Below are 57,394 nucleotides of genomic sequence, written 5' to 3'. Positions count from 1 at the left end.
AATCGGGCGTTGGCTCCGAGCTGCGGCTGCCGCTCGGCGTCTCCATCGTGGGCGGGCTGCTGCTGAGCCAGCTCGTCACGCTGTTCACCACGCCCGCGGTCTATCTGGGGCTCGAGGAGCTGCGCGCCGTGCTGGGCCGGCGCGGCCGGGAAAAGGCGGCCTGAGGCGATGTTCTCCATCTCCGCCCCCTTCCTGCGGCGGCCGGTGGCCACGGTGCTGCTGGCCGTCGGGCTGGCGCTGGCCGGGCTGGTGGCGCTGCGCGAGCTGCCCGTCTCGGCCATGCCGCGCGTCGATATCCCGACGCTGTTCGTCAGCGTCAGCCAGCCCGGCGCCAACCCGGAGACGCTGGCGGCCACCGTCATCGCGCCGCTGGAGCGGCGCATCGGCGAGGTGGCGGGCATCACGGAGATGACCTCCTTCGCCAGCACCGGCACCGGCAACATCATCATCCAGTTCGACCTCTCCCGCACCCAGTCGGACGCGGCGCGGGACGTGCAGGCGGCGGTGAACGCGGCGCGCGAGGACCTGCCCTCCGGCCTGCCCAACCCACCCAGCATCCGCAAGATCAACCCGGCCGACGCGCCGGTGCTGATCCTGGCCATGACCGCCGACACGCTGCGCGCCAGCGCGCTCTACGACGTGGCGGACAGCATCGTGGCGCAGCGCCTGGCGCAGGTGAAGGGTGTCGCGCAGGTGCAGGTGGGCGGCGCCGACCAGCCGGCCGTGCGCATCGCGGTGAACCCGGACGCGGCGGCGGCGGCGGGCGTTTCCTTCGAGGACATCCGCACCGCCGTCACCCAGGCCAACATCACCCAGCCGGTGGGGCATATCGAGGGGCCGGAGCAGGCCACCAGCCTCGCGGTGAACGACCGGCTGGACCGCGCCGCGCAGTACGCGCCGCTGGTCATCCGCACCGCGGAGGGGGGCGTGCTGCGCCTGTCGCAGATCGCCAGCGTCACCGACGCCACCCGCTCCCGCCGCCAGGCCGCCTGGTTCAACGAGCGCCCGGCCATCCTGATGATGGTCTTCAAGCAGGCCGACGCCAACGTGCTGGAGGTGGTGGACGGCGTGCGCGCCATGCTGCCGCAGCTGGAGCGCTGGGTGCCCGGCGGCGTGCGCATCGAGACGATGAGCGACCGCTCCGGCACCATCCGCGCCAGCGTCGAGGAGGTGGAGCTGACGCTGCTGATCACCGTGGCGCTGGTGATCGGCGTGGTGGCGCTGTTCCTGCGGCGCACCGGGCCGGTGGTGGCGGCCAGCGTCACCGTGCCGCTCTCGCTGCTCGGCACGCTCTTCGTCATCTGGCTGATGGGCTACTCGCTCAACAACTTCTCGCTGATGGCGCTGATCGTCTCGGTGGGCTTCGTCGTCGACGACGCCATCGTCATGATCGAGAACATGGCGCGGATGCGCGAGCGCGGCATGGCGCCCTTCGAGGCGGCGCTGGAGGGCGCGCGACAGATCGGCTTCACCATCGTCTCCATCACCCTCTCGCTGGTGGCGGTGTTCATCCCGCTGCTGGCGATGGAGGGCATCGTCGGCCGGCTGTTCCGCGAATTCTCCGCCACCATGGCCATCGCGGTGCTGATCTCGGCGGTGCTGGCGCTGACGCTGACGCCGATGCTGGCCGCCCATCTCGGCCGTGCCGAGGAGCGCCCGCCCGGCCGCTTCGGCCGCGCCTTCGAGGCGGGCATGGACGGGATCATCCGCGGCTACATGTGGTCGCTGGGCTGGGTGCTGCGCTTCCGCTGGCTGTCGCTGCTGGCCAGCCTCGGCTTCCTGGTGCTGACGGTGTGGCTCTACATGAGCGTGCCCAAGGGGCTGTTCCCGGAGCAGGACACCGGGCTGCTGGCCGGCAACGCCCAGGCGGCGCCGGACACCTCCTTCGCCACCATGGTGGGCTACCAAGAGCAGCTCACCCGCATCATCCTGCGCGACCCGGCGGTGGCCAGCGTCGGCTCGCAGATCGGCGGCAGCAGCTGGAGCGGCGGCACCAACACGGGGCAGTTCTACATCGCGCTCAAGCCGCGCGCCGAGCGGGATGCCTCGGCGGCGCAGGTGATCGAGCGGCTGCGCGCCCCGCTCGGCCGCGTCCCCGGCGTCAACGCCTTCCTGCGCGCGCAGCAGGATCTGTTTGTGGGCGGCCGGCCGGGCAACGCCGCCTATTCCTACATCCTGCTCGGCACCGACCTGGAGGAGCTCCGCACCTGGACCAACACCATGGTCGAGAAGCTGCGCACCGTGCCCGGCATCGCCGATGTCTCCAGCGACCAGGAGCGCTCCGGCCTCACCAACCGCGTCATCATCGACCGCGACGCGGCGGCGCGGCTCGGCGTCTCCATCACCGCCATCAGCAGCGCCTTCAACAACGCCTTCTCGCAGCGGCAGATCTCGACGCTCTACGGCGCCCGCAACCAGTACAAGGTGGTGCTGGAGATCGACCCTGCCCTGCAGCAAGGCGCGGTGCAGCTCGACCGCATCTTCGTCCCCGGGCGGGACGGCGCGCAGGTGCCCCTCGCCGCCGTGGCGCGGGTGGAGCGGGACGTGGCGCCGCTGCGCGTCACGCATCGCGGCCAGTTCCCGGCCACCACCATCAGCTTCAACCTCGGCCCCGGCCTGGCGCTGGGCGACGCCACGGCGCTGGTGCAGCAGGCCGAGCGCGAGGTGATGCTGCCCGGCACGCTGCGCGCGCAATATGGCGGCAACGCCGCCGCCTTCCAGGATTTCAGCCGCTCGCAGCCGCTGCTGATCCTGGGCGCGGTGCTGGCCATCTACATCGTGCTGGGCGTGCTCTACGAGAGCTTCATCCACCCGCTGACCATCATCTCCACCCTGCCCACGGCGGGGTTGGGCGCGCTGCTGGCCATGGTGATCACCGGCATCCCGCTCTCGGTGATGGCGCTGATCGGCATCATCCTGCTGATGGGCATCGTCAAGAAGAACGCCATCATGCTGGTGGATTTCGCGCTGGAGCATGAGCGGGAGAAGGGCATCGGCGGCGAGGAAGCCATCCTGGCCGCCTGCCGGGACCGCTTCCGGCCGATCCTGATGACCACGCTTGCCGCGCTGCTCGGCGCGGTGCCGCTGGCGGTGGGCACCGGCACGGGGGCGGAGATGCGCCAGCCGCTCGGCATCACCATCATCGGCGGGCTCGTCGTGTCGCAGCTGCTGACGCTCTACACCACCCCGGTCATCTTCCTGGCGCTCGACAGGCTGCGGCACCGTGGCGGGGCGCTGGTGCCGCGGCGGGCATGAAAAAAGAAAGGCGGGGAAGAATTCCTTCTTCCCCGCCCCCCATCATCTTCTTCCTGTCCGTCACGCAGCCTGCGGCAGTTCCTCCGCCACGTCGCCCAGCATGGCGCGGTCGGCCACCTCGGCCAGGCGGGCCCGGTCGAAGCCGTTGAAGCCGGTGCGCAGGCAGGCGCCATAGGCCCCGAGCTGGCCGATCTCGATCCAGTCGCCCTCCCGCACATCCTCCGGCAGCTCGAAGGGGCCGCGCATGATGTCGGCGCTGTCGCAGGTCGGGCCGAAGAGCGAGAAGCCGCGCCGCACCGGCGAGGCGCCGCCCTCCGGCCGCAGCAGCCGCGCCGGGAAGCGGAAACCCGGCGCACCGGCATCGGAGAGGCTGCCATAGACGCCATCGTTCACGTACAGCATCCCGCCGCGCCGCATCTGCACCTGCACCACCACGGAGCCGCCGGCGGCGGCCAGGGCACGCCCCGGCTCCGCCCACAGCTCAGCCTGCGGCAGGCCCAGCGCCTCGAAGGCCGCCTCGATCTCGGCGAAATAGGCGCCGAGCGGCAGCGGCTCGATCTCCGGATAGGCCACCGGGAAGCCGCCGCCGACATCGACCACCTCGACCGCCACCCCGGCCATGCGGATCGCCTGGCCCGCCAGCGCGATGGCACGCCGGTAGGCCAGCGGGTCCATGCACTGCGAGCCGACATGGAAGGAGATGCCGAGCCGCGCCGCGTGCGGGCGCGCCGCGCGCAGCAGGGCCACCGCCTCCTCCAGCCCGGCGCCGAACTTGCCGGAGAGGTCGTACAGCGCACCGCCCCCTGGCGGCGGCGCGATGCGCACCACCAGCCCCAGCCCATCGGCCGCGCCGGCGCCCGTCTCCGCCAGGATCTTCGCGAGCTCGCTCGCATCGTCCAGCACGAAGTCGCGCACGCCCTGGTGCTCCCACGCCTCGCGGATGGCGGGGCGGGACTTCACCGGATGCATGAAGTGGATGGCGGCCTCGGGGAACAGGCTGCGCACCAGCGCCACCTCGGCGGCCGAGGCGCAGTCGAAGTGCCGCACGCCGCCTTCCCAGAGCGCGCGCAGCACGGCGGGCTCCGGGTTGCACTTCACGGCGTAGAGCACGGTGCCGGGGAAGCCGCCGACGAAGTCCCGCGCCGCCTCGGCGATGACAGCCGGGCGCAGGCAGAGCACCGGCTCGGCCGGGCGCTCGGCGGCGACCAGCGCCTCCACGCTGGGCAGGCGCGCCTCGGAACGCAGGGAACGGCGCAGCGGCGCCACGGCGGAACGCGAGCGGATCAGGCCCATGGACGGAACCCCCACAACATCGGAGCGGAACGGGACGAGAAGAGAAGACGGGCGACGGCGTCAGACCGGGGCGTCAGGCCCCGGCGGATGCGTCAGGCGATGTTGCGATGGTCTGGCATCGCAGCGGTCCGGTCACCGAACATAGCCACTTCCTTCCAGTGAAGCCGGCCCACGGAAATGGCCGGCACGAGCGAGAAGGACGCGTTTACGTCGTTGCTGTGCCCTGCTCTGCGGGGCTCGCGGCACGTGCGATAGCGTCAGCGAATGCGCCAGATAAGCAGCGCGGTGAGCTATTTAAAGCCATGCCGCGCCGGCAGGGACGCGTTTTCGGTGCCTCAGCCCCGGGGCTTGGGCATGGCCACGAGCGCCAGGTATTCCCAGGCGATGGTCGCGGCGGCCAACGCGGTGATTTCCGACACGTCGTAGGCCGGCGCCACCTCGACGATGTCCATGCCGCGCCAGTCCAGCCCGCCGAGCCGGCGCAGGATGCCCTGCGCCTGCCAGGAGGCGAGGCCGCCGATCTCCGGCGTGCCGGTGCCGGGGGCGAAGGCGGGGTCCAGCGTGTCGATGTCGAAGCTGAGATAGGCGGGGGCATCGCCCACCACCGCGTGGATGCGCTCGGCCACGGCGGCGGGGCCGGCCTCGTGCACCGTCTGCGCGTCGAGGATGGTGACGCCCTGCGCCAGGGTCCAGTCCCACACCTCGCGCTGCACGGGGGAGCGGATGCCCACCTGGATCATCCGCTGCGGGTCCACCAGCCCCTCGCGCAGCGCGTGGTAGAACACCGAGCCGTGCCCGTAGATCTGGCCGAAATTGTCCGGCCAGGTGTCCACATGCGCGTCGAAATGCACCAGCGCGAGCGGGCCGCCCAGGCGGCGCGAGAGAGCGCGCAGCAGCGGCAGGGTGATGCCATGCTCGCCGCCCAGCGCGATCAGGTGCGAAAGGTCCGCCGCCTGCGCCTCGATCGCCGCCAGGCTGCCGGGCAGGTCCCCCAGCGCGATGGAGAACTCACCGAGATCCGCCAGCGAGAGGGTGGCCGGGTCCACCCAGTGCGACGGGTGCGCGCCATCGACCAGCATGCGGCTGGCGGCGCGGATCGCCTGCGGGCCGGAGCGGGCACCGGCACGGTTGGTGGTGCCGAGGTCGAGCGGGATGCCGGCCACGGCGAAATCCGCACCACGGTCGGTGCGGGTGACGCCGAGGAAGCCAGGCGGGGTGGCGAAGGTGGGGACCAGGGACATAGGGCGGGGCCTCACGCGCGGGCGGCGAAGATAGGCGTGGCGGCCCGGCGGGCGCCAGGAGGGCGGGGGCCGCGCATAGGCCCCCGCCCGGTCGGCCGGCTCAGTACCGGCGCGGCGGCCGGCGGTTCTGGTACTGTTGCTGCTGCGACTGATCGTAGAGATAGCCGCCCGCGGCGCCCGCGCCGGCGCCCAGCAGCGCGCCGAAGCCGGCATCGCCGGTGAAGGAGCCGATGATGCCGCCCAGCGCGGCACCCCCGGCGGTGCCGCCGGCCACGTTGCGCGTGGTCGGGTTCATGTTGGCGCAGGCGCCGAGGGCCAGCGCCGCCAGCAGCGGCAGGGCGAGGCGGGCGGGACGCAGGATGGTGGTGCTCATTGCGACGGCTCCCTCTTAGCGACTGGCCGGGCGGCTGGCGCGCGGCGGCGTGGTCTCGGCCGGGCAGGGATAGGTGGCCTGGGCCCAGCGGTGCAGCCCGTCCAGCGCCGGCTCGGCGGCATACTGCGCGTTCTGCCGCGCCCAGGCGGCGAAGGCGATGCCGGTCTGCGCCACGGAGGGCGCCGGGCTGGGCACGCAGTAGAGCGGCTTACGGCCGCTGCCGGCCGGGAACATGGCGGCGTGGTACTGGCCCGCCGCGGTGATGTAGCCCTGGCAGTAAGCGATGGCCTCCAGCCGCAGCGGGCCGGGGGCGGGGTCGCAGATGGCGGCCAGATCGGCCACGGTGCGCACCTGGGTCACGGGCGGGCTGGAAGGAGCTGTCGTGCTGGTCTGCGCCAGGGCGGGAGAGGCCGCCGCGGCCGCAAGCGCGGCAGCCACAATAATGTTCCGCATCGATGATGATCCTCGCGGTTAAAACAGTGGCGTGGCGGAGATTATTCTTTCCTGGCTGGCAGTAAAGCCCACCCTTTCACAAGATCGGCTTCATGTCTTGCAGGCAAGATCAGCAGGAATGTTTTTGTCAATTCGAAGGCGGGAAAAGGCGAGACGGCAATCTGCACCGTCCCGCTCCCGCTGGGGCAGAGGGAGCGGTCTCCTTCCCGCCTCAACGGTGGCAGCAATCCTTCCGCGCGGCCTTGTCAGGCCTTGCCGCGCGGCACCGGCTTGGCCTTCGGCTTGGCGGCCGGCCTGGGCGTGGGCTGGGCGGCCGGCTGGGTAGTTGCAGGCTGGGTAGTTGCAGGCTGGGTAGTTGCAGGCTGGGCAGCGGATTTGGGCGGCGGCTTCGGCTTGCCGGATTTGGCGGGCTTGGCCGGTGCCGGTTCAGGCCGCTCCTCCACCGTGGCCGACCGGGCGGGGAGCGCCTCGTCCTGCGGCACGGCCGGCAGCGGCTCCTCCGGATAGCTGGGGCTGGTCATGCTGGGCGGATCGCTGGCGGGAAAGGTATCGGCCAGCTGGTCGTCCAGGCTGCCGGAAGGCGGTTCCATCTCCTCCCGGGCGCGGTGCCAGTAGTGCTCCGCCTTCCCCTCCTGCCGGCCCTCGGCTTCCCACATCTCGTAGGCACGGGCGCGGATGCGCTCCTCCCGGTCCGGTGACGTGTCGCTCATGCACAATCTCCTCTCGCGGGCGCCACGTCCGGCCGGCCCGCCTGCGCAGACATCGGGTGGCGCGTGGCGGCGCTGCTCACAATTCCCGGGCCAGCAGCCGGTTCACGGTGCGGCAGGCGGCCACCACGGCCAGCAGCAAAAGCCCCTGGCGGATCAGCCCGGCGGGGGTCAGATCGTAGGCGCCCAGTTGCAGTTGCGTCGGCAGAACGTGCAGCATCGCCTGAAGTTCCGGCTCGGCCGAGATCTGGCCGACCAGGCGCAGCGCCCCCCACCAGAGCGCGCCGACGAACAGCAGGAGCGGCGCCAGCAGCTCCGCCAGGAGCTCGATGAAGGTGACGGCGAAGCTGGCCAGCGCCTTGGCCACGACGGCCAGGCCACGCAGCGCCGGCGAGCCATGCGCCATGGCCGGACGTGCCTCCAGGCCATGGCGGGATGAGGGTGAGCGCATCGATCGAACTCCGCCGCGTCCCCGGAAAGACGGGAACGGCCGGAATGTGACCCGCTCCGGTTGTGCCGTCAGGTAACGCTGCCGCGAGCGCGGCGGGCGGCCCGCTCATTGCGCGGCGTTGACGTTCCGCGGCCATTCTGTTGACCTTCCGGCAAAGGGCGGGCGGAGGGGGTATGCCCACCGCCGGCGCGACAGGGAGAAAGACCGCCCCGAACGGCCGGCCACCCGCATGGATGGCGGGCCGGACACGGCGCGAGGTCGACGGCTTGCAACCGCCTGGAGAGGAGAGGTCCGCCTATGTTCAAGGCATCCCGCCGCACCGCCACCCGGCCGATGATGCGCTGGCTCGGGGGCGCCGCCCTCCTGCTGGGCGCGCTCGGCGCCGCCGCGCCGGCCGGCGCGCAATCCGCCCCGCGCGACGCCCTGCTGGTCCTGCGCGAAATCGACGCCGACCGCTACGACCCCGCCCGCACCTCCTCCCTCGCGGCGGGCGAGGCGCTGTTCCTGCTGTCCGACACGCTGGTGACGATGGACTGGGACCAGCGCACCATCCGCCCCGGCCTGGCCGAGAGCTGGAGCGTCAGCGAGGATGGCCGCACCTACACCTTCAAGCTGCGCCAGGGCGTCACCTTCTGCGACGGCAAGCCCTTCACCGCGAAGGATGCCGCCTATTCGCTGAAGCGCTGGGTGGACCCGGCGACGCGCAGCCCGGTGCGCTGGCGCGCCGGCCCGGTGCAGGACATCCGCGCGGTGGACGACCACACCCTGGTCTATGAGCTGAAGGAGCCCTTCAGCGAGCTGCTGCTGCAACTGACGCAGTATTTCGGCAGCATCGTCGACCAGGCGACGGTGGAGCGGCTGGGCGACAATTTCGGCGTGCAGGGCTTCAACGGCACCGGCCCCTATTGCTGGCAGTCCTGGACGCCGCGGCAGGAGATGGTGCTGACGAAGCACCCCCGCTACAACTGGGGCCCGCCGATCTACAAGAACCCCGCGCCGCAGGTGGAGCGCATCATCCTGCGCATCATCCCCGAAGCCACCACGCGGCTCGCCGCCGTGCAGTCGGGCCAGGGCGACGTGACGCAGTGGATCCCCTATTTCGCGCTCGAGGGGCTGCGCCGCATCCCGACGCTGAAGCTGCAGCAGCAGCCGGTGCACTTCTTCGACCACTTCCTCGGCTTCAAGGTGGACAAGCCGGTGAGCGGCGACCCTGCCATCCGCGAGGCGGTGAACCTAGCGGTGGATAAGCAGGCCATCGCCAAGGCCGTCTTCTTCGGCGCGGGCGAGGCGGCCACCGCCTACCTCAACCCCGCCGCCCTCGACTTCAACCCCGAGGCGGCCAAGCTGGTGCCGCAATACGATGCCGCCGCCGCCCGCCGCGTGCTGGACGAGGCCGGCTGGACGCCCGGCCCCGACGGCGTGCGGGTGAAGGACGGGCAGCGCGCCTCGCTGCTGCTCTACGCGCTGCAGACCGCGGTCAACAGCACGGTGATGCAGGCGATCCAGGCCGATCTGCGGCGCGTCGGCATCGAGCTGCGGGTGCAGCTCTGGGATGCCACGGTGGGCTGGGGCAAGCTGGCGACGCAGGAATTCGACGCCTTCGTCATGTCCTACCCCTACATGTCGGCCACCGACGCCTTCTCGCTCTACTTCCCGAGCACCAACCGCCCGACACCGAACCGGATGAACTGGAACGACCCCGAGACGGACGAGGCGTTGCGCCAGGCGCGCGGCGCGACCGACCCGGCCGAGCGGGCCCGGGTGATGGGCGACCTGCAGAAGCGCATCGCGGAGGCGAATGTCTGGCTGCCGCTGCTGCGCCAGCCGCTCTGGGTGGTCTCCACCCAGCGGGTGGAGGGGGTGCGGCCACACGGCATCTATGGCGTGGCCCTCTACAAGGGGCTGGATATCCGCCTGACACGCTGAGGCGGGACAAGGGGTTGGCCGGATTTTCCACACCGGCCTCCCGGTTTTATCCCCAGATCGCTCCACGGAATCTGGGGATAACTTTGTGCCGGGGCCGTCTCAGGCGGCGCGGCGGATCTCGCGCAGCCGCACGCCGCTTTCCGCCATGGCGGGCATCCGGTTCAGCCGGATGGAGAGGTCCTGCGGCGGCAGGGCATAGCGCATGGCCTGGCTGAGCAGACGCACGGCGCGGCCCATCAGCGCGATGGTGATCCACTCGCCCGGGCAGCGGTGCCCCTGGTACGGGTCACCCGCCCCCTGCGGGACGAGGGTGTCCGGGTCGCCCGGCCAGCCGTGGAAACGCTCGGGGCGGAAGCGGTGCGGCTCCGGCCAGAGGCGCGGGTCGTGGTTGGTGCCGTAGAGGTCGAGCAGCACCCAGTCGCCCGCCGCGAAGCGGTGGCCGTGCCATTCGAAGGCCTCGCAGGCCCGCCCGCCGATCATCGGGAAAAAGGGATAGAAGCGCCGCACCTCCTGCACGAAGGGCTCCAGGCCGTCCTCCTCTCCCGCGGCGAAGCGGGCCCGCCAGGCGGGGTTCTCATGCAGGGCCAGGGCGGCGAAGGCGATGAAGCGCCCCACCGCGACGGTCGGGCGGAGGATGTTGATCAGTTCCACGGCGGCCGCCTTCTCGTCCAGCGGCGTGCCGTCCGGCGCGCGGTGCGCGGCGATCAGCGCCGCCGCGCTGCCCTCGGGCACCGGCACCGCGCCGGCGCGGATCTCCCGCACCAGGGCGCGCATCCGCCGCTCGGTGCGGGCGCGCAGGCGCAGCGCGTTCAGCGTGCCGGGGCCGACGCGGCCGGAATACTCGATCATGGCCGTGAGCTCGGCGGCCAGGGTGGGGGCGTCCTCCTCCCGCAGGGGCACGCCGGCCCAGTCGCAGGCCACGCGCGTCAGCAGCAGGCCCATCTCCTCGAACAGCGCCACCTCCCCGGCCGCCTCCCAGCGCGGCAGGGCCTCGCGCCAGTGCTTCTCCAGCAGGTCGGCGGCGCCGGCGATGGCGCCGGGCGACATCATGGCCATGAACATCGCCTTGCGGTGCCGGTGCGCCGCGCCGTCCAGCGCCTGCACGCTGCCCTTGTCCTGCAGCAGCCACAGCGTGCTGCGCGGCATGGCGCCCTGGCGGGTGAAGCGGCCCGGCGCGTAGAACATCCGCGCCGCCTCCGCCCCGCGCATGCACAGCACGGGTGTCATCATCAGCCGGGTGGCGAAGAGGTCGGTGCCCAGCTCGTCGCAGCGGCGGCCGATGAAGGTGTAGCCCTCGCGCAGCAGGGCCAGGGTGTCGTCGAGGGCGGGGGCGCGGGGGGTGTCCGGCATGCCCGGCTCCTTCCATGGCGGCGTGGTCCGTCACGGACGGAACCCGGAGCGGGCGGGAGGGTTGCCGCCCCCCCCTCCCCTCCCGCCCGCGGGCACGCTCAGTCGTAGCGCAGCTCGCCCGCCTTGCCGCCGAAGATGCGCCAGGCCAGCAGGGTGTAGGCCAGGATCACCGGCAGCACGAACAGCGCGCCGGCCAGGATGATGGTCAGGCTCTCCGGCGACGCCGCGGCCTGCCACAGCGTCAGCCGGTCCGGCACGATATAGGGGAAGAAAGACCAGGCGAGTCCGGTGAAGGAGAGCACGAACAGCCCCGTGGCGCCCCAGAAGGGCAGCCGCTCCAGGGCGCCGTCCGGCAGCGGCAGGTGCTTCAGCAGGCTGTGCAGGCCGAGCAGCAGCACGAAGGTGGTGGCCGGCAGCGGCGCCAGCAGCACCAGGTTCGGCATCTCCAGCCAGCGCGCCAGGATGCGGGGCGAGGCCAGCGGAGTGGCCAGCGAGACGGCGAGGATGCCGAGCCCCACCAGCCAGAGCGTAGGGCGCGCCCAGGCCACGGCGCGGCGCTGGAGGTCGCCCTCGGTGCGCCAGATCAGCCAGCAGGCGCCGATGAAGGCATAGCCCGCCGCCAGCCCCACCGCCGAGAGGGCGGCGAAGGCCTGCGGCGCGAGGCCCCCCGCGAAGCCCAGCACGTAGCGGCCGAGCATCCAGCCCTGGGAGAGCGCGGCCAGCAGGGAGCCGGCGAAGAAGGCGTGGTCCCAGGCCCGCTTGCCCAGCACCGAGGCGGCCTTGGCGCGGAACTCGAAGGCCACGCCGCGCAGGATCAGCCCGGCCAGCATCACCGCGACCGGCAGGTAGAGCGCGGTGAGGATGGCGCCATGCGCGATGGGGAAGGCCACCAGCAGCAGGCCGACGCCCAGCACCAGCCAGGTCTCGTTGGCGTCCCAGAAGGGGCCGATGGAGGCGACCATGCGGTCGCGCTCCGCCTCCTCGGTGGTGGCGTTCAGCAGCAGGCCGACGCCGAGGTCGTAGCCATCCAGCACCACATAGGCGAGGACGGAGACCGCCATCAGCACCGCGAAGATCACCGGCAGCAGCTCGGGGTCGAGGAAGGGGGTCATGGCGGCGTCCTCAGGAGGCGCGGGCGACCAGGCCGCCGGCGGGCAGCCCCGCCTCCGGCATGGCGCGGCCCTTGCGGGCGAGGCGGAACAGGGCGGCGACATAGGCGGCCAGCAGCACCGCGTAGAGGGTGAGGTACATGGCCAGCGTCAGGCCGATATTGCCCGCCGGCACCGGCCCCACCGCCTGGGCGGTGGAGAGCACGCCGGTAACCAGCCAGGGCTGCCGGCCGATCTCGGTGACGTACCAGCCGGCGAGCGTCGCCACCCATCCGGCGAAGGTCATCGCCACCAGGCCGCGCAGCAGCCACGCCGGCAGCGCGCCGCGCCGCCAGAGGTAGTAGGCCGAGGCCAGCCCCGCGCCGATCATCAGCAGCCCGGTGCCGACCATGACGCGGAAGGCATAGAACACCGGCTTCACCGGCGGGTGGTTGCCCTCGAACTGGTCCAGCCCCGGCACCACGCCCGCGGGGCTGTGCCTGAGGATGATGCTGGCCATCGAGGGGATGCCGATCTCCAGGCGGTTCTCGCGCGCCGCCTCGTCCGGCACGGCGAAGAGCAGCAGCGGCACATGGCTTCCGGTGCGCCAGTTGCCCTCCATCGCCGCCACCTTGGCCGGCTGGTGCTCCAGCGTGTTCAGCCCGTGCATGTCGCCGATCAGCGCCTGGGCGGGGGCCAGGAGGGCGGCCATCACCACGCCGGTGCGGAGCGCGTTGCGCACGCCCGGCGCCGTGTCGCCGCGCAGCCAGCGCCAGGCGGAGAGGCCGGCCATCAGGAAGGCCACCGTCAGCGCCGAGGCCACCAGCATGTGGGTCAGCCGGTAGGGCATGGAGGGATTGAGGATGATCGCCGCCCAGTCCGTCGCGTGCGCCACGCCGTCGCGCAGCTCGAAGCCCTGCGGCGTGTGCATCCAGGAGTTCAGCACGATGATCCAGAAGGCGCTCATCGTCGTGCCGAAGGCGACGAGGAAGGTGGCCAGGGTGTGCAGCCAGCCCGGCACGCGGCGGAAGCCGAACAGCATGATGCCGAGGAAGGTGGCCTCCAGGAAGAAGGCCGTCAGGATCTCGTAGGCCAGCAGGGGGCCGGCGATGTTGCCCACATGCTGCATGAAGCCCGGCCAGTTGGTGCCGAACTGGAAGCTCATGGTGATGCCCGAGACCACGCCGAGCGCGAAGGAGAGGGCGAACACCTTCACCCAGAAGCGGTAGGCCTCCATCCAGGCCATGTCGCGGCTGCGGCTGTAGCGCAGCTTGAAGTAGAGCAGCACCCAGCCGAGCGCGATGGTCACGGTCGGGAACAGGATGTGGAAGGAGATGTTCGCCGCGAACTGGATGCGGGCGAGCAGGGTGGGGTCCATGGGAGGGCTACTCCGTGGGGGTCGGGCGCCGGTTGCGCGCCGCCGGGCGCGCCAGCGAGACGATCTTGTCCTTGGCCTCCAGCAGGCGCGTGACGCGCGCGCCGAGCGCCAGCAGCGCCGCCAGGCGCTCCGTCTCCAGCCGCTTGACGTCGTCGTACCAGGTGGTCAGCCGCTCGATCAGCGTGTGCATCTCGGCGATGCGTTCCTGGGCGTGGCGCTCGGCCTCGCTGCCGGGGGATTGCATCAGCAGCTCGCGCAGCACCGAGAGGGTGGGGTCCACCTCGCGCTTCTTCCGCTCCTCGGCCAGCGTGCGCAGGATCTGCCAGACATCGTCGGGGGTGGTGTAGTGGTCCCGCCGGTCATCCGGGATGTGCTTGGGGATGATCAGGTTCCAGGCCTGCAGCTCGCGCAGCCCCATCGAGACGTTGGAGCGCGAGACGCCGAGCGCCTCGACGATCTGCTCGGCGTTGAGCGGCACGGGCGAGACGTAGAGCAGGGCGTAGATCTGCCCCACCGTGCGGTTGATGCCCCAGCGGCTGCCCATCTCGCCGAAATGCAGCACGAAGGCCTGGGCGACGGGAGGGAGGTTCATGCATTCCTGCCGATTCGGAAATTTCAGTAATTTCTGAAATCTTGATATAGGTCGTTGCGCCGGGCGGCAAGGGTCCGGCCGGCCGCCGGCTGACCCATTGCTGATCGCCGCCCCGCTGGACGCGCGGGCGCGGCGGGGGCAGGCTGGGGCGCATGAGCTTCCTGTCGATCTACCGCCATGGCTTCGCCCGCGTGGCCGCCTGCACCACCCGCGGCACCCTGGCCGACCCTGCCGCCAACGCGCAGGCGATCCTGGCCGCGGCGCGGCACTGCGACGCCGAGGGTGCCGCGCTCGCGGTGTTCCCGGAGCTCGGCCTCTCCGGCTACGCGATCGACGACCTGCATCTGCAGGACACGCTGCTGGACGCGGTGGAGGCGGCGGTCGCCACGCTGCTGGAGGCCAGCGCCACGCTGCGGCCGCTGCTGCTGGTGGGGGCGCCGGTGCGGCATGCGGGGCGGGTGTACAACACGGCGCTGGCCATCCAGCGCGGCCGGCTGCTCGGCGTGGTGCCGAAGCAGCATTTGCCCAACTACCGGGAGTTCTACGAGCACCGCTGGTTCGCCTCCGGCCACGGCACGGAGGGCGGCATGATCCGCCTCGCCGGCCAGGAGGCGCCCTTCGGCCCCGACCTGCTGTTCGACGCCGAGGACGTGCCGGGCCTCGTGATCCATGCCGAGGTATGCGAGGACCTCTGGGTGCCCTTCCCCCCCAGCGCCGAGGGCGCGCTGGCCGGCGCGCTGGTGCTGGCCAACCTCTCGGCCAGCAACATCACGGTGGGCAAGGCGGAGACGCGGCGGCTGCTCTGCCAGTCGCAATCGGCGCGCTGCCTCGCGGCCTATCTCTACGCCGCGGCGGGGGTGGGCGAGTCCACCACCGACCTCGCCTGGGACGGGCAGGTCTCGATCTTCGAGAACGGCGCCATCCTGCGCGAGAGCGAGCGCTTCCCCGACGCCGACCAGATCGTGCTGGCCGATATCGACCTCGACCTGCTGCGGCAAGAGCGGGCGCGGCAGGGCACCTTCGACGACAACCGCCGCCGCCACGCCCCCGCCTTCCGCCGCCAGGCCTTCCGGCTGGAGCCGCCGGAGGGCGACATCGGCTTCCACCGCGCGCTGGAGCGCTTCCCCTTCGTGCCGGCCGACCCGGCGCGGCTGGAGCAGGATTGCTACGAGGCCTACAACATCCAGGTCTCCGGCCTGGTGCAGCGGCTCACCGCCACGCGCGGCGGCAAGATCGTCATCGGCGTCTCGGGCGGCCTCGATTCCACCCAGGCGCTGATCGTCGCCGCCCGGGCGATGGACCGGATGGGCAAGCCGCGCACCGACATCATCGGCTACACCCTGCCCGGCTTCGGCACCTCGGCCGGCACCAAGACCAACGCCCACGCGCTGATGCAGGCGCTCGGCATCACCGCGCTGGAGCTGGACATCCGGCCGGCGGCGAAGCAGATGCTGACCGATCTCGGCCACCCCTTCGGCCGCGGCGAGCCGGTCTATGACGTCACCTTCGAGAACGTCCAGGCCGGGCTGCGCACCGACTACCTGTTCCGCGCCGCCAACCACCATGGCGGCATGGTGCTCGGCACGGGCGACCTCTCGGAGCTGGCGCTGGGCTGGTGCACCTATGGCGTGGGCGACCAGATGTCGCACTACAACGTCAATGCGGGCGTGCCGAAGACGCTGATCCAGCACCTCATCCGCTGGGTCATCGGCTCCGGGCAGTTCGATGCGGCGGTGGGCGCCACGCTGCAATCGGTGCTGGACACCGAGATCTCGCCCGAGCTGGTGCCGGCCGGCGAGGACCAGCAGCTGCAGAGCACCGAGGCCAAGATCGGCCCCTACGCGCTGCAGGATTTCCACCTGTTCTACACGCTGCGCTACGGCTTCCGCCCGTCCAAGATCGCCTTCCTGGCGCTGATGGCCTGGGGCGACGCGGCCGCTGGCCGCTGGCCGCCCGGCTTTCCGGAGGGGAAGCGCGGCGCCTACGACCTGCCCACCATCCGCCACTGGCTGGAGGTGTTCCTGCAGCGCTTCTTCGGCTTCGCCCAGTTCAAGCGCAGCGCCATGCCGAACGGGCCGAAGGTGGCCGCCGGCGGCTCGCTCTCGCCGCGCGGCGACTGGCGCGCGCCTTCGGATGGCAATGCCAACGCCTGGCTGGAGGAACTGCGCCGCAACGTGCCGCAGGGCTGAGCCATCCGGGAACCGCCGCTCCCCTGGCCGCTTATGCAGGAACGGCACGGCCACGCAGCAGGAGAGATGACGACATGGCTTGGAAGAACGGGTTGCAGCGCGGCCCCCTGACGGCGCGCTGCGCGCATCTCTGCGTGGACATGCAGAACCTGTTCGGGCCCGGCTCGGAGTGGGAGACGCCGTGGATGCAGCGCGTCCTGCCGCTGGTGGTCCAGCTGGCCGGCGTCTTCCCGGACCGCACGATCTTCACCCGCTTCATCCCCGCCCAGCGGCCGCAGGACGCACCCGGCATGTGGCGCGAATACTACGAGCGCTGGTCCTCCGTGACGCAGGATGTGCTGCCCACGGGCATGCTGGAGCTGCTCGAGCCCCTGCAGCGCTTCGTCCCGCCCGCCACGGTCATCGACAAGATGGTCTATTCCCCCTGGCTACACCCGGCGCTGGACGACCATCTCTATTCGCGCGGCATCGACACGCTGGTGATCAGCGGGGCGGAGACGGATGTCTGCGTGCTGGCGGCCGTGCTGGGGGCGGTGGACCGCGGCTACCGCGTCGTCATCCCGACCGACGCCATCTGCTCCGGTTCCGACCGGACGCATGACGCGCTGCTGACCCTCTACAACGAGCGCTTCAGCCAGCAGATCGAGACCGCCTCGACCGACGAGATCCTGCGTTCCTGGCATTGAGCGCGATGGCGGATTCATCCGCCTGACGCCGCCCCGCATTGACAGGCCCGGCCCCGCGCCGGACCCTCCCCGCGCCGCAACGACCGGGAGAGACGCGCCATGCGCCGCAGCCACCCCCTCGCCGCCGCCGCGCTGGCGCTTGCCCTGCTGGCCGGGGCGGGCCCCGCCAGGGGGCAGGCGCCCGCCCCGTCCGGCGATGCCACGCTGACCATGGGGGTGGAGGCCAGCTTCGGCGTGGACCCCCATTTCCTCTTCCTCGGCCCCAACATGGCGGCGTCCCGGCACATCTACGATTCCCTGGTGGGGCGGGACGAGGAGAGCCGCTTCACCCCCGCCCTGGCGGAAGCCTGGCGGGCGCTGGACGCGCAGACCTGGGAATTCTCCCTCCGGCGCGGCGTCACCTTCCAGGATGGCAGCCCTTTCACGGCCGAGGACGTGGCCTTCTCCCTCGCCCGCATCCCGGCCCTGCCGAACAACCCGGGCCCCTACACCTCCAACCTGCGCACCATCAGCCGGGTGGAGGTGGTGGATGCGCACACCATCCGCCTGCACACGGACCAGCCCAACCCCACCCTGCCGGGGCAGCTCACCAACGTCTTCATCGTCTCGGCGCGGGCGGCGGGCGGGCCGGACCCGTGGGGCGCCTCCACCGCCGAGTTCGCCAGCGGCCGCGCCGCCATCGGCACCGGCCCCTTCCGGCTGGAGCGCTTCCGCGGCTCGGAGGGGATGAGCCTCTCCCGCCACGCGGGCTACTGGGGCACGCCCGCCGCCTTCGCCCGAGTCGAGATGAAGGTGATGGGCAATGACGCGGCGCGCCTCGCCGCCCTGCTCTCCGGCGACGTGGACCTGATCGAGCAGGTGCCGCCGGCCGATGTGGCGCGGCTGGAGAAGGATGCGCGGGTCAGCGTGTTCAAGCGCAACTCGGACCGGATCATGTACCTGATCCCGCATCTCGGCGCCGGCGCGCTGCCGCTGCTGGCGGGGCCGGACGGCACCCCCCTCCCCGTCAACCCGATGGCCGATGCGCGGGTGCGCCGCGCCCTCTCCCTCGCCATCGACCGCGAGGCGCTGGCGGCGCGCGGGCTGGACGGCCAGGCCATCGCCACGGTCCAGATGGTACCGGAAGGCTTCGGCGGCTGGAACGCGGACCTGCCCGCGCCACGCCCCGACCCCGAGGCGGCGCGCCGCCTGCTGGCCGAGGCGGGCTTTCCCCAGGGCTTCGGCCTGACGATCGGCTGCTCCAACAACCGCTACACCAACGATGCCCGCGTCTGCCAGGCGGTGGGGCAGATGCTGACGCGCGCCGGCTTCCAGGCGAAGGTGGAGACGCAGCCGGGCACCGTGTTCTTCCCCCGCACCGCCGTGGGGCGGAACGACCTGCCGCTGATGCTGTTCGGCCTCTCCCTCTCCTCCTCGCGCGATGCCAGCTACATCCTCTCCACCGCCGTGCACACGCGCGACCCGGCGCGCGGCTTCGGCCAGGGCAATCGCGGCCAGTTCAGCGACGCGGCGCTCGATGCCCGCATCGCCGGGAGCATCAGCCGGATGGATGCGGGGCGGGAGGCGGCGCTGCGCGAGACCATGCGCGAAGCCATCGCGGCGCTGCCCATCATCCCGCTCTACAACCAGGTGACGATCACCGCCGCGCGGCGGGGGATTGCCTACAGCCCGCGGATGGACGAGCAACTGGTGGCCACCCACGCCCGCCCCACGGAGCCCGCCCGATGACCGAGACACCCCCGACCGGACGCCCCACCATCGCCGGCACGCGCCACGCCGTCTCGGCCGGGCACTACCTGGCGGCGACGGCCGGCATCGCCATCCTGGAGGCGGGGGGCAACGCCATCGACGCCGGCTGCGCCGCCGGCATCGCGCTCGGCGTGCTGCAGCCCGACCTGGTGAACGTGGCCGGCGTGGCGCCGATCCTGATCCGGATGGCGGACGGCACGGTGGAGAGCATCGCCGGCCTCGGCCACTGGCCGATGTCCCTGCCGCCCGACCTCTTCATGCGCGAGCATGGCGGGCGGATGCCGGAGGGCATCCTGCGCACCGTGGTGCCGGCGGCGCCCGATGCCTGGATCACCGCGCTGGAGCGGCACGGCACGATGCCCTTCCCCGACGTCGCCGCCTTCGCCATCCGCTACGCCGCCGAGGGCTTCCAGACCAATTCGCTGCTGGCGCACACCATCGCCGCGCACCACGACGAATACGCACGCTGGCCGCAGAACGCCGCCATCTACCTGCCCGGCGGCGCGCCGCCGGCGGTGGGCTCGCTCTTCGTGCAGTCCGACCTCGCCCGAACCCTCACCTACATGGCGGAGGAGGCACGGCGGGCGGAGGCCGCCGGCGGCCGCATGGCCGGCCTCGCCGCCGCGCGGGACGCCTTCTACAAGGGCGACATCGCCCGCGAGATCGTGGCCTTCCAGCAGCGCGAGGGCGGCTACCTCTCGCGCGAGGACCTGGCGGATTTCCGCTCCCGCATCGAGCCGGTGGTGCGCCGCCGCTGGCGCGGGCACGAGATCATCGCCTGCGGCCCGTGGTGCCAGGGGCCGGCGCTGATCGAGGCGCTGCTGCTGCTGGAGAAGCTCGGCCTGGACGGGCTGGCGCACAACGGCACCGACTACCTGCACCGCCTGACCGAGGCGCTGAAGGTGGCCATGGCCGACCGCGAGTACCATTTCGCCGACCCTGCCTTCACGGAAGTGCCGGTCGAGGCGCTGCTCTCCGAGGCGCATCTCGCCGCCCGCGCCCGCGCCTTCCGCGAGGAGGCGGCGCACCCGGACATGCCGCCGCCGCTGCTCGGCCAGGGCAGCGGGCCGCAGGCCCAGGGCCATGGCGGGCTGCCCGGCATCGAGCCGGACACCTCCTATGTCGCGGTGGTGGACCGCTGGGGCAACGCCTTCTCCGCCACGCCCTCCGACGGCTCCTGGAACGCGCCGGTGGTGCCGGGGCTCGGCATCGTGCCCTCCTGCCGCGGCTCGCAGTCGCGCCCGGACCCGGCGCATCCGAGCGGCGTCGGCCCCGGCAGGCGGCCGCGCCTGACGCCCAACCCGGCCATGGCCGTGACGCGCGAGGGCGGCGTGATGCCCTTCGGCACGCCGGGCGGCGACGTGCAGATCCAGGCCATGCTGCAGGTGCTGCTGAACCTCCTGCATTTCGGCATGGAGCCGCAGGCGGCGGTCGAGGCGCCGCGCATCGCCTCCTACGCCTTCCCCTCCTCCTTCGCGCCCTATGAGTACTACCCGCGCCGCCTGGCCGTGGAATCCCGCATCCCCCAGTCGGTGCGGGAGGCGCTGGCGGCGCGCGGGCACGAGGTGAAGGAGTGGCCGGGCACCACCTGGCTCGCCGGCAGCGTCGAGCTGGTGATGACCGACCCGGCCAGCGGCCTGCGCCTGGCGGCGGCCGACCCGCGCCGGCCGGCCTACGCCATCGCCGGCTGAGCGCCGCCTCCGTCCTCTGGCCGGCCGACCGGCGACATCTGCCGCAGGAAGGCCGCCAGTTCGGAGAAGCTCTCCCGCCGGGGGTCGGTGCCGCGCCAGACGAGGCCGATCCGCCGCCCCACCCCCGGCTCCGCCAGCCGCCGCAGGCTAATGAGCCCGCCGAGATCGGTGCGGCCCTGGACCGCCAGCTGCGGCAGCAAGGAGAAGCCCTCGCCGGCGGCGATCATGTGGCGCAGCATCTCCAGGCTGCTGGCGAAGCGCTCCTCCCGCCCCTCGCGCGGCAGCGGACAGAGGGAGAGCGCCTGGTCGCGCAGGCAATGGCCCTCCTCCAGCAGCAGCAGCTCCCCCGATTGCAGCGCGTCCAGCGAGATGCGGCGCTGCGCCCGCAGGGCATGGCCCTGCGGGAAGGCCAGCAGGAAGGGCTCGAAGAACAGCTCGGCGCTCTCCAGCGCCGCGGAGGGCGCCGGCAGCGCGATCAGCGCCGCGTCCAGCTCGCACTGCTCCAGCGCCTCCACCAGCGCGTCGGTGCGGCCTTCCTGCAGCCGCAGCACCAGCTGCGGGAAGCGCGCCCGCACATCCCGCAGCAGGGCGGGCAGGTAGTAGGGGCCAAGCGTGGCGATGACGCCGATGCGCAGCCGCCCCTTCATCGGCTCGGCCTGCTGCTGCTGCGCCAGGTCCAGCAGCCCGCGCGCCTCGCGCAGGATCGCGCGCGCCCGCTCGATCAGCGGCGCGCCCTGCGGTGTCACCGCCACCCGGCGCGGCAGGCGCTCGAACAGGACGACGCCGAGCAGGGCCTCCAGCTTGCGGATCTGCTCGCTGAGGGTGGGCTGGCTGACATGGCAGCGCTCGGCGGCGCGGCCGAAATGGCGCAGATCGGCCACGGCGACGGCGTATTCCAGGTCGCGCAGCGACAGGCCGGCCATGTTGTGCAGGGTCATGAGGGTGGTTGCCGTTCGGTCATGCCTATCGCAACAACATAGAAGATCGATTTAACCGATCAATCCCCTCGAGCTAGACAGTCTGGACCCTGCCGAGAGGAATTCCAGAATGTCCGACCCGACGCAACGCCCCGTCCTGACGACCACCGCCGGCGCCCCCATCGCCGACAACCAGAACAGCCTCTCCGCCGGGCCGCGCGGCCCGCTGCTGCTCCAGGACTACCAGCTGATCGAGAAGCTGGCGCACCAGAACCGCGAGCGCATCCCCGAGCGCGTGGTGCACGCCAAGGGCTCCGGCGCCTATGGCACGCTGACCGTCACCGGCGACATCTCGAAATACACCCGCGCCAAGGTGTTCCGCCCCGGCAGCCAGACCGAGCTGCTGCTGCGCTTCTCCACCGTGGCCGGCGAGCGCGGCGCGGCCGATGCGGAGCGCGACGTGCGCGGCTTCGCCATCAAGTTCTACACCGAGGAAGGCAACTGGGATTTGGTGGGCAACAACACGCCCGTCTTCTTCATCCGCGATCCGCTGAAGTTCCCGGACTTCATCCGCACCCAGAAGCGCCACCCGGCCACCAATCTGCGCTCGCCCACCGCGATGTGGGATTTCTGGTCGCTCTCGCCCGAGAGCCTGCACCAGGTGACCATCCTGTTCAGCGACCGCGGGCTGCCGCAGAGCTACCGCCACGTCAACGGCTATGGCAGCCACACCTTCTCGCTGTGGAACGATGCCGGCGAGCGCTACTGGGTGAAGTTCCACTTCAAGACGATGCAGGGCATCCGCACCTGGACCAACCGCGAGGCGAACGCGGTCATCGCCGAGGACCGCGAGAGCGCGCAGCGCGACCTGTACGAGGCGATCGAGCGCGGCGACTTCCCGCGCTGGAAAATGCAGGTGCAGATCATGCCCGAGGCGGATGCGGAGAAGACGCCCTACAACCCGTTCGACCTCACCAAGGTCTGGCCGCACGCGGATTATCCGCTGATCGATGTCGGCGTGCTGGAGCTGAACCGCAACGCGGCGCACTATTTCGCGGAGATCGAGCAATCCTCCTTCTCGCCCTCCAACATCGTCCCCGGCATCGGCTTCTCGCCGGACAAGATGCTGCAGGGCCGGATCTTCGCCTATGCGGACGCGCACCGCTACCGCGTCGGCACCCATTACGAGGCGCTGCCGGTGAACCGCCCGCACGCGGCGGTGAACACCTACCACGCCGACGGCGCCATGCGCTTCGACGCGCCGCGCGGCACGGACCACTACTACGAGCCGAACTCCTTCGGCGGCCCCGCCGAGGCGCCCGCCGCCAAGGAACCGCCGCTGCGCATCAGCGGCGACGCCGACCACTACAGCCACCGCGAGGGCAATGACGACTATGCCCAGCCCGGCACGCTGTTCCGGATGATGACGGCGGACCAGCAGCGCCAGCTCTTCGAGAACATCGCCGGCGCCATGCAGGGCGTGCCGCGCTTCATCATCGACCGGCAGCTGGAACACTTTCGCCGGGCCGACCCGGCCTATGCGGAAGGCGTGGCGGCGGCGATCGCGCGCATCCACACCGCGCCCGCCTCGGCGCCGACCACGGCGGCCGATGTCGGTGGCCAGGCCGCCGCCGGATAGGGCGCGCCGGACCGCGGGAAGGGCCTTCCCCCGGGCCGTCCGTGCCCGTGCCCTTCCCGCCTAAGCCTCATGGCGCGGGCGGCGCCTACCCCCTGCCGCCCACCATGGGGGCGGGCCGGCCGGCCTCATCGGGCAGGCCGGCCCTTCTTTCCCCCTCGCTGCTGGATCCCTGCCGATGTCCGCTGCCCTCCAGGCCGCCCCGGCGCTGGCGCGCCCCTCCCTGGTTCCCGCCCGCTCCTTCCCAGGGGCCCCGCTGCGTGCCGGCACCCGCGCCTCGCCGCTGGCCCTGGCGCAGACCCGCCGCGTGCTGGCGGCCCTCGGCGTGGCGCCCGGCGAGGCGCAGCCCGTGCCGATGCAGACCAGCGGCGACGCCGAGCAGCGACGACGCCTGGCCGATCTGGGCGGCAAAGGCCTCTTCGCCAAGGAGATCCACGAGGCGCTGCTCGACGGCCGCGTGGCCTTCGCCGTGCACAGCCTGAAGGACCTGGAGACCGAACTGCCGCCGGGCCTCGTCATCGCCGCCGTGCTGCCGCGCGCCGATGCGCGGGACGCGCTGGTGCTGGCCCCCGGCTGCCCGCCCGAGGAGCGGCGCGGCCCGCTGCCGGGCCTGCCGTCCGGGGCGCGCATCGGCACCGCCTCGGCCCGGCGGATGGCGCAGCTGCGGCACCTGCGGCCTGACCTCCGCTTCGGCCTGCTGCGCGGCAATGTGCAGACCCGCCTGCGCCGGCTGGAGGAGGGCGACCACGCCGCCACGGTGCTGGCCATGGCCGGGCTGCAGCGGCTGGAGCTGGAGGCCCGCGCCGCCCGCCCGCTCTCGACCATGGAGATGCTGCCCGCCGCCGGCCAGGGCATCATCGCCGTCACCGCCCGCGCGGGCGACAGCGCCACGCGCGCACGGCTGGCCGGTATCGACCACAGCCCCACCCATCTCGCCGCCCGGGCCGAGCGCGCCGTGCTGGCGGCGCTGGATGGCTCCTGCCGCACCCCCATCGGCGCACATGCCAGCCTCACCCCGGATGGCGCCCTGCATCTCGAGGCGCTGGTGGCGCGGGAGGATGGCTCCTTCCTGCTGCGCCGCGCGCTGCGCGGCGCCCCGGCCGATGCGGAACGGCTCGGCGCGGCGCTCGGCGCCTCCCTGCGGGCGGACAGCCCGGCGGATCTCTTCGCATGACCCACCATCCCCTCTCCCTCCGCCCGGCGCCGGCCGCTCACTCGCGCGCGGCCGGGCAGGTCGGCGTGCTGCTGGTCAATCTCGGCACGCCGGACTCGACCCGCTATGGCGATGTGCGCCGCTACCTCTCGGAGTTCCTCTCCGACCGGCGGGTGATCGAGGTGAACCCCTGGCTGTGGCAGCCGCTGCTCCAGGGCGTGATCCTGACGACGCGGCCCTTCCGCAGCGGCGCCGCCTACCGGCGCATCTGGAACGAGGCGGCCGATGAATCGCCGCTGCGCACCTACACCCGCGCCCAGGCGGAGCTGCTGCGCCAGGCCCTGCCCGCCAACGGCCCGCGCATCGACTGGGCCATGCGCTACGGCCGCCCTTCCATCGCCAGCAGGCTGGAGGCGTTGCAGGCCGCGGGGTGCGACCGCATCCTGGTGGTGCCGCTCTACCCGCAGTACAGCGCCACCACCACCGCCACGGTGAACGACGCCGCCTTCCGCGCGCTGATGACGATGCGGCGGCAGCCCGCCCTCCGCATCGCGCCTTCCTTCCCCGACCATCCGCTCTACATCGAGGGGCTGGCACGCTCCATCCGCGCCGGCCTGGCCGGGCTGGAGCGGCCGCCGGAGCTGCTGCTCGCTTCCTTCCATGGCCTGCCGCGCCGCTACGTGAAGGCGGGCGATCCCTATCCGGCGGAATGCAACCGCACCATGCTCGCGCTGCGCCGGCGGCTGGGGATGACCGCCCGCGAATTCCCGATGACCTTCCAGTCCCGCTTCGGGCGGGAGCGCTGGCTGGAGCCCTACACGGATGAACGCGTCACCGCCCTGCCGCGGCGCGGCATCCGCCGCATCGCCGTCATTACGCCGGGCTTCCTGGCGGACTGCATCGAGACGCTGGACGAGATCGGCCACGAATTGCGGCAGGAGTTCATGGCCGCGGGCGGCGAGGAATTCACCCTCATCCCCTGCCTGAACGACACGCCGGACGCCATCCATCTGCTGCGCGCCATCATCGGGCAGGAGCTGGCGGGCTGGGCCTGAAACGCCGAAAGCCGGGGGAAGACCTCCCCCGGCTCTGCTGCGCCTTCTCAGACGGCGGGCCGGCCGCCGGCAGGCCCGCCAGGCTTCAGATCCGGCGGTCCGCCGGATCGGCGCCGGTCATGCCGGAAGCCGTGCCGCCGCCCACATGGCGGCTGGAGGGCGTGCCCGGAATGTCGGTCACGGGGGCGTCGGGGTCGTAACCCTGCCAGCCGCCGGCGCGGTAATCCGCCTCGCGCTTGCGCACATCCACCGGGCTGTGGCGGTCGAGGATGGTCTCGGCCTCCACGGCGCGCATGTCGTCGGTGCGTACCGTCACCATGCTGCCGCCGCGGCGCACGCTTTCGGCATAGACGGGCGCATCCGCCTCGCTGACGCCCGCGCCGGTGAGGCTGCCGAGCAGGCCGCCCGCCGCCGCGCCCGCGCCGGCGCCGGTCAGCGCCGCCACCAGCGCGCCCGCCGCGACCACCGGCCCGATGCCGGGAATGGCCAGGGCGCCAAGGCCCGCCGCCAGCCCCGCGCCGCCGCCCACCAGCGTGCCCAGCGTGGCGCCGATGCCGGCACCCGACTTGGTATGCTCCTCGGAATGGTGTTCCGTCGAGGGGTCCACCGCCGGGGTGGTGTCGCGCTTGGCGTCGTTGGCGACGATGCCGACATCGTCATGCGAGAAGCCCGCGGCCTCGAGGTCGCGCACCGCCGCCATGGCGTGCTCGCGCGTGTCGAAGAGCCGGGTAATAGTCCTGCTGGCCATGATGTTTCCTCTTCTTGTGCTAGGTCAAAAGCCGGCGCGCGCTCAGCGGGGCGCGGCGTTGCCGGTCACGACATTGCCCTGGAAGTCGAGGCCAACTTCGGCCGTCTGGCCGTTGCGCATCGCACGGCCGCGCCAGACGCCCTTGTCGTCCTTCTGCAGCCCCTGAACATCCGTGTAGCCGGCGGCCTCGATGCGGCTGCGCGCCTGGCCTTCGGTGAAGCTGTTGGCGCCCTCGGCCGGCGTGGCCGTGGTGGGCGGGTTGTCGGTGCCAGGCGCCGCCGCGCCGCGGTTCGGCGCCACGTCAGGCGGCGCGACCCGGCCGGGCGTGGTGGTGGTGCCGGGAGTGCCCTGACCCATGGTGGTGCCACCGCCCCCAGGGTTGGAGGGCGAGCCGACAGTGCCCTGCTGCGCCATTGCGGCCGGTGCCACCATCAGCGCCGCGGCAAGGACCATGGCCATGCTTTTCGACTGCATGCGATCTCTCCCATTGTTCTTTCGTCACGGCACGGGGTGCCGCATGGCAGAGGAACGGCCGACGTCTCTTTTCGTTGACTGACGGGCGGAAAAAATATCCAAGCTTTGGCTTGTCTTTATTGATGAATTCTTCTTGGATTTGCGTTGAATCCAAGGAACAGGCCAGCGCGCCCGTCTCCCGCGGCCGCCGCAGGCACCGGGACGGAGGCAGGAGAACTCCGAAGGATTATGCGAAAAATTAATCCGTCCTGTGCCTCATCGGCGCATGACATGTGTGCCTGTTCTTCGGATTCTGCTCCCGGTCCTGCTGGCGCTGGCCCGCTGGCCCGGCGCCTGGGCCGGGACGGCCGATTGCAATACCGCCATCCGGGCCGCGGAGCGGGCAGAGGAGCTGCCGCGCGGCCTGCTGGCCGCCATGGGCCGGGTGGAAAGCGGGCGGCGCACGGGCCGCGGCAATGTCGAGCCCTGGCCCTGGACGGTCAATGCCCGCGGCGAAGGCCATGCCTTCGAGACACGCGGCGAGGCGCTTCGCAAGGTACGCCGGCTGCAGATGGAAGGTGTCCGCCTGATCGATGTGGGCTGCCTGCAGATCAACCTTCACCATCACCCGCAGGCTTTCGCCTCGCTGGAGGAAGCCTTTTCTCCCCAGGCCAATGCGCGCTATGCGGCGCGGTTCCTGCGCCGGCTGAAGGAGCGCCAGGGCGACTGGATGCGCGCCGTGGCGCATTACCATTCCGGCCAGGCTGAACGCGGCGGAGCCTATCGGCAGCGCGTCCTGCTGGCGATGCGGGGTGAGCCGCCTCCCGCTTCCCGCACCGCGGCGGCCCGTGCGCCATCCTCCGTCTCCCGCCCGCACCCGCGGGCATCGGACCCGGAGGGATCGGGCGAGGCTTCGCTCTGGCTGCGCGCCGCGGAAGCATCGCCCGGGCCGGGGCGGCGATGACCGCCCCCCCGGAAGGGCAGCTACCGCCTTATCGGTGCGTCTTGGCCAGGCGCAGCAGGTGCTGGCCATACGCCGTCTTGGCGAAGAGGTGGCCGCGCCGCTCCAGCTGGTCGAGATCGATGAAGCCGTTCAGGAAGGCCACTTCCTCAAGACAGGCGATCGGCAGGCCCTGGCGCTGCTGGATGGCGCGGACGAACTCGCTGGCATCCAGGAGGGAGTCGTGGGTGCCTGTGTCGAGCCAGGCGTAGCCCCGCCCCATGCGCTCCACCTGCAGCTTGCCGGCTTCCAGGTAGCGCTGGTTGACATCGGTGATCTCCAGCTCGCCCCGGCTGGAAGGCTTGATGGAGGCCGCGATGTCGATGACGGCATTGTCATAGAAGTAGAGGCCCGTGACCGCCCAGTTGGATTTCGGCTGGGCAGGCTTCTCCTCGATGGAGATGGCGCGGCCCGTCGGGTCGAAATCGACGACGCCGTAGCGCTCCGGGTCATCGACGTAATAGGCGAAGACCGTGGCGCCATCCGTCCGCGTCGCGGCCTGCTGCACCATGGCGGACAGGTTGGCGCCGTAGAAGATGTTGTCGCCCAGAACCAGCGCGACCGGGTCCTCGCCGATGAACTCCCGCCCCAGCAGGAAGGCCTGTGCCAGCCCCTCCGGCTTCTCCTGGACCACATAGCTGAAAGACACGCCGTACTGGCTGCCATCGCCCAGCAGGCGCTTGTACATCTCGATGAAGTCGGGCGAGGAGATGACCAGGATTTCCCGTATCCCCGCCAGCATCAGCACGGAAATCGGATAGTAGACCATCGGCTTGTCGTAGACAGGCAGCAACTGCTTGTTGACCGCCAGCGTGGCCGGATGAAGCCGCGTGCCGGAGCCTCCGGCGAGCACGATACCTTTCATAGCCTCTCAGAATTCCTTTGCCTCTCGGGGGATTTGATCGGGCCATCGCCCAAAGCGCTCGCTGCCGGCCGGCTTCCGGAAGACGCGGCGGCTATAGCCGCGTGGCGCGGGGCTGCGCCACCCTCTTCCTCGCTCCCCGGAACGGAGTGTCCGCCACGGCCGGGGGCGCCGCCAGACTGGCATGGGCTGGGCCAATGCACCGGGCGAAGGGCTGGCCCGCATCGCGGCGCCCCACCATGGCGCTCAGGGAACCAGCGCATCTCCCAGCGGCAGCAGGGGCCGGCCGTCATAGGCAAAGGGGCTGTCGAAGCCGCGCAGCGACGGCTGCTTCTGGTCCTTCTCGGACAGGATGGCGGCCGCGGCGTCGAGCGGCCACGCGATGGCGATGTCGGGATCGTTCCACATCAGGCCGCTGTCGCAATTTCGGTCGTAATAGTTGGAGGTCTTGTAGGCGACCTCCGTATCCGGCTCCAGCGTCATGAACCCGTGCGCGAAGCCGATGGGAACCAGGAGCTGCTCGCCATTCTCGGCCGAGAGGACGCGGCTCACCCACTGCCCATAGGTCGGCGAGCCCTTCCGGATATCGACCGCCACGTCGAAGATCTTCCCCCTCAGGCAACGCACGAGCTTGTCCTGCGCGAAGGGCGGGGTCTGGAAGTGCAGGCCCCGCAAGGTTCCGACCTGGCCGGAGAGGGAATGATTGTCCTGCACGAATTCCAGCTTCAGGCCGGCCGCCGCGAAGCGCTCCTTGTTCCAGGTTTCGGAGAACCATCCCCGGGAGTCCCCGAAGCGTTTGGGACGGACAAGCTGGACCGGGCTGGCTGACATCATTCGTTTCCGTTACAAAGAAGATTTAATATTTCAGGCTTTTATAGATCATAAAAATTGCCGTGCAACAGGATTTGATAAACGGTCTTTATTTGAGTTATATCAATAAATCCATCATCTTGTAGAAAATATTCTACAAATATTTGTCGACGTCAGAAATATTCTATAATATTTTCACTTGTTTATCCGGCTGGTGCCCGCTTTTCTCTTCGGATTTGCTGCGCCGTACACTCCACCTGTGCCGCTTTCGTCGCGCGTACAAAGCGCGGGGGCGGTTCGAGGCCAATGTCAGCGATGAACAACAGGGAAGTGTTCATCGTACGGTCTGTCGGAGAGGGCGCCGCTTGGCCGCCTTGCCTCGCCTTCTGCACCAACCCGCTTTTCCTGCCGAGGACGCTGCGGATGCAGGATCTGGCCGCTGATCCAGGCGGCATCCAGCCCTGGCCTCGCCCCGGGGGCATCACGGGGGAGGACGCCAATCCCTCAATTCAGCATGTCTCTCCGGTCCGGAGCCGGCGCGCGCAAGGCAATGCCGGACCTCGGCCGGGCCGCCGCCCGGAGCACCAGCCACATGGGCTTCGCGCGCCCGGCAAGCGGCAATCCTGGCCGTCCGCCCCGGGCGGGCGGCCAGGCGCCCACGGCTCCCCTTCGCAGGACAGGGCCGAGGCAGATCTCAGTTCGCCGTGATGCCGCTCTCCCGGACCAGCGGCTCCCATTTCGCCATCTCCGACCGGAGCCAGGCCGCGGCACTGGCGGGCGTGCTGTCGGAGCGCGGCTGGACCGAAAGCTCGGTGAAGCGCTGTTGGACATTGGGCATGCGCACCACCTTGTTCACCGCCTGGTTCAGCGCGTTCACGACCTCCTCCGGGGTGCCGGCCGGCGCGAAAAGCATGTGCCAGGTGTACGCCTCGTAACCGGGCAACCCGGCCTCGGCGAAAGTCGGCACATCGGGCAGTTGCGGCAGACGCTGCGCGGAACTGACAGCGAGTGCCCGCGTGGCGCCGCTCTGCACGCTGGCGATGCCATCGGAGGCGACGTTGAGGAACATCGTCAGGTTGCCGTTCAGCAGGTCCGGCATGGCGGGGGCCGAGCCGCGATACGGGATGTGGTTGACCTTCAGATCGCCTGCTTGCCGCAGGAACAGCTCGGTGGCCAGATGCACCGCTCCGCCGGCGCCGGAACTGCCGTAATCGTACCGGCCGGGCTTGTCGCGGAACAGCGCGATCAGCTCCTGCAGGTTGCGCGCCGGAACGTCCTTGTTCACCATCAGCAGCATCGGCACCGTGCCGACCAGCGCGACCGGCCGGAAATCGGCCACCGGATCAAAGCTGAGGCTGGAGAAGAGAGGCCGCAGCACCGCATGAGCGATGGTGCTGTAGAGTATGGTGTAGCCATCACGTGGCGCCTTGGCCACGGTCTCGGTGCCGACCACCACGCCGGAACCGGTGCGGTTCTCGACCAGCACGCGTTGCGGCAACACGTTGGTCAACCCGTCCGCCACCAAGCGTGCGGCGACATCGGTGGGGCCGCCCGCGGCGAAGGGGCAGATCAGGCGCACCGGCTGGCTGGGCCAGGCCGAGGCCGCCACGGGCGTGGCGCGTGCCGCCGCGACCAGGCCGCCGAGCGTCGGCAACAGCAGGCGACGATGAATTCCAGGCATGCTTCCTCCTTGCAAACTCGCCCGGCCCCAAAGCGGGGCTGACGGCGCAGCAGGAGTCTTTCCGCCCCATGCAGGCTGCGCCACAGGCCGGGTCAGTGTCGCGTAAACGGCTTCGGGGCACTATCCCAAAGCGTCCATCCCGCCTCTCCTCGGGTTCCGCGTCTGGAGCCGCTGCCGTGGTGGCGAGCATCGCGCCGGCGGCAAGGCAGGCAGGAGGTTCCTGGCATCCGGACCTCGGCGCAGGCGGGGGCGTACAGGAGAAGGACGCGGAAAAGACGATGATGCGGCCAGCCCAGCCAGGGCGCATCGGCTGGCTCCGGGCGGCTGCGGGGCGGTTTTCAACCAGGAAAACTTCCTGAAAAACCATAATCTACCATAAGTAGATTACCATTAATATTCCTTGAATATTTTGGCGCGCCTAAATAATTGAGCAATGTCAACAAGGTGTTACAGAAAGCGGTGCTGCGCCGCGCTGTATGGTGGGAGATGCTCCGCCTGCATCCCGAAAGCGGCAGGAAGGGGCGGCGAAACTCGAACCCGGTTCGCTTCTGCGGCTGCTTTCCGCGCAGGTACAGCAGCGTCCGGCTTTGCTTTGAAGGATTATGCACGGTGCACTTACCGGCAGCAGCAACCGGCCACGGCAAAGTGGAACGCCGCGATCTCTTCGGCCACATGGCGTTGTTCGGATCCGATCTGGCCGTTGTTGACGAGACCGGCCGGGCCTGGTCCCACAAGGAATTCGCTGCCTTCGCCGATGCCGCCTGCGCTTCCCTGCCACGGGAGCGCTGCCTGGTTGCCGTGCAAGCCTCCAACACGCTCCGCTCCCTGGCAGCCTATGTGGGCGCCTCGCGGGCCGGGCACGCGGTGCTCCTCCTCAAGGACACGGAGGGCGAGGACTCCCCGCTCGCGATGCGCTTCCAGCCCGATTTCCTCTACACTCTGGAGGATGACCGCTGGCACCCGCGGCAATCCCCTTCCACGGCCGGGCTGCACCCCGACCTGGCGGTGCTGCTCGCCACATCCGGCTCGACGGGGGAGCCGAAGCTGGTTCGCCTCTCCAACAAGAACCTTGTCTCCAACGCGCTCTCCATCGCGGAGTACCTGGAGTTCGCCCCCGGAGAGCGGGCGATCACCACCCTGCCGTTCCATTACTCGTATGGAATGTCGGTCATCAACTCGCACCTGGCCACGGGCGGCGCCATCATCCTGAACGAGGCATCGCTCACGGAGGATGCGTTCTGGCAGCGGTTCGAAGCCTTCGGGGCGACGAGCCTCGCCGGCGTGCCGCACAGCTTCGACCTGCTCGAGCGGGGCGGCTTCCTTGCCAGGCCTCCTCCGGCCTCCCTGCGGTACTTCACCCAGGCGGGGGGCAAGCTGCCGCAGGAGACGGTGCGCCGCTTCGCGGATTTTGCCGAAAGGCATAGCCGCCGCTTCTATGTGATGTATGGCCAGACGGAGGCGGCGCCGCGCATCGCCTATGTGCCGCCCGCGCTGGTGAAGCAGTATCCGGCCGCCATCGGCGTGCCGGTCCCTGGCGGAGCGATCTCTCTCCTGGACGAGCACGGCGCCCCGATCAATGCCCCCGGCATCGAAGGCGAGCTTGTCTATGCCGGCCCGAACGTCATGATGGGCTATGGCCTGCAGCGGGCGGACCTTGCCGGGGGCGCCGAGCTGACCGAGCTTCGCACCGGCGATCTGGCGGTTCTCAACGCCGACGGCCTCTACACGATCACGGGGCGGAAGAGCCGGTTCATCAAGCCTTTCGGCCTGCGCATCGGTCTCGACGACATCGAGGCGCGGCTGCGCCAGGCCGGCATTGCCGCCGCGGTGGCCGGCGATGACACGGGCCTGCAGATCGCGGCGGTTGCGCCGGCTTCGGCTGAGGCCGTGGCCGATCTCGTTCTGCGCCACCATGACCTGCCGGCCGCCAGCATCCAGGTCATCCAGCTGCCCGAGATTCCGCGCCTTCCTTCCGGCAAGATCGACTATGCCGGCATCCGCGGGATGTTCGCCGCACGGGCGGCCGCCACGCGCCTGTCCGAGCAGCGCCTCTCGCTGCACGCGGCCTTCGCCAGGCTTCTGGGCCACCCCGATCTGGGCCGGGACCAATCCTTTGCTTCCGCCGGCGGCGACTCGCTCAACTACATCAACGCCTCTCTGCTCATCGAGGAGCATCTGAACTTCCTGCCCGAAGGCTGGGAGCAGATGACGATCCGCGAGCTCGAGGCCATACCGCGCCGCCAGGCCGGCGATGCGGCCCAGCAGGCGGGTCCGTCGAAATTGTACTTCCTCGACCAGGTCCGTGCCGCCCTCATGCTGCTGGGCATCCCGTTCCACGCAGCCCTGGCCTATATCGACTTTCCCTGGATCGTCAGGGCGGGCGAGCCATCGGCTTTCCTGACGGGCTTCGCGGATTTCATCAGCACCTTCCGCATGCCGGCCTTCTTCCTGCTGGGCGGCTTCTTCGCGATGATGTTCGTCGATCAGCGGAACGCCATGAAATGGTGGCGGCAGCGGACGGTCCAGCTGGGCGTCCCGCTGATCTCGACAATCCTCCTGCTCAATCCCCTCATGATGCTGGCCTACGCCCTGAACAACGGCTCCGGCACGGGCGTCCTGTCCGGCTGGCTGTCGCGGCTCGGCACGCCGGGCCCGCACTGGATCGAGCACGTCTGGTTCCTGATCTTCCTGATCGTCTATACGCTCCTGCTGGCGCTGCCATACCGCTTCGGGCGGCCAGACTCGGTCTCGCGCATGGCTTCCGCCGCCGGCGGCCTGATCCTGGGGAGCCGCGTGAACCTGGCCCTCGCCGCCATCGCCGCCGGCGCCTTCAGCATGCTGAGCGTGGCCGTCCTCAAGGTCCTCGGCATGACCTTCATCTTCTGGAACATGATCTACCTGAGCGAGATGGCTTCCCTCCTCCCTGTCTTCGCCATGGGATGCCTGCTTGCCGCGCGCAGGGAGTACATCGAGCGCTTCGCTTCCATCGACGGCCTGGCCGTTGCGTTGGCCCTGGCGGGAACGGCCACCCTCATGCAGATTCATCTGCGCGAGGAGGCCGTCTATCGCGCGCTGACGTTCTTCCTCGTTCCCCTGACCGGCATCTACTGGTCGAAGATCCTGCTCTTCGTGGCGCTCCGCTGGCTCGACACGCCGAACGTCTGGGTCCGCAAGCTCGTCAACGCCTCCATGACCATCTACCTGGTCCACATGGTCATCATCGTGTTCCTTGGCGCGGCCTTCGCCCTGGTGGATCTGCCTCCGGTCGGCGAATTCCTGATCATCACCGTGGCCACCGGGGTCCTGTCCCTGGGCTTCCACCAGCTCGTATCCCGCAACTGGCTGCTCATGTTCCTCTTCACCGGCATCGCGAAGGGCCGCCAGAGCAGGCCTTCTCAGGCACGGAACGAGGCCCATCCCCTGATCCCGGGGCCTCTGTCGCAATCCCGCCGGTGAGGCAGGCCCTGGGGCACCGAAGCCTCGGGGCGCCGCATGTTGTTAGCTGCCGCTGCCCCCCCCCTGGTGTACCAGGGGGCATGCACCGGCCCTGTTCAAATCCTCTGACCGTGTCTCTCGACCGGAGACGCTTCCTCGCATTGCTCGGCCTGGCCGCCGCGGCGCCACGCGAGGCCGAGGCGCTGGAATTCACGGATGCCGGCCGTCTCGTCACCGACAATCGTGAGAACGGCGTGCGGATCCTGAGCGCACAGGGCGAGTTCGTCGGCGCGCGCGGCGCGTATTACGGCCCGCCCGTGCCGTTCGCGCAGTTGCCGAAGCACCTGATCAACGCGCTGGTGGCCAGCGAGGACCGGCGCTTCTACGACCATTGGGGCCTGGACCCGCGGGCCATGGCGCGCGCCGTCTGGTCGACGCTCACGGGGCGCACCCAGGGCGGCAGCACCCTGACCCAGCAGACCATCAAGGAGATCTACCTCAAGGAGCACAGCCCGATCGTGCGCAAGCTCCTGGAGGAGCCAGTGCTGGCGCCGATCCTGGAGCTGAACCTGAGCAAGGAGGACATCCTGTTCGTCTACCTCAACAGGGTCTTCTTCGGCGGCAGCGCCTATGGCATCGAGGCCGCCGCGCGGGTCTACTTCAACAAATATGCCCTCAGCCTGAGCGTGCTGGAATCGGCCATGATGGTCGGCCTGCTGCCCGCCCCCAACCGGTACAACCCGCACCGCAATTTCGAGCTCTCGCGCGACCGTGGCTTCCGGGTCATCGAGCAGATGGTGGAGGCCGGCTCCCTCTCGCGGAGGGCGGCGGACCGCGCCAAGCAGCAGGCTGTCGCCATCGCCCCGTCGCGATCCGCCTGGGGCGGCGTCTATCCCCGCGGCACGCAGATCGGCTGGTTCGCGCGCTGGGCGGAGGCGGAGGCCAATGGCAATTCCACGCCTGAAGGGCGGCAGGGTACGAGGACCATCTCCACCACGCTGGACATGAAGATCCAGGCGTCCGCCGAACGGCACATGCAGCAGGCGCTGCGCCGCCACGCCGGCGCCGGGCAGATCGAGGAGGGCGCGGTGGTCGTCATGCGGCATGACGGCGCCGTGGTGGCGCTGGTGGGCGGCCGCGACTACAGGCAGAAGGAATGGGACCACGCCACGCAGGCCAGGCGGCAGCCGGGCTCCGTGGCCAAGGTGTTCGTGTATCTGGCGGCCCTCCAGGAAGGCAGCACGCCGGACAGCATGGTCAGCGATGCCGCCCTGGAGCTGGGGGGGCGGCCTGTCAGGAATTTCGACGACAGGTATCTCGGCGACATCACCCTGGCCGCCGCGCTGGAGAAATCCTCCAACACAGCCGCCGTCCGCGTGGCGATGCGGAACACCGGGGCGGTCCGCGCCCTGATCAGGACGATGAACATCGACGACGATCCGGAAGGCGAGGCGGGCGACCTGGCGCTGGGCACCTACGAGGCCAGGCTGGTCGATCTCACCGCGGCCTTCGCCAGCATCGCCAACCACGGCCGGATGGTCGTGCCGTATTCGGTGCAGAAGGTCCAGGATTCGGCCGGCACCGAGATCCTGACGCGCGTGCTGCCGGCACGGTCGGAGATCAGGCAGGCCCTGGCCCCGCGCCATGCGGATGCCATGCGGCAGATGCTCTCGGGCGTTGTCGAGCGCGGCACCGGAAAGGCCGCCGATCCCGGCTTCTGGGCGGGGGGCAAGACGGGAACGACCACCGCCAACCGCGACGCCTGGTTCATCGGCTTCACCGAGGAGTACGTGGCCGGCATCTGGCTCGGCAATGGCGACAACAAGCCGATGCAGGGCGTGTCCGGCGGCGGGCTGCCGGCGCAGATCTGGCGTGCCGTCATGATGGACATCGGCAGGGGCTCCTGACGGGGCGCGCAACGGCCCGCGGCTCGGCGCAACGCCCGCGGGCATTCCGGCCGGCTTCCGTCTCGGAGCCGGCTCGGTCCGGAGTGCCGGTTTCCGTCCGGGGGGCTGCTCTGCTATGGCGTGGGTCATGTCCATCATCGGGCCGGCAATGGTCTTATCTCTCTCCGAAGGCCACCGCCCCGAGCCGCCCCGGCAGCCTTGCCGGAGGGGGCCGCGCCGATGAGCGAAACCATGGCCCACGGCCAGCAGATCCTGAACGGCGCCATCGACCCCGCCATCATCAGCTTCGACCTGGAAGGCCGGATCACCAGTTGGAGCGAGGGCGCCCGGCACATCCTCGGCTGGACCGAGGCGGAGATGCTCGGCGCCCCGGCCGACCGGATCTTCACGCCGGAGGATGTGGCCGGCGGCAGGCCTGCCTTCGAGCGGGACGAGGCCCTCCGCACGGGGCGCGGCCGCGACGAGCGCTGGCATGTCCGCGCCGACGGCTCGCGGGTTTTCACCCAGGGCGAGATGATGGTGCTGCGCGCCGGGACGGGCGCCGCCTCCGGCTTCATCAAGACCCTGCGCGACCGCGGCGGACAGCGGCGGGTGGACCAGCCCCTGCGCGGCAGCCAGGACTGGGCCGCGGCCGCCCTCGGGACGGGGCTGGTCGGCTTCTTCGACTGGGATGTGGCGGCCGGCCTGGTCCGGGCCGATGAACGCTTCGCCACACTCCATGGCCTGGATGCCGCCCGGCTGGCCGAGGGCATGCCGCTGGCGCAGGTGCTGGCGGCGGTCCATCCTGAGGACCGGGTTTCCGCCGAGAGGCTCTCCGCCACCCTGGCCGGGCGCGGGGAGTACACCAGGCAGTTCCGCGTCGTGCCCGGGGCGGGAAAGGCCCGCAGCGTCCTCATGCGCGGCCGCTGCTACGAATGGGACGGAAAGCAGGCCCTGCGCTTCACCGGCATCGTCATCGACATCTCGGCCGCCCTGGACGCCCAGGAGGCGCTGCGGGCGAGCGAGGCGTTCAACCGCCAGGTGCTGGCCAGCTCCCCCGACTGCATCAAGGTCCTCGATCTCGACGGCACGCTGCGCTTCATGAGCGAAGGCGGGCTCCGGGCCATGGAGATCGACGATTTCGCCGCCTTCAAGGGATGCCACTGGCCGGATTTCTGCCATGGCTACGAACGGGGTGCGCTCCAGGCGGCGCTGGCCACCGCCAGGGCCGGCGGCCGGGGCCACTTCCAGGGCTATGCCGACACCGTGAAGGGCAACCGCCGCTACTGGGACGTGGTGGTGACGCCGATGCTGGATGCCGGGGGCCGGCCGGACCGGCTGCTGGCGATCTCCCGCGACGTGACGGAGGCGCAGGCCGCCGGCGAGCGGATCGGGCTGGCGCTGGACACGGGCGTCGTGCTGGGCACCTGGGTGTGGAACGTCGCCCGGGACCAGCTCACCGGCGATGCCCGCTTCGCCGACACCTTCGGCCTCGATCCGGAGGCCCTGACGACAGGCCTCGCGCTGCGCGCGGCCGCCGCGGCGATCCACCCCGATGATCTGGCCCAGGTCGCGGAGCGGGTCGGGCAGGCCGTGTCGCGGGGCGAGCCGTATCGCGCCGAGTACCGCGTCCGCCGGCCCGACGGCTCCTGGCGGTGGATCGAGGCGAATGGCCATTGCGAGCTGGATCCGGCCGGGGAACCCACGCGCTTTCCGGGCATCCTGATCGACATCGACAGCCGCAAGCGGCAGGAGCTGCGCCAGGCCGCGCTGATCGAGCTCGGCGACCATCTCCGCGGCCTCAGCCATCCGGCCGCCATCGCCGCCGCGGCATCGCAGGTTCTCGGCGCGGCGCTGCAGGTGTCGCGGGCGGGCTATGGCAGCGTCGATGCCGCCCGCGAGGTGATCGAGATAGAGCCCGACTGGTGCGCCGGCCCGGGGATCGCATCGGTCGCCGGGCGGCACGCCTTCCGGGATTTCGGCTCCTACATCGACGACCTCAAGCGCAACGAGGTCGTCGCCATCCCCGATGTGCGGCAGGACCCCCGGACCGGCGCGGGCGTGGCGCGGCTCGGTGCCCTGCAGATAAGGGCGCTGCTCAACGTGCCGCTGATGAAGGACGGGCGGCTGGCGGCCGTTGTCCTCGCCCACACGGACGCCGAACACCCCTGGACGGAGGAGGAGGTCGCCTTCGCCCGCGCCGTGGCGGACCGCACCTGGGCCGCCATGGAGCAGGCCCGGGCCGGGGCGGAGCTGCAGCGGATCAACGAGACGCTGGAGCAGCAGGTGGCCAGGCGCACCCAGGAGCGCGACGGCATCTGGAACGCCTCGCAGGACCTGCTCGGCGTCGCCGATGCGCACGGGGTCTGGCTCAGCGTGAATCCGGCCTGGACCGACAAGCTGGGATGGAGCCGCGAGGAGATCCTCGGCCGCACCTCGGAATGGCTGGAGCATCCCGAGGACCGTGCCGCCACCCATGTGGCGGTGATCCGCCTCGCCGGCGGGTCGCGGGTGGCCGATTTCGAGAACCGCTTCCGGACCCGGAACGGCGGCTACCGCAGCTTCTCCTGGGTCGCGGTGCCGGTCGAGGGCAAGCTCTTCTGCTCCGCCCGCGACATCACCGAGCAGAAGCTCGCGGCCGAGCGTCTGGCACGGGCCGAGGAGGCGCTGCGGCAGAGCCAGAAGATGGAGGCGGTCGGCCAGCTCACCGGCGGCGTCGCGCACGACTTCAACAACCTCCTGACCGGCATCACCGGCAGCCTGGAGCTGATGAGCCTGCGCATCGGGCAGGGGCGGATCAGCGAGCTGGAACACTATGTGGCGGCGGCGCAGGGCGCGGCCAGGCGCGCCGCCGCCCTGACGCACCGGCTGCTTGCCTTCTCGCGCCGCCAGACCCTCGCGCCGAGCCCGACGAACATCAACCGCCTCGTCGCCGGCATGGAGGAGCTGATCCGCCGCACGGTGGGGCCGGAGATCGAGGTCGAGGTCGTCGGCGCCGCGGGCCTGTGGCCGGCCCTGATCGATGCCAACCAGCTCGAGAACGCGCTGCTGAACCTGTGCATCAATGCGCGGGACGCCATGCCCGAGGGCGGGCGCATCACCATCGAGACGGCGAACCGGTGGCTGGACGAGCGGGCGATCCGGGAGCAGGACCTGGCGCCCGGGCAGTATCTCTCGCTCTGCGTCACCGACACCGGAACGGGCATGGCGCCCGAGGTCATCGAACGCGCCTTCGACCCCTTCTTCACCACCAAGCCCCTCGGCCAGGGGACCGGGCTGGGGCTCTCGATGATCTACGGCTTCGTCCGGCAGTCGGGCGGGCAGGTGCGGATCTACTCCGAGCCCGGCCAGGGCACGACCATGTGCCTCTACCTCCCGCGCCATCACGGCCCGGGGGAGGAGAGCGCGAGGCCGGACCTGCCCTCCGCCGCCCCGGGCGCCGGGAAGGGCGAGGCCGTGCTGGTGGTCGATGACGAGGCCACCATCCGGCAGCTCATCTCCGAGGTGCTGGAGGAGCTGGGTTACGCCGTGCTCGAAGCGGAGGATGGCGCCGGCGGCCTCGGCATCCTCCAGTCCGATGCGCGCATCGACCTCCTGGTCACCGATGTCGGCCTGACGGGCGGCATGAACGGGCGGCAGATGGCCGATGCGGCACGGCTCGCCCGGCCGGATCTGAAGGTGCTCTTCATCACCGGATATGCCGAGAACGCGGTGATGGGAAGCAGGCCGCTGGAGGCCGGCATGCACGTGCTCACCAAGCCTTTCGCGATGGACATCCTCGCGCACCGGGTCACGACGTTGATCGCCGGCGGCTAGCCGGCGCGGAGGCCGCGGGCGCCCGGCCCGGAGGAAGCGCCTTGCCGTTTCCCTGGTGACAAGGCCAAGGCCGGTTGCTAGCCAGGCCGGGCCATGCCGCGCTCAGCCCGCCTGATGCTTCGTCTTCTGGCCGTGCTCCTGCTGGCGCAGTGGAGCGGCGGGCTGCCGGCGCATCTGCGCGCCATGGCCGCCATGGGCGAGGCGGTGGTCATCTGCTCGCCGGATGGCACCTACACCCTGCACCTCGGTGCGGATGGCAGGCCGGCGAAGCCGGCCCCGGCAACGGCCATATGCTGCCTGCTCTGCCAGACGCCGGCAGGAGGAGACCTGGCGCCGCCGCCGGCCCTGCCGACGCCGCGCAACATGGCCGCGCCGGAAGTGGCCATGGCCGCGGCCGTGCGGGCCTTCTCCTTCCGGCCGCTGCCCCGCACCCAGCATTCGCGCGCTCCGCCGGTCTCCTGAAGCCCTGGCCGCCTGCCGGCCGAGCCTTCCCGCATCTTCAGGAGATCTTCCATGTCCATTCTGCCCCACAGGCGGATCGGCGCGGCCGCGTGCGGCTGCGCCGGCCTCTCCGCCCTTCATCCTGCGCCCCGACCTCTGGACCGGAGGGAGGGGGCATGACCGGCGATCCCCGCCCCGCCGCCTCCCCGGCCGTGGAGCTCAGGGCCTTCATCGCCCGCCTGCACTTCTATGTCGGGCTGTTCGTCGGGCCCTTCCTGCTGGCCGCTGCCCTGACGGGGGTGCTCTACGTCCTGACGCCGCAGTTGGAGGAAGCCCTGTACCGCCAGGCACTGCGGACGGATTCCGCGGGACCTGCACGGAGCCTCGCCGCCCAGGCCGAAGCGGCCCGCGCCATTGCCGGCCCCGATGCGCGCCTGTTCGCCGTGCGCCCCGCGGCCGCTCCTGGCCGGACCACGCGCGTCATGTTCGTGGAACCGCAGCTCGGCGCATCCGAGAGCCGCGCAATCTTCGTGGATCCGGCGACCTTCGCCGTGAAGGGCGACCTCGTCGTCTATGGCACCAGCGGCATCCTGCCGTTCCGCACCACCCTCGACCATCTGCACCGCGACCTCCTGCTCGGCGAGCCGGGGCGCTACTACAGCGAGCTCGCCGCGTCCTGGCTCTGGGTGGCGACGCTGGGCGGCGTGCTTCTCTGGGCCTGGCGGCGTACCGGCCGGCTGTCCCGGAAGGCTCCGCAGAATGCCCGCCTGCGCACCCGCCGGCTGCACGGGCTGATCGGCGTGTCGCTCTCTCTCGGCCTGCTGTTCCTCTCGGCGACCGGCCTCACCTGGTCGCGATGGGCGGGCGGGCGGATCGACGCGCTGCGCGGCGGGCTGGGCTGGGTCACGCCCTCCGTCTCGCTGAGCCTCGATGCGGCGGCCGCGCCTGCGATGGGCGACCATGCCCACCACCCTGCGGGTGCCCCCCCCGGCGTGGCTGGACAGGATACGGCGGGGCAGGATGCGGCGGGACATCTGGATGCCGTGCTGGCCACCGCCCTGGCGGCGGGAATCGACTCCCCCATGGTGGAAATCCGCCTGCCGCGCCCCGGCAGCGCATGGCTGGTGCGGGAGTACGACCGCTCCTGGCCCACCCAGGTGGACAGCCTCGCCATCGATCCGCGCACGATGCAGGTGACAAGCCGCGCGGATTTCGCGGGCTTCCCCCTGGTCGCCAAGCTGATCCGCTGGGGCATCGACATGCACATGGGGATCCTCTTCGGCGTGGCGAACCAGGTCCTGATGGCGGCGCTGGGCATTGGCCTGATGGTGGCGGCCCTCCATGGCTACCGCATCTGGTGGCAGAACCGCCCTGCGCCGGGCGCGCTGCCGCGCAGCCTGGTCCAGAGCTGGTGCCGGTTGCCGCCGCGGACGCAAATCATCGTGGCCCTGGCCATGGCGGCGCTGGGATGGGCCCTGCCGGTGGCCGGGCTCAGCCTGGCCGCCTTCCTGGCCGTGGATGTCCTGCGCTGGCGCCATGCACGGACATCGGCACGCTCCCTGGCGGCCGAATAGCACCTGAGGCAGGGCGCGCGGGGCTACCCCCGGGCGCCCTTGCGCGGCACCTTGCGGAGCCCCTGCGGAGCGCGGCCTGCTCCTACCCGCTGCCTGGCGGCTCCTCCCCGGGCGTCGCGCCGCACGGGCCGCTCGCGGAGAACACGGCCGCGTCGCCGCCCAGCGCCAGGGTCAGGCGGGCGGCCTCGCGGAACACCAGGCTGCGGATGCCGGCCAGCCGCTCCGCCTCCGAGAAGCGCGTGGCGGTGCCGGCGACGCACAATGCCCCGGCCAGCCGCTGCCCGGCGCCGAAGACCGGCGCCGCCACGGCCGCCAGCTCGGGGTCGCGCTCGCCGATCGTGGCGGCGACGAAGGCGGGCTCCAGGGCGCCGGGCCCGGCTGCCCCGAAATGCCTCAGGATCCGCCCCGCCGCACCGCGGTCGATCGGCAGCAGCGAGCCCACCGGGATGTGGTCGCGCACCTGCCGCCAGCCATCGACCCGCATCAGGCACAGCCGCCGGTCGCCCTGCCGGATGTAGAAGGAGGCGCTCTCCCCCGTCTCCTGCGCCAGCACCCGCAGCGCCGGCGCCAGCGCGCCGTTGAGATCGACGGAGCGCTCATAGAGGCCGCCGAGGCGATAGAGGGCGGGGCCGAGGCCGTAGCGCCCATCCTCGTGCCGCAGCGCGAAGCGGTGCTGGATCAGCGTCGCCATGATGCGGGAGAGCGCGCTCTTGTAGAGGCCGGTGCGGCGGGACAGCTCCCCGAGCGTCAGCCCGCGCTCGCCCTCGCCATAGGCCAGCAGGACGCGCAGCGCCCGGTCCACCGCCGCGATGCCCCCCGCCTCGCCCGCCTCGGGCGGCTTCGCGGGGTCGTGCGGGCCCGGGAATGACTTGACAGCCATGGCAGGGAGTCCGAACCTGAAAAAGTGGAATGGCCGTCCTGCTGAATAGGACGCCATGCCCAGGCTGTAAAGCGGGCCGCAGAGCCCGGCGCGAAGGATTGGGGAAACACTGCCGGCCAAGCCCGCGGGCCCGCGCGAAGGGCCCGCTTCCGTGCCCCGGCGCCAATCGCCCCGGAGCCACCGCGCTCCGGCCGATGGACCGGCACGGGCTTCGCCGCGCCAGACAGGGAAGGACACGCCGCATGAACATCATCGCAGGCAGGCGCGCGCTCGGCGCGGGCATGCTGGGTCTCGCCGGGCTGGCCGCCGCGCGGCCGGCCACGGCCTTCGTCGGGCCGCGGCCCGAATGCCTGGCCCCCTCCGCCCCGGGCGGCGGCTGGGACTTCACCTGCCGCACGGTGGGGCGGCTGATGCAGGAATTGCAGGTCGTCGACCAGCCGGTGCAGGTGTCGAACATGCCGGGGGCGGTGGGCGCCGTCGCCTTCGCCAACGTCACCAGCCGCCGCGCCGCCGACCACAACCTGTTCGTCGCCACCAGCACGGTCGGGCTGACGCAGATCGCGCAGCGCCGCTATCCGGGGGACATCGACCGCGTCCGCTGGCTGGCCATGCTGGGGGCGGATACGGGGGTGATCCTGGTCCGCGCCGATTCCCGCTTCAAGACGCTGGCCGACTTCCTCGGCGCGCTGAAGAGCGACCCGGGCGGCATCGTCACCGGCGGCTCCAGCAGCCTCGGCGGCTACGACCATCTCCGCCTGCTGCTGCTGGCGCAGAAGGCCGGCATTCCCGCCGCCGACCTGAAGCGCTTCCGCTGGATCCACTACGATGGCGGCGGGCCGGCGGTGACGCAGATGCTGGGCGGGCATGTCGAGGTCGTCTCGACCGACCTGGCCGAGATCGCCGGCTTCGTCGAGGCGGGGCAGATCCGCGTCCTCGGCGCCATGGCCGAGGCGCGGCTGGCCGGCGCCTTCGCCGACATCCCGACCGCGCGCGAGCAGGGCTACGACGTGGTGGGGCTGAACTGGCGCGGCTTCTACACCGGCGGCCGCGTCAGCGACGAGCACTACAACGCCATGATCGCCGGGCTGAAGCGCGTCTATGACAGCGAGGGCTGGAAGGAGGCCGCGCGGCGCTCCGGGCTGCAGCCCGTCTGGCGCTCGGGGCCGGAGTTCGAGCGCTTCGTGGCCGGCATGGTGTCCGAGCTGCGCGGCCTGTCCCAGGAAATCGGCATCATCTCATGAGCGACCGGATCGTGGGCGTGCTGCTGGCACTCTTCGCCGGCTGGTACGGCTGGGAGGCGGGGTCCTACAGCGTCGGCTTCGGCGACCCGATGGGCCCCGCCCTGTTCCCCGAGGCCCTGGCCCCGCCGATCGGCCTGCTCGGCCTCTACCTGGCCCTGCGCCCCGATCCCGAGCCGGAATGGTCGAGCGGGCGATACCTGCTCGCGCAGCTGGCCACCGTGGCGGCGCTGGTGGCCTATGCGCTGCTGCTGCAGCCGCTGGGCTTCATCCTGGCCACGCTGCTGCTGGTGGCCTGCCTGACCGCCATGCTGGGCGCGCGGCTGCCACAGGCGCTGATGGGCGGGGCGGCCACCAGCCTCGGCTTCTTCGCGCTCTTCGACTGGTTCCTGGGCATCCCGCTGCCGCCCGGCCTCGCTTTCGGAGGATAGGGCGCGATGGACACCCTCTTCTCCCTCGCGCACGGCTTCACCGTCGCGACGCAGCCGGTGAACCTGCTGGTGGCCTTCATCGGCTGCTTCGTCGGCACGGTGATCGGCGCCCTGCCGGGCATCGGGCCGGTGAACGGCATCGCCATCCTCATCCCGCTGGCCTTCAGCCTGGACCTCTCGCCCGTCTCGGCGCTGATCCTGCTGACCAGCGTGTATTACGGCAGCATGTTCGGCGGGCGCATCGCCAGCATCCTGCTCAACATCCCGGGCGATTCCTCCGCCGTCGTCACCTGCATCGACGGCTTCCCCATGGCGAAGAAGGGGCTCGCGGCCGATGCGCTGGCGATCTCCGCCATCTCCTCCTTCGCCGGCGGCACGCTGGCGACCATCGGGCTGACGGTGCTGGCGCCCACCCTGGCCATGGCCGCCATCCATTTCGGCCCGCGCGAGTACTTCGCCCTCTATGTCATGGCCATCGTCATCGTCGGCGGCATTGCCACCGGCAACCCGGCCAAGACGCTGGTGGCCGGGCTGCTGGGCCTGGCCATCGGCACGGTGGGCATCGACCCGGCCACCGGCATCCCGCGCTTCACCTTCGGCGCCTACGAGCTGTACGAGGGCATCGACTTCGTCATCGTGGCGATCGGCCTCTTCGCCATCAGCGAGTTCCTCGTCTACATCGAGCAGCGGCGGTCCGGCCCGGTCGAGCAGGTGCCGGTGGGGCGGCGCAGCACGGCGCTGCGCCGGCTGACCTACCCCGCCACCTCGCTGCGCGCCGGGCTGCTCGGCTTCGTCATCGGCGTGCTGCCGGGCGCCGGCGCCACCCTGGCCAGCTTCATGGGCTACGCGCTGGAGAAGCGCGTCTCCGACAAGGACGGCACCTTCGGCAAGGGCGACCCGCGCGGCGTCGCCGCCCCCGAGGCGGCGGACAACGCCGCGGCCGGCGGCAGCCTGGTGCCGATGCTCACCCTCGGCGTGCCGGGCAGCGGCACCACGGCCATCATGCTCGGCATGCTCGTCACGCTGAACGTGCAGCCGGGGCCGCTGCTGTTCCAGCAGCAGCCGGAGATCGTCTGGGGGCTGGTGGCGGCGCTCTATGTCAGCAACGTCATCCTGCTGGTGCTGAACATCCCGCTGGTCGGCCTCTTCGCGAAGCTGCTCACCGTGCCGCCGCACTACCTGATGCCGGGTGTCGTCACCGTCAGCTTCCTCGGCGTCTACTCGGTCAACCAGAACTCCTTCGACCTGCTGATGATGGTGGGCTTCGGCGTGTTCGGCTACCTGCTGCGCAAGCTCGGCATCCCGCTCGTGCCGGTGGTGCTCGGCATCATCCTCGGCACGCCGATGGAGCAGAGCCTGCGCCGCGCCATGGCCGCGAGCGGCGGCGATGTCTGGACGCTCCTCGAAAGCCCGCTCGCCCTCGCCCTGCACGCCGTCACCGCCTGCATGATCCTTGTCGCCATCGTCCGGGAAGCGCGCCGCCGCCATGGCGAGGCCGCCGCCGCGCGCGGCGCGTGAACGCGCCCTTCCCGCCCCAGAAACGGAGTCGCCCCGCATGTCCGATCTTCCCAGCCACATCGAGATCTTCGAGGAAGGCCCGCGCGAGGGCTTCCAGATCGAGGCCGGCCCCATCGCGAGCGCGGACAAGATCGCGCTGATCGACGCGCTCTCCGGCACCGGCATACGCCACATCCAGATCTGCTCCTTCGTCTCGCCCAGGCTGGTGCCGGGCTGGGCCGACGCGGAGGCGGTGGCCGCCGGCTTCACCCCGAAGCCCGGCGTCGCCTACAACGCGCTGTGGTTCAACGAGGCGGGGCTGAAGCGCGCCCTGGCCTTCCGCGACCGGCTGAGCATGACCGGCTCCATCTCCCTCGCCGCCTCCGAGGCCTTCTCCCGCCGCAACCTCAACCGCGACAGGGCCGGCAACATCGAGGCGATGCGGCGGCAGACGGCGGCCCATCTCGCCGCCGGCATCCCGGTCGGGCGCGTCGGCGTGATGGCGGCCTTCGGCTGCAACTTCGCCGGCGACATCACCCCGGAGCAGGTGGTGCAGACGGTGGCCGACGGGCTCGCCATCGCCGCCGAGCACGGCCAGGCGATCCACGACCTGTCGCTCGCCGACACGATGGGCTGGGCGACGCCGGCGCGGATCGAGCGGGTGGTGGGGGCGGTGCGCGGGCGCTGGCCGGAGCTGGCCCTGCGGCTGCACCTGCACGACACGCGCGGCCTTGGCATCGCCAACGCCATGGCGGGGCTGCGGCTCGGCGTCGCGCGCTACGATTCCACCGTGGGCGGCCTGGGCGGCTGCCCCTTCGCCGCGCACAAGGGCGCGCCCGGCAACATCGCCACGGAGGAGCTGGTGCTGCTCTGCGAGGAGATGGGCATCGCCACGGGCATCGACGCCGACGCGCTGATCGCGGCGGGGCACCTGGCCGAGCGCATCGTCGGCCACACCCTGCCGAGCGCCGCGCTGCGCGGCGGCAGCCTGGCCGCCTTCCGGGCGCGCGCCGCATGAGCGGCCCGCTCCCGCTCGCAGGGCTGCGCGTGCTGGAATTCAGCCACACCATCATGGGCCCCTGCGCCGGGCTGCTGCTGGCCGACATGGGGGCCGACGTGGTGAAGGTGGAGCCCGCGCCCGATGGCGACCGGACGCGGCGCCTGCCGGGCTTCGCCGCCGGCTTCTTCGCCACCTTCAACCGCAACAAGCGCAGCATCGCGCTGGACCTCAAGCACCCCGAGGGGCGCGCCACCCTGCACCGGCTCGTGGCGGATGCCGACATCGTGCTGGAGAACTATGGCCCCGGCACCATGGAGCGGCTGGGCTGCGGCTGGGAGGATCTGCACCGCCTCAATCCCCGCCTGATCTACCTGGCGCTGAAGGGCTACCTCGGCGGCCCCTACGGCAACCGCCCGGCGCTGGACGAGGTGGTGCAGTTCCAGACCGGCCTCGCCTACATGACCGGCCCGCCCGGCCAGCCCCTGCGCGCGGGCGCCTCCGTCATCGACATCCTCGGTGCCGTCTTCGGCGTGACCGGCGTGCTGGCCGCGCTGCGCGAGCGGGAGCGGACAGGCGAAGGCCAGCGCGTGGGCAGCGCGCTGTTCGAATCCGCCGCCTTCCTGATGGGCTCGCACATCGCCGGCGGCGCCGCCATGGGCGAGCCGCCGCCGCCGATGCCGGCCCGCCGCGGTGCGTGGGGCATCTACGACGTGTTCCAGGCAAGCTGCGGCACGCAGCTCTTCATCGGCGTCACGAGCGACGCGCAGTGGGAGCGCTTCTGCGCCGCCTTCGGCCTGGAGGAGCTGGCGGGGGATCCGCGCCTCGCCACCAACGCGCAGCGGGTGCGGGAACGCGCCTGGCTGCTGCCCGCCCTGCAGGCGGCGGTCGGCGCCCTCGAATTCGGCGCGGCCACGCAGCGCTGCGCGGCGGCCGAGGTGTCCTGGTCGCCGGTCGGCAGGCCGGGGGACCTGCTGCAGGACCCCCATCTCACCGCCAGCGGCGGCCTGCTCTCCACCGCCATCGCCGCGCTGGGCGGCGGGCCGGAGGTGCCGCTGCCCGCCCTGCCCCTGGAGTTCGGCGAGGCGCGCAGCCGCGCCCCGCTGCGGCGGCAGCCACCCAGGATCGGCGAGCACACGCGGGAGGTGCTGCTGGCGGCCGGCCTGCCCGGCGAGCGGATCGCGGCACTCCAGCAGGCCGGCGTGCTGGCCGACGCGGCGGCGCCGGCGCGGCTGCAGCAGGCCTGACAGGGCGCCAGGGGCGCGGCCCTGCTGCTAACGGCCGCAGGCCGGGATTTCCGCCCCGGCCGCCTGGTCCGCGGATGCCAGCGCCAGGAGATCCTCCACGTTGCGGCTCAGCTGCTGCCAGGCGAGGGACAGGCCGAGAATCTGCTCGGCCTCCTCGCGCTTCGCCTGGCTCAGCTGGCCTTCGGCGCGGAGGCGCTCGACGAGCCTGCCCACCTCCTGCGCCAGCGCGTCGAAGCGGCTGGCCGCCGGCGGAGGCTTGCCGCAGGTGAGCGCCTGGCCGGCCTCGTACAGGAATCGCTCCGCTTCTCCCGCCGCCTGCCGCACCGGCGCGGCCATGGCCTCCCGGACCGCATCCGGCAATGGCCGCGCGCTGAGGCGGTCGGCCATTGCCAGCGTGTACCACAGCCGCTCCACCTGGTTCAGGAGGGAGGACAGAAGGACGTATTGCTCCTGCTTCCGCCGCAGGCGCGTCTGCCGCGACATGGAGCCGGCCAGGGCCAGCTCGCGCGCGATGCGGGCGTGCAGCGGATGCAGGTCCCGCTCATCCTGCGACAGCAGCTTGTCCATGCAGGCGCTCAGCAGCGCGCCGCAGCCGGCCAGGGCCTGCACCAGATGCTGCTCGGCCGCGCGGTGTGCCTGGCGGGGGAGGACCAGCACGCTGGCCAGCGCGCCGGCAGCCGCGCCGAGGCCGATGGCGGCGATCTTGAGCAACCCGTCCTCGACCAGCTCCGTGCCCGGGGCGACGGTCAGGACGGCGACGGGTACCAGGCCGTAGTTGAGTTGCGGCCTGACGCCGGCGATCAGGCTCATGATCGCGACCCCCGTCACCAGGGAGAGGATCGTCCGCCACGCGCCGGTGCCGATCACCGACACGCAGAGCAGCGCCAGGAGGGCGCCCAGCACGGCACCCTGGACCCGGTCCATCGCCGCCGTCAGGGTGCCGCCGATGCTGCCCTGAATGACGAACAGCGCGGAGAACACGGCCCAGGACGGTTCCGGCAGATGCAGCCACAGGGCGGCCGCATAGGTGACCAGGACCGCCAGGACCGTCTGCACCGCCAGGCGGGCCGGGTCCCCCCGGATCAGGCCCAACCCCCGCGCGCAGGAGCCGAGGATGCGGGGCCAGCGGAGGCGGCGCTGCCCGGAGGATGCTGAGGGGCCCTTCATGAGGCCGCAACCGCCAGGCCCGGACTTTGTTCCTCGGCCCTGCCCTCCGCGTCCGGGCGGTCCGGCCACGCAGCGAGATGGACGGCGGCCCTGGAGCCCCGCCGCAGCGCCCGGCAGTCCGGAAACGGCAATCGATCCGGTCGATCGCGTCAATCGGAAAAAATCGTTTCTATCGATCCCATGCCGCGCATAACCTTCCCCCAAAACACCTGGGAGGAAGTCAAGACCATGGACACGAATGTGGGCGGTCCGCTGGGCTGCCCTATGAAGAAGCCGGCCGCCATGCGGGCCCTGCTGGGCCGGACCAACCGGGACTGGTGGCCGAACCAGCTCTCCCTCGACATGCTTCACCAGAAGGGTCTGCACGGCAACCCGATGGGCGAGGACTTCGATTACGCGAAGGAATTCCTCTCCCTCGACTACGCGGCGGTGAAGAGGGACCTGCACGCGCTGATGACCGACAGCCAGCCTTGGTGGCCGGCCGATTACGGCCATTACGGGCCGTTCTTCATCCGCATGGCCTGGCACAGCGCCGGCACCTACCGCACCGGCGATGGCCGCGGCGGCTCCTCCTCCGGCTCGCAGCGCTTCGCGCCGCTGAACAGCTGGCCGGACAACGCCAACCTCGACAAGGCGCGGCGCCTGCTCTGGCCGGTCAAGCAGAAATACGGCCGCAAGCTTTCCTGGGCCGACCTGATGATCCTGGCCGGCAACGTCGCCATCGAGTCGATGGGCGGGCCGGTCTTCGGCTTCGGCGGCGGGCGCGAGGACGTGTTCGAGCCGGAGAAGGACATCTACTGGGGCACCGAGGAGGAATGGCTGGGCGATACCCGCATCACCGAGGAGAAGGTGCTGGAGAGCCCGCTGGCCGCGATCCAGATGGGCCTGATCTACGTCAACCCGGAAGGCCCGGGCGGCGAGCCGGACCCGGTCCGCTCGGGCCGCGACATCCGCGAGACCTTCGCCCGCATGGGCATGAACGACGAGGAGACCGTGGCCCTCACCGCCGGCGGCCACACCTTCGGCAAGTGCCACGGCGCGGGCGACGCCTCGAAGGTGGGCGCGGAGCCGGAGGGGGCGGACATCGCGCAGCAGGGCCTCGGCTGGCAGAGCGGGCATGAGACCGGCATCGGCGACCACACCATCACCAGCGGCCTGGAAGGCGCCTGGACGCCGAACCCCATCCGGTGGGATGGCGGCTACTTCCACATGCTGCTCGACTACGAGTACGAGCTGGTGACCAGCCCCGCCGGCGCAAAGCAGTGGCAGCCCATCAACCCGGCGCCCGAGGACATGGCACCGGGCGCGCACAGCCCGCACCGCCGCGTGCCGACGATGATGACGACCGCCGACATGGCGATGCGGGAGGACCCCGCCTACCGCAGGATCTCCGAGCGCTTCCGCGACCACCCGGAGCAGTTCGCCGATGCCTTCGCCCGCGCCTGGTTCAAGCTGTGCCACCGCGACATGGGCCCCAAGGCGCGCTACCTGGGCCCGGAGGTTCCGGCCGAGGACCTGATCTGGCAGGACCCCATCCCGAAGGCGGATTACGCGCCGATTGACGCCGCCGATATCGCCGCCCTCAAGCGGCAGATCCTGGCCTCCGGCCTCACCATCGCGGAGCTGGTGGCGACCGCCTGGGCCTCGGCCTCGACCTATCGCGGCTCGGACCATCGCGGCGGCGCCAATGGCGGGCGCATCCGGCTGGCGCCGCAGAAGGACTGGGAGGTGAACGAGCCCGAGCGGCTCGCCCGCGTGCTGGGCGTGCTGGAGGGCATCAAGGCCGGGTTCGACGCCGCGGCGCCGGGCGGAAAGAAGGTGTCCATCGCCGACCTCATCGTGCTCGGCGGCACGGCCGCGGTCGAGCAGGCGGCGCGCGATGCCGGCCACGAGGTGGAAGTGCCCTTCACCCCCGGCCGCACCGACGCCTCGGCCGAGCAGACGGACGTGGAGAACTTCAAGCCGCTGGAGCCGCGGGCGGATGGCTTCCGCAACTACCTCCAGGTCGCGTTCAACGTGCCCACCGAGGAGCTGCTGCTCGACCGCGCCCAGCTCCTGACGCTGAGCGCGCCGGAGATGACCGTCCTGGTCGGCGGGCTGCGGGTGCTGGGCATCAACCATGGCGGGCGCAAGGAAGGCGTGCTGACCGAGCGCCCCGGCCAGCTCACCAACGACTTCTTCGTCAACCTGCTGGACATGGGCACGGCGTGGAAGATGGTGGACGGGCACGCGGACGATGTCTTCGTCGGCACCTGCCGCAAGACCCATGCGGAGAAGTGGACGGCGACGCGGACGGATCTCGTCTTCGGCTCCAACTCGCAGCTCCGGGCATTGTCCGAGGTGTACGCGGCGGCCGATGCGGGCCGGAAGTTCGTCGACGACTTCATCGCCGCCTGGAACAAGGTGATGAACGCCGACCGCTTCGACCTGGTCCGGCGCTGACCGCCCGGGCGCCTGCCCGGCGGTGAGACGCCCCGTCCTGCCGCGGCGCCGGAACGCCACGGCAGGAAGGGCGCCATGCGGAAGGAGGAGGCCGATGCACCGGCGTGATGTCGATCTGCTGGACCCGGGGCGGGCCTACTGGGTGCCGGCGGTGGTGGCGCCCGAGCGGAACTGGGCGGGCGCGCCCGGCTGCCGCAAGGGCGCCCGCTACCTGGTGAACCGGGAAACCCTGCGGCCCAGCCGGGACGAGTTCGAGCCCTTCGACAGCGAGGCCAGCTGCCTGCGCTGGATCATGCACAACCGCGCCGATCTCAACCGCACGCTCCCGGGCGCCAGGATCCGCGCGGTTCCGCTGGGCCGCTGGCTTCTCGGCCTGGACTGAGCGGGGCGGCCCGCGCGGCTGTCAGCCGGTGGCCTGCGGCTGGCCGTGGCTGGCCGCCGGTTCCGGCTTCATGCTGCCGGTGCGCTGGCGCCGCAGATGCCAGGCGAAGGCTTCCTCCAGCAGGTGCGGCGTATGGCCGCCGCGCTCGCGGGCCGCGCGGTCCGCGTAATCCTGCAGGGCATCGCGGTAATCCGGATGGGCGCAGCGGGCGATGGCCGTCCGTGCCCGCTCGCGCGGGGCCAGGCCGCGCAGGTCGGCGAGGCCGTTCTCGGTCACCAGGATGTCCACGTCGTGCTCGGTGTGGTCCACATGCGTCACCATGGGCACGATGGTGGAAATGCCGCCGCCCTTCGCCGTGGAGCGCGCGACGAAGACCGACATGTAGGCGTTGCGCGCGAAGTCGCCGGAGCCACCGATGCCGTTCATCATGTGGGTGCCGTCCACATGCGTGGAGTTGACGTTGCCGTAGATGTCGCATTCCAGCGCCGTGTTGATGCCGATGATGCCGAGGCGCCGGATCACCTCCGGATGGTTGCTGATCTCCTGCGGCCGCAGCACCATGCGCTGCTTGTAGCCTTCGAGGCCGGCGTTGAAGCGCTTCGTCATCTCCGGCCCCAGCGTGATCGAGGAGGCGGAGGCGAAGGCCAGCTTGCCGGAGTCGAACAACGCGATCGTGCTGTCCTGCAGCACCTCGCTGTACATGCGCAGGTCGCGGAACGGGCTGTTGATGAGGCCGTGCATGACCGCGTTGGCGATGGTCCCAATGCCGGCCTGCAGCGGCGCCAGGCTCATGCCGAGGCGGCCCTGCTTCACCTCCTGCTTCAGGAACTCGATCAGGTGGCCGGCGATGGTGTCCGTCTCGGCATCCGGCGGCTCGTTGGCGGACGGGCTGTCGCTCTGCTCGGTGAAGACGATGGCGGCGATCTTGGTCGGCTCGATCGGGATGTAGGGCAGGCCGGGGCGGCTGTCGCAGGCCAGCACCGGCACCGGCTCCCGGTGCGGGCGGCGGGTCGGGATGTAGATGTCGTGCAGCCCCTCCAGCGCCAGGGGCTGGCTGAGGTTGATCTCGACGATCACCTTCTCCGCCAGGATGGCGAAGGTCGCGGTGTTGCCGACGGAGGTGGTGGGCACCACCCCGCCATCCTCGCGGATCGCGACGGCCTCCACGATGGCGTAGTCGATCGGGCCCATCTGCCGGGAACGCAGCTGCTCGACCGTTTCCGACAGGTGCTGGTCGATGAACATCACCTCGCCGCGGTTGATGGCGCCGCGCAGCACCGGGTCCACCTGGAAGGGCAGCCGGCGGCGCAGCACCCCGGCCTCCGTCAGCCGCCGGTCGATGTCGTTGCCCAGGGAGGCGCCGGTCATCAGGGTGATCTTGAACGGGTCGGCCGCCGCCCGCTCGGCCATGGCCAGCGGGACCGCCTTGGCCTCGCCCGCGCGCGTGAAGCCGCTCATGCCGACCGTCATGCCGTCGCGGATCAGCGCCGCCGCCTGCTCGGCGGTGCAAACCTTGTCGATCAGCGACGGGCGGCGCATGCGGTGATTGTACATGGCGGGAAGGGGCTCCTGGTGACACGCGCCTGCTCTGCCAAGGCATGGCCAGTCAGGCGTGGCCAGTAAAGCACATGGCCCGCCGCCGCGCATTCCGCCGCCGCGCATTCCGCCGCCCTGGCAACAGCGCCGCGGCCGGCACGTTCAACCGGCAGGTCAACCGGCATGATGGAGGGCGGCCCGGATGAAGACGCTGTCGAGGAAGGAGAGCCGGTGAGCGGCCATGGGAGGCCCGGGCGCCTGGCATGGGGGCTGGGCGCGGCGGCCCTGGTGCTGGGCGCCCTGGCGCTCGGCAACCGGGTGGCGGCCCGGCGGGCGGAACGGCGGCATGCCCCGCAGGGACACTTCGTCACGGTCGGCGGCGTCCGGCTCCACTACCTCGACGAGGGCCAGGGCCAGCCGGTGGTCCTGCTGCATGGCAATGGCGCGACCGTCGAGGACTTCCGGGCGAGCGGCGTGCTCGGCGGGCTGGCGCGGCGTTACCGGGTCCTCGCCTTCGACCGGCCCGGCTTCGGCCACAGCGGGCGCCCGCGCGGCACCGTCTGGACGGCCGGCGCGCAGGCGGAGATCCTGCGCAAGGCCCTGCGGCAGCTCGGCATCCACCAGCCGCTCCTGCTGGGCCATTCCTGGGGCGCGCTGGCCGCCCTTGCCATGGCGCTCGACGCGCCGCGCGACACGCGGGGCGCCATCCTGCTGTCCGGCTACTATTTCCCGGGCCCGCGGCTGGATGTGCTGCTGCCCTCCCTGTCCGCGCTTCCCCTGCTCGGCGACATCCTGTGCCACACCCTCTCGCCCGTGCTGGGCCGGGCGGTCCTGCCGGCCCTGCTGCGCAGGATCTTCGCCCCACGACCGGTGTCCGCCGCCTTCACGGCCGGGTTTCCCCGGGCGATGGCCCTCCGGCCCGGCCAGCTCCGCGCCAGCGCGGCCGACACGGCCCTCATGCTCCCCGGCGCCGCGGCCCTGCTGCGCCGGCATGGCGATGCGTCGTTCCCCGTCATCCTCCTCGCGGGCGCGGAGGACAGGATGGTGACGACCGACCGCCAGTCCCGCCGGCTGCAGCCGCGCATCCCGGGGAGCGAGCTCCGCATCCTGCCGGGCGAGGGCCACATGATCCACCACACCGCCCCGGGCGCGATCATCGCCGCCGTGGACGACGCGATGCGGCGGGCGGGCGCGCCCGCCCGCCAGGAGGGACAGGCTCCCTGACGCCCGGCGCGGCGCCGCGGGAATCAGCCGTGCGGTGGGCCCAGCGCCGCCAGGATGGCGGGAACCTCGCCCGGCAGCATCCGGGCCAGGAAGCCCACCGGCCCCTGGTCCGCAGCGAGCCGCCGTCCCGCCTCGCCATGCACATAGACCCCCCACAGCGCCGCCTGCAGCGGCGTGGCGCCCCGCGCCAGAAGCCCGGCGAGGATGCCCGCCAGCGTGTCGCCCGAGCCCGAGGTGGCGAGGCCGACATTGCCGCGGTCGCATTCCCAGGCCTCGCCCTGCGGCGTGACGATCCGCGTGCATCCGCCCTTCATGACGACCACGGCCTGGAAGCGGGAGGCCGCCTCCCGCGCCGCGGCGAGCGGGTCCGCCAGCACCGCCGTACGGGGGATCTCCAGCAATTCCGCCATCTCCCCGTCATGCGGGGTGAGGATGGCACGCCCGGCATGCCGGCGCAGCGCGGGGCGGCAGCCGCGCAGCGCCGCCAGGGCACCGGCGTCCAGCACCAGCGCCGGGCCTTCCAGCGCCTCCAGGAGCTGGGCGGTCAGCGCCTCGCTCTCCGCGCCGGCCATCGTGCCCACGCCCAGCACCATCGCCCGGGCGCGGGCACCACGCTGCGCCAGCACCGGCGCCGCCGCCGCGGCGATGTGGCCCTGCTCCGTCTCGGCCAGGCCGATGACCCGCGCCTCCGGCACCGCCACCCCGACCGGCACCGCGATGGAGCGGCACACCGCCAGCTGCAGGCGCCCCGCCCCCGCTTGCAGGGCGGCCAGCCCCGCCAGCAGCACGGCGCCCGGCACCTCCACGCAGCCGCCCGCCACCAGCACGGCGCCGCGCGCATTCTTGTCGTCGCCCTTCTCATGCCGCGGCAGAGGCATTCGCCGCAGCAGCGCCTCGGTCACCGGTTCCGCCGCGCTCACCGGGGTGCCCCGCCATGCGGCTGTGCCGTCACCGGCGCAGCCTCCGTCTCCAGCGGGACGGTCCAGTTGTAGCGGTGCAGGCGCATGCCGCCGCCCTGGGCGTCGAAGACATATTCGGTCAGCCCGCAATTGGCGATGTCGCCCTCGCGGTCGATCGCCAGGATCTCCTCCTCGGTCAGGCCTTCGAGCAGGTAGCGCAGGCACAGCACCACCACTTGGTGCCCGACGATCAGCACGCGCTGGCCGCCATGCCGCAGGCAGAGGCTGTCGAGCGCGCTGCGCAGCCGGAGGATCACGTCGCACCAGCTCTCGCCGCCAGGCGGCCGGTGGTAGAACTTGCCGAGGATGCGGCGGAACTCGACCTGGTCCGGATGGCGCTGGGCGATGCCCTGCGTCGTCAGCCGGTCCAGCACGCCGAACTCCTTCTCGCGCAGCCGCTCATCGAGGATGAAGCCGCGGGAGTGAAGGCCGGACGGGCTCGCGGCGCGGATGAGCTCCGCCGTGTGGCGGGCGCGGCGGTAGGGCGAGGAGACAATGACCTCGGGCCGCTCTTCCGCCGGCTGCTCCGCGAACCAGCGGCCCAGCGCCCGCGCCTGCCGCTCCCCCACCGGGCTGAGCGGCACATCCACATCCCGCTCCGCGATGTCGATCATCGCCTGCCGCGCCGCCAGCGCCGCCGCGCGGGCCACATTCCCCGCGCTCTCCCCATGCCGGACGATCCAGAGCCGCAGGGGCCATTGTGGTTGCATGCTCGTTTCCGTCCCCCTCGCCTGCGCTGTGCCACAACCGGCCAGACCGCGCGGCGTTCCGCAGGGGGCGCGCCCATGGGAGGCACCCATGCAGGAGGCACCCATGCAAAAGGGCCCCGGAGTTTCCTCCGGAGCCCTCGAACATTGCCTGCGAAGCGTTCAACCGCCGCGCATGGAGCAGATCAGCCCGCGACGTTCCTCGCAGCGGAGATCCAGCTCACGGCGGCCGACGCAGCCATCAAACAATGAGACACTGGATCACCTCCTTTCTGTTGTTGCCGATAGGTTCCCAGATGGGAAAGCGGCTGCCGGTCCGCAAGCCTCCGCCAGCAAATAGTGCCGGCGCCAGCAGGCGGATTTCGCCCCCCGCCGCCCTCACGGGCCGGGCACGGGCCGCGCCCGGCTCAGCGCCACCAGCTCCCCCAGCGAGGTGACGATGGTCTCCCCGGACGCATCCAGGCGCAGCTCCGCCAGCAGCGGGCTTGCCGCCTCCGCCTGCCACAGCCCCACGACGATGCGGGCCTGCGGGAATTGCCGCTGCAACCGGCGCAGGAGGTAGCGGATGCCATCGGCGGTGTTGCCGGCCTCCAGCACCGAGAGGCAGCAGAGCCAGGCCGCGCCGGCCTCGTCCGGCGCCGCCGCCTCGGCTGGCAGGGCGACCGCGCCCAGCCCCTCCGCCCCGAGCGCCCGCACCGCCATGGCCGCCGTCAGGTCGTCCAGCGGGCCGCGGCCGGCGGCGCAGACCACCTGCGCCGGGCCGGGCGCCGGCGCGGCCTCCAGCCCCTCCAGCAGGGC

46 protein-coding genes (2 of these 46 running past the window's edge) are annotated in these 57,394 nt (G+C 71.4%); 24 read left to right on the top strand and 22 right to left on the bottom strand.

Translation table 11 applies throughout. The annotated features are described in order from the left end of the window. Both CR165_RS16900 and CR165_RS16895 read left to right on the top strand, forming a co-directional pair. Window positions 1–164 carry the final stretch of an efflux RND transporter permease subunit gene (locus tag CR165_RS16900; protein WP_109518117.1) on the top strand. 2,920 nt of this gene lie to the left of the window's left edge, so the window shows 164 of its 3,084 coding nt (coding positions 2,921–3,084); its start codon lies beyond the left edge, outside the window; the stop codon is at window positions 162–164. 4 nt (window positions 165–168) lie between these two features. After that, complete coding sequence (locus tag CR165_RS16895) at window positions 169–3,255, top strand: efflux RND transporter permease subunit (RefSeq protein WP_109518116.1); 3,087 nt, start codon at window positions 169–171, stop codon at window positions 3,253–3,255. Window positions 3,256–3,315: 60 nt separating this feature from the next. Here CR165_RS16895 and CR165_RS16890 read toward each other — a convergent pair whose 3' ends face one another. The 6 genes from CR165_RS16890 to CR165_RS16865 all read right to left on the bottom strand — a co-directional run bounded on the left by CR165_RS16890 (window position 3,316) and on the right by CR165_RS16865 (window position 7,773). Beyond that, entirely contained in the window at window positions 3,316–4,548 is a 1,233-nt protein-coding gene (locus CR165_RS16890) for a type III PLP-dependent enzyme (protein WP_109518115.1), read from the bottom strand. Window positions 4,549–4,883: 335 nt separating this feature from the next. Next, window positions 4,884–5,789, bottom strand: coding sequence for an agmatinase (gene speB / locus CR165_RS16885; protein ID WP_109518114.1), 906 nt, complete (start codon window positions 5,787–5,789; stop codon window positions 4,884–4,886). Window positions 5,790–5,889: 100 nt separating this feature from the next. Next, on the bottom strand, window positions 5,890–6,162 hold the full coding sequence (locus CR165_RS16880) for a glycine zipper domain-containing protein (RefSeq protein WP_109518113.1): 273 nt from the start codon (window positions 6,160–6,162) through the stop codon (window positions 5,890–5,892). A gap of 15 nt (window positions 6,163–6,177) precedes the next feature. Further along, window positions 6,178–6,600, bottom strand: a complete 423-nt coding sequence (locus CR165_RS16875) for a Rap1a/Tai family immunity protein (RefSeq protein WP_146201929.1) — start codon at window positions 6,598–6,600, stop codon at window positions 6,178–6,180. 260 nt (window positions 6,601–6,860) lie between these two features. After that, window positions 6,861–7,325, bottom strand: a complete 465-nt coding sequence (locus CR165_RS25700; RefSeq protein WP_109518111.1) for a DUF2934 domain-containing protein — start codon at window positions 7,323–7,325, stop codon at window positions 6,861–6,863. A gap of 76 nt (window positions 7,326–7,401) precedes the next feature. Next, on the bottom strand, window positions 7,402–7,773 hold the full coding sequence (locus CR165_RS16865) for a hypothetical protein (RefSeq protein ID WP_146201928.1): 372 nt from the start codon (window positions 7,771–7,773) through the stop codon (window positions 7,402–7,404). A gap of 297 nt (window positions 7,774–8,070) precedes the next feature. Between CR165_RS16865 and CR165_RS16860 the strand changes: the two genes are divergently transcribed. Then, complete coding sequence (locus CR165_RS16860; protein ID WP_245906505.1) at window positions 8,071–9,699, top strand: ABC transporter substrate-binding protein; 1,629 nt, start codon at window positions 8,071–8,073, stop codon at window positions 9,697–9,699. 99 nt (window positions 9,700–9,798) lie between these two features. Here the strand turns inward: CR165_RS16860 and CR165_RS16855 are convergent, their stop codons facing one another. The 4 genes from CR165_RS16855 to CR165_RS16840 form a co-directional block, all read right to left on the bottom strand. Further along, entirely contained in the window at window positions 9,799–11,049 is a 1,251-nt protein-coding gene (locus CR165_RS16855) for a cytochrome P450 (protein ID WP_109518109.1), read from the bottom strand. 98 nt (window positions 11,050–11,147) lie between these two features. Then, window positions 11,148–12,161, bottom strand: a complete 1,014-nt coding sequence (locus CR165_RS16850) for a cytochrome d ubiquinol oxidase subunit II (RefSeq protein ID WP_109518108.1) — start codon at window positions 12,159–12,161, stop codon at window positions 11,148–11,150. Window positions 12,162–12,171: 10 nt separating this feature from the next. Continuing rightward, a complete protein-coding gene (locus CR165_RS16845; protein ID WP_109518107.1) occupies window positions 12,172–13,515 on the bottom strand; it encodes a cytochrome ubiquinol oxidase subunit I in 1,344 nt (447 codons plus the stop codon). A 7-nt stretch (window positions 13,516–13,522) separates the two neighbouring features. After that, a complete protein-coding gene (locus CR165_RS16840; RefSeq protein ID WP_109518106.1) occupies window positions 13,523–14,107 on the bottom strand; it encodes a GbsR/MarR family transcriptional regulator in 585 nt (194 codons plus the stop codon). 152 nt (window positions 14,108–14,259) lie between these two features. Here CR165_RS16840 and CR165_RS16835 point away from each other — a divergent pair, with 152 nt between their 5' ends. The 4 genes from CR165_RS16835 to CR165_RS16820 all read left to right on the top strand — a co-directional run bounded on the left by CR165_RS16835 (window position 14,260) and on the right by CR165_RS16820 (window position 20,422). Next, window positions 14,260–16,296, top strand: a complete 2,037-nt coding sequence (locus CR165_RS16835; RefSeq protein ID WP_109518105.1) for an NAD(+) synthase — start codon at window positions 14,260–14,262, stop codon at window positions 16,294–16,296. Window positions 16,297–16,370: 74 nt separating this feature from the next. Then, the gene (locus CR165_RS16830) at window positions 16,371–16,982 is read left to right on the top strand and encodes a cysteine hydrolase family protein (protein ID WP_109518104.1); all 612 of its coding nucleotides are present in this window, start codon (window positions 16,371–16,373) and stop codon (window positions 16,980–16,982) included. Window positions 16,983–17,081: 99 nt separating this feature from the next. Beyond that, a complete protein-coding gene (locus CR165_RS16825; protein ID WP_109518103.1) occupies window positions 17,082–18,710 on the top strand; it encodes an ABC transporter substrate-binding protein in 1,629 nt (542 codons plus the stop codon). Next, complete coding sequence (locus CR165_RS16820; RefSeq protein ID WP_109518102.1) at window positions 18,707–20,422, top strand: gamma-glutamyltransferase family protein; 1,716 nt, start codon at window positions 18,707–18,709, stop codon at window positions 20,420–20,422. Before CR165_RS16825 ends, CR165_RS16820 begins: the two co-directional genes overlap by 4 nt. Here CR165_RS16820 and CR165_RS16815 read toward each other — a convergent pair. Further along, entirely contained in the window at window positions 20,404–21,360 is a 957-nt protein-coding gene (locus CR165_RS16815) for a LysR substrate-binding domain-containing protein (RefSeq protein ID WP_109518101.1), read from the bottom strand. The two genes, CR165_RS16820 and CR165_RS16815, sit on opposite strands and share 19 nt — an antisense overlap. Window positions 21,361–21,469: 109 nt before the next feature. On the opposite strand from CR165_RS16815, the gene CR165_RS16810 reads away from it, so the two are divergent. The 3 genes from CR165_RS16810 to hemH all read left to right on the top strand — a co-directional run bounded on the left by CR165_RS16810 (window position 21,470) and on the right by hemH (window position 25,183). Next, window positions 21,470–22,978: a catalase gene (locus CR165_RS16810; RefSeq protein ID WP_109518100.1), complete on the top strand. Its 1,509-nt coding sequence runs from the start codon at window positions 21,470–21,472 to the stop codon at window positions 22,976–22,978. Window positions 22,979–23,153: 175 nt separating this feature from the next. Next, the gene (gene hemC / locus CR165_RS16805) at window positions 23,154–24,149 is read left to right on the top strand and encodes a hydroxymethylbilane synthase (RefSeq protein ID WP_109518099.1); all 996 of its coding nucleotides are present in this window, start codon (window positions 23,154–23,156) and stop codon (window positions 24,147–24,149) included. Continuing rightward, window positions 24,146–25,183, top strand: coding sequence for a ferrochelatase (hemH, locus tag CR165_RS16800; RefSeq protein ID WP_109518098.1), 1,038 nt, complete (start codon window positions 24,146–24,148; stop codon window positions 25,181–25,183). The genes hemC and hemH overlap by 4 nt, the downstream gene beginning before the upstream one ends. Window positions 25,184–25,268: 85 nt before the next feature. On the opposite strand, the gene CR165_RS16795 is transcribed toward hemH, so the two are convergent. Next, the gene (locus CR165_RS16795; protein ID WP_219929774.1) at window positions 25,269–25,931 is read right to left on the bottom strand and encodes a general stress protein; all 663 of its coding nucleotides are present in this window, start codon (window positions 25,929–25,931) and stop codon (window positions 25,269–25,271) included. Window positions 25,932–25,973: 42 nt separating this feature from the next. Next, entirely contained in the window at window positions 25,974–26,405 is a 432-nt protein-coding gene (locus CR165_RS16790) for a PepSY domain-containing protein (RefSeq protein ID WP_181378211.1), read from the bottom strand. Between the two features lie 274 nt (window positions 26,406–26,679). Here CR165_RS16790 and CR165_RS16785 point away from each other — a divergent pair, with 274 nt between their 5' ends. Next, on the top strand, window positions 26,680–27,348 hold the full coding sequence (locus tag CR165_RS16785; RefSeq protein ID WP_181378210.1) for a transglycosylase SLT domain-containing protein: 669 nt from the start codon (window positions 26,680–26,682) through the stop codon (window positions 27,346–27,348). A 28-nt stretch (window positions 27,349–27,376) separates the two neighbouring features. On the opposite strand, the gene rfbA is transcribed toward CR165_RS16785, so the two are convergent. From rfbA to CR165_RS16770, 3 genes are all read right to left on the bottom strand, one after another. Further along, window positions 27,377–28,249 carry a glucose-1-phosphate thymidylyltransferase RfbA gene (gene rfbA, locus CR165_RS16780; protein ID WP_109518096.1) on the bottom strand — a complete coding sequence of 291 codons (873 nt, stop codon included), beginning with the start codon at window positions 28,247–28,249 and terminating at the stop codon, window positions 27,377–27,379. 243 nt (window positions 28,250–28,492) lie between these two features. Beyond that, complete coding sequence (rfbC, locus tag CR165_RS16775; protein WP_109518148.1) at window positions 28,493–29,077, bottom strand: dTDP-4-dehydrorhamnose 3,5-epimerase; 585 nt, start codon at window positions 29,075–29,077, stop codon at window positions 28,493–28,495. Between the two features lie 673 nt (window positions 29,078–29,750). Further along, window positions 29,751–30,710, bottom strand: a complete 960-nt coding sequence (locus tag CR165_RS16770) for a Bug family tripartite tricarboxylate transporter substrate binding protein (protein WP_245906503.1) — start codon at window positions 30,708–30,710, stop codon at window positions 29,751–29,753. 453 nt (window positions 30,711–31,163) lie between these two features. Between CR165_RS16770 and CR165_RS16765 the strand changes: the two genes are divergently transcribed. The 5 genes from CR165_RS16765 to CR165_RS16745 all read left to right on the top strand — a co-directional run bounded on the left by CR165_RS16765 (window position 31,164) and on the right by CR165_RS16745 (window position 41,889). Then, window positions 31,164–34,193 (top strand): AMP-binding protein, encoded by a 3,030-nt coding sequence (locus CR165_RS16765; protein WP_146201927.1) that lies wholly within the window; start codon window positions 31,164–31,166, stop codon window positions 34,191–34,193. Window positions 34,194–34,303: 110 nt separating this feature from the next. Beyond that, the gene (locus CR165_RS16760) at window positions 34,304–36,079 is read left to right on the top strand and encodes a transglycosylase domain-containing protein (RefSeq protein ID WP_181378208.1); all 1,776 of its coding nucleotides are present in this window, start codon (window positions 34,304–34,306) and stop codon (window positions 36,077–36,079) included. 219 nt (window positions 36,080–36,298) lie between these two features. Beyond that, on the top strand, window positions 36,299–39,874 hold the full coding sequence (locus tag CR165_RS16755) for a PAS domain S-box protein (RefSeq protein WP_109518093.1): 3,576 nt from the start codon (window positions 36,299–36,301) through the stop codon (window positions 39,872–39,874). Window positions 39,875–39,988: 114 nt separating this feature from the next. Further along, entirely contained in the window at window positions 39,989–40,336 is a 348-nt protein-coding gene (locus CR165_RS16750; RefSeq protein ID WP_181378207.1) for a DUF2946 family protein, read from the top strand. 155 nt (window positions 40,337–40,491) lie between these two features. Further along, window positions 40,492–41,889, top strand: a complete 1,398-nt coding sequence (locus CR165_RS16745) for a PepSY-associated TM helix domain-containing protein (protein ID WP_109518091.1) — start codon at window positions 40,492–40,494, stop codon at window positions 41,887–41,889. Between the two features lie 82 nt (window positions 41,890–41,971). Here the strand turns inward: CR165_RS16745 and CR165_RS16740 are convergent, their stop codons facing one another. Beyond that, a complete protein-coding gene (locus CR165_RS16740) occupies window positions 41,972–42,769 on the bottom strand; it encodes an IclR family transcriptional regulator (RefSeq protein ID WP_181378206.1) in 798 nt (265 codons plus the stop codon). Window positions 42,770–43,011: 242 nt separating this feature from the next. On the opposite strand from CR165_RS16740, the gene CR165_RS16735 reads away from it, so the two are divergent. From CR165_RS16735 to CR165_RS16715, 5 genes are read left to right on the top strand one after another with little or no spacing between them, the layout of a single operon-like run. Beyond that, window positions 43,012–44,010, top strand: a complete 999-nt coding sequence (locus CR165_RS16735; protein ID WP_109518089.1) for a Bug family tripartite tricarboxylate transporter substrate binding protein — start codon at window positions 43,012–43,014, stop codon at window positions 44,008–44,010. Continuing rightward, the gene (locus tag CR165_RS16730) at window positions 44,007–44,438 is read left to right on the top strand and encodes a tripartite tricarboxylate transporter TctB family protein (protein ID WP_109518088.1); all 432 of its coding nucleotides are present in this window, start codon (window positions 44,007–44,009) and stop codon (window positions 44,436–44,438) included. The genes CR165_RS16735 and CR165_RS16730 overlap by 4 nt, the downstream gene beginning before the upstream one ends. 6 nt (window positions 44,439–44,444) lie before the next feature. Then, entirely contained in the window at window positions 44,445–45,956 is a 1,512-nt protein-coding gene (locus CR165_RS16725; protein WP_109518087.1) for a tripartite tricarboxylate transporter permease, read from the top strand. 37 nt (window positions 45,957–45,993) lie between these two features. Continuing rightward, window positions 45,994–46,953 carry a hydroxymethylglutaryl-CoA lyase gene (locus tag CR165_RS16720; protein ID WP_109518086.1) on the top strand — a complete coding sequence of 320 codons (960 nt, stop codon included), beginning with the start codon at window positions 45,994–45,996 and terminating at the stop codon, window positions 46,951–46,953. Next, complete coding sequence (locus CR165_RS16715) at window positions 46,950–48,179, top strand: CaiB/BaiF CoA transferase family protein (protein ID WP_109518085.1); 1,230 nt, start codon at window positions 46,950–46,952, stop codon at window positions 48,177–48,179. The genes CR165_RS16720 and CR165_RS16715 overlap by 4 nt, the downstream gene beginning before the upstream one ends. Before the next feature lie 27 nt (window positions 48,180–48,206). On the opposite strand, the gene CR165_RS16710 is transcribed toward CR165_RS16715, so the two are convergent. Further along, complete coding sequence (locus CR165_RS16710; RefSeq protein ID WP_109518084.1) at window positions 48,207–49,346, bottom strand: FUSC family protein; 1,140 nt, start codon at window positions 49,344–49,346, stop codon at window positions 48,207–48,209. A gap of 228 nt (window positions 49,347–49,574) precedes the next feature. Between CR165_RS16710 and katG the strand changes: the two genes are divergently transcribed. Continuing rightward, entirely contained in the window at window positions 49,575–51,788 is a 2,214-nt protein-coding gene (gene katG / locus CR165_RS16705) for a catalase/peroxidase HPI (protein WP_109518083.1), read from the top strand. 94 nt (window positions 51,789–51,882) lie between these two features. Further along, window positions 51,883–52,170, top strand: coding sequence for a hypothetical protein (locus CR165_RS16700; RefSeq protein ID WP_109518082.1), 288 nt, complete (start codon window positions 51,883–51,885; stop codon window positions 52,168–52,170). Between the two features lie 21 nt (window positions 52,171–52,191). Here the strand turns inward: CR165_RS16700 and CR165_RS16695 are convergent, their stop codons facing one another. Then, window positions 52,192–53,724 carry an acetyl-CoA hydrolase/transferase family protein gene (locus CR165_RS16695; protein WP_109518081.1) on the bottom strand — a complete coding sequence of 511 codons (1,533 nt, stop codon included), beginning with the start codon at window positions 53,722–53,724 and terminating at the stop codon, window positions 52,192–52,194. A gap of 213 nt (window positions 53,725–53,937) precedes the next feature. On the opposite strand from CR165_RS16695, the gene CR165_RS16690 reads away from it, so the two are divergent. Next, complete coding sequence (locus CR165_RS16690) at window positions 53,938–54,930, top strand: alpha/beta fold hydrolase (protein WP_219929772.1); 993 nt, start codon at window positions 53,938–53,940, stop codon at window positions 54,928–54,930. A gap of 23 nt (window positions 54,931–54,953) precedes the next feature. Here the strand turns inward: CR165_RS16690 and CR165_RS16685 are convergent, their stop codons facing one another. The 3 genes from CR165_RS16685 to CR165_RS16675 form a co-directional block, all read right to left on the bottom strand. After that, complete coding sequence (locus CR165_RS16685) at window positions 54,954–55,850, bottom strand: NAD(P)H-hydrate dehydratase (RefSeq protein WP_245906501.1); 897 nt, start codon at window positions 55,848–55,850, stop codon at window positions 54,954–54,956. Continuing rightward, window positions 55,847–56,599: a histidine phosphatase family protein gene (locus CR165_RS16680; RefSeq protein WP_109518080.1), complete on the bottom strand. Its 753-nt coding sequence runs from the start codon at window positions 56,597–56,599 to the stop codon at window positions 55,847–55,849. Before CR165_RS16680 ends, CR165_RS16685 begins: the two co-directional genes overlap by 4 nt. Before the next feature lie 375 nt (window positions 56,600–56,974). Next, window positions 56,975–57,394 carry the 3' end of an AI-2E family transporter gene (locus tag CR165_RS16675; protein WP_181378205.1) on the bottom strand. Its footprint extends 1,377 nt past the window's final position, so 420 of the gene's 1,797 nt are visible here — the last part of the coding sequence; the start codon falls outside the window, past its right edge; its stop codon occupies window positions 56,975–56,977.

The organism is Teichococcus aestuarii, assembly GCF_003116135.1.
Lineage (GTDB): Bacteria > Pseudomonadota > Alphaproteobacteria > Acetobacterales > Acetobacteraceae > Pseudoroseomonas > Pseudoroseomonas aestuarii.
This window is presented reverse-complemented; position numbering and strand designations above follow the sequence as displayed.

What these genes read in the sequence shown, in the direction of transcription:
- CR165_RS16895 (WP_109518116.1), top strand. Translation starts at nt 169, where the DNA reads ATGTTCTCCATCTCCGCCCCCTTCCTGCGGCGGCCGGTGGCCACGGTG.
- CR165_RS16890 (WP_109518115.1), bottom strand. Translation starts at nt 4,548, where the DNA reads ATGGGCCTGATCCGCTCGCGTTCCGCCGTGGCGCCGCTGCGCCGTTCC.
- speB (WP_109518114.1), bottom strand. Translation starts at nt 5,789, where the DNA reads ATGTCCCTGGTCCCCACCTTCGCCACCCCGCCTGGCTTCCTCGGCGTC.
- CR165_RS16880 (WP_109518113.1), bottom strand. Translation starts at nt 6,162, where the DNA reads ATGAGCACCACCATCCTGCGTCCCGCCCGCCTCGCCCTGCCGCTGCTG.
- CR165_RS25700 (WP_109518111.1), bottom strand. Translation starts at nt 7,325, where the DNA reads ATGAGCGACACGTCACCGGACCGGGAGGAGCGCATCCGCGCCCGTGCC.
- CR165_RS16865 (WP_146201928.1), bottom strand. Translation starts at nt 7,773, where the DNA reads ATGCGCTCACCCTCATCCCGCCATGGCCTGGAGGCACGTCCGGCCATG.
- CR165_RS16860 (WP_245906505.1), top strand. Translation starts at nt 8,071, where the DNA reads ATGTTCAAGGCATCCCGCCGCACCGCCACCCGGCCGATGATGCGCTGG.
- CR165_RS16855 (WP_109518109.1), bottom strand. Translation starts at nt 11,049, where the DNA reads ATGCCGGACACCCCCCGCGCCCCCGCCCTCGACGACACCCTGGCCCTG.
- CR165_RS16850 (WP_109518108.1), bottom strand. Translation starts at nt 12,161, where the DNA reads ATGACCCCCTTCCTCGACCCCGAGCTGCTGCCGGTGATCTTCGCGGTG.
- CR165_RS16845 (WP_109518107.1), bottom strand. Translation starts at nt 13,515, where the DNA reads ATGGACCCCACCCTGCTCGCCCGCATCCAGTTCGCGGCGAACATCTCC.
- CR165_RS16840 (WP_109518106.1), bottom strand. Translation starts at nt 14,107, where the DNA reads ATGAACCTCCCTCCCGTCGCCCAGGCCTTCGTGCTGCATTTCGGCGAG.
- CR165_RS16835 (WP_109518105.1), top strand. Translation starts at nt 14,260, where the DNA reads ATGAGCTTCCTGTCGATCTACCGCCATGGCTTCGCCCGCGTGGCCGCC.
- CR165_RS16830 (WP_109518104.1), top strand. Translation starts at nt 16,371, where the DNA reads ATGGCTTGGAAGAACGGGTTGCAGCGCGGCCCCCTGACGGCGCGCTGC.
- CR165_RS16825 (WP_109518103.1), top strand. Translation starts at nt 17,082, where the DNA reads ATGCGCCGCAGCCACCCCCTCGCCGCCGCCGCGCTGGCGCTTGCCCTG.
- CR165_RS16820 (WP_109518102.1), top strand. Translation starts at nt 18,707, where the DNA reads ATGACCGAGACACCCCCGACCGGACGCCCCACCATCGCCGGCACGCGC.
- CR165_RS16815 (WP_109518101.1), bottom strand. Translation starts at nt 21,360, where the DNA reads ATGACCCTGCACAACATGGCCGGCCTGTCGCTGCGCGACCTGGAATAC.
- CR165_RS16810 (WP_109518100.1), top strand. Translation starts at nt 21,470, where the DNA reads ATGTCCGACCCGACGCAACGCCCCGTCCTGACGACCACCGCCGGCGCC.
- hemC (WP_109518099.1), top strand. Translation starts at nt 23,154, where the DNA reads ATGTCCGCTGCCCTCCAGGCCGCCCCGGCGCTGGCGCGCCCCTCCCTG.
- hemH (WP_109518098.1), top strand. Translation starts at nt 24,146, where the DNA reads ATGACCCACCATCCCCTCTCCCTCCGCCCGGCGCCGGCCGCTCACTCG.
- CR165_RS16795 (WP_219929774.1), bottom strand. Translation starts at nt 25,931, where the DNA reads ATGGCCAGCAGGACTATTACCCGGCTCTTCGACACGCGCGAGCACGCC.
- CR165_RS16790 (WP_181378211.1), bottom strand. Translation starts at nt 26,405, where the DNA reads ATGCAGTCGAAAAGCATGGCCATGGTCCTTGCCGCGGCGCTGATGGTG.
- rfbA (WP_109518096.1), bottom strand. Translation starts at nt 28,249, where the DNA reads ATGAAAGGTATCGTGCTCGCCGGAGGCTCCGGCACGCGGCTTCATCCG.
- rfbC (WP_109518148.1), bottom strand. Translation starts at nt 29,077, where the DNA reads ATGTCAGCCAGCCCGGTCCAGCTTGTCCGTCCCAAACGCTTCGGGGAC.
- CR165_RS16755 (WP_109518093.1), top strand. Translation starts at nt 36,299, where the DNA reads ATGAGCGAAACCATGGCCCACGGCCAGCAGATCCTGAACGGCGCCATC.
- CR165_RS16750 (WP_181378207.1), top strand. Translation starts at nt 39,989, where the DNA reads ATGCTTCGTCTTCTGGCCGTGCTCCTGCTGGCGCAGTGGAGCGGCGGG.
- CR165_RS16745 (WP_109518091.1), top strand. Translation starts at nt 40,492, where the DNA reads ATGACCGGCGATCCCCGCCCCGCCGCCTCCCCGGCCGTGGAGCTCAGG.
- CR165_RS16740 (WP_181378206.1), bottom strand. Translation starts at nt 42,769, where the DNA reads ATGGCTGTCAAGTCATTCCCGGGCCCGCACGACCCCGCGAAGCCGCCC.
- CR165_RS16735 (WP_109518089.1), top strand. Translation starts at nt 43,012, where the DNA reads ATGAACATCATCGCAGGCAGGCGCGCGCTCGGCGCGGGCATGCTGGGT.
- CR165_RS16730 (WP_109518088.1), top strand. Translation starts at nt 44,007, where the DNA reads ATGAGCGACCGGATCGTGGGCGTGCTGCTGGCACTCTTCGCCGGCTGG.
- CR165_RS16725 (WP_109518087.1), top strand. Translation starts at nt 44,445, where the DNA reads ATGGACACCCTCTTCTCCCTCGCGCACGGCTTCACCGTCGCGACGCAG.
- CR165_RS16720 (WP_109518086.1), top strand. Translation starts at nt 45,994, where the DNA reads ATGTCCGATCTTCCCAGCCACATCGAGATCTTCGAGGAAGGCCCGCGC.
- CR165_RS16715 (WP_109518085.1), top strand. Translation starts at nt 46,950, where the DNA reads ATGAGCGGCCCGCTCCCGCTCGCAGGGCTGCGCGTGCTGGAATTCAGC.
- CR165_RS16710 (WP_109518084.1), bottom strand. Translation starts at nt 49,346, where the DNA reads ATGAAGGGCCCCTCAGCATCCTCCGGGCAGCGCCGCCTCCGCTGGCCC.
- katG (WP_109518083.1), top strand. Translation starts at nt 49,575, where the DNA reads ATGGACACGAATGTGGGCGGTCCGCTGGGCTGCCCTATGAAGAAGCCG.
- CR165_RS16700 (WP_109518082.1), top strand. Translation starts at nt 51,883, where the DNA reads ATGCACCGGCGTGATGTCGATCTGCTGGACCCGGGGCGGGCCTACTGG.
- CR165_RS16695 (WP_109518081.1), bottom strand. Translation starts at nt 53,724, where the DNA reads ATGTACAATCACCGCATGCGCCGCCCGTCGCTGATCGACAAGGTTTGC.
- CR165_RS16680 (WP_109518080.1), bottom strand. Translation starts at nt 56,599, where the DNA reads ATGCAACCACAATGGCCCCTGCGGCTCTGGATCGTCCGGCATGGGGAG.